Annotated in this window: 57 protein-coding genes (2 of these 57 only partly in view); 21 read left to right on the forward strand and 36 right to left on the reverse strand. The window is 32.0% G+C overall.

The window, feature by feature from the left end; all coding sequences use genetic code 11:
* A protein-coding gene (locus B3I31_RS02630; RefSeq protein WP_291048470.1) for an OstA-like protein crosses the window boundary here: on the reverse strand, positions 1 to 522 show its 5' end (the start). The gene continues 1,152 nt to the left of window position 1, outside the view; only the first 522 of its 1,674 coding nucleotides appear in the window; it begins with the start codon at positions 520 to 522; its stop codon lies beyond the left edge, outside the window.
* Between the two features lie 244 nt (positions 523 to 766).
* On the opposite strand from B3I31_RS02630, the gene B3I31_RS02635 reads away from it, so the two are divergent.
* On the forward strand, positions 767 to 1,687 hold the full coding sequence (locus tag B3I31_RS02635) for a Dyp-type peroxidase (RefSeq protein ID WP_115000647.1): 921 nt from the start codon (positions 767 to 769) through the stop codon (positions 1,685 to 1,687).
* Between the two features lie 61 nt (positions 1,688 to 1,748).
* On the opposite strand, the gene B3I31_RS02640 is transcribed toward B3I31_RS02635, so the two are convergent.
* Positions 1,749 to 2,201, reverse strand: a complete 453-nt coding sequence (locus tag B3I31_RS02640) for a Fur family transcriptional regulator (protein WP_038331681.1) — start codon at positions 2,199 to 2,201, stop codon at positions 1,749 to 1,751.
* A 195-nt stretch (positions 2,202 to 2,396) separates the two neighbouring features.
* On the opposite strand from B3I31_RS02640, the gene B3I31_RS02645 reads away from it, so the two are divergent.
* On the forward strand, positions 2,397 to 4,739 hold the full coding sequence (locus B3I31_RS02645; RefSeq protein WP_286494898.1) for an ATP-dependent helicase: 2,343 nt from the start codon (positions 2,397 to 2,399) through the stop codon (positions 4,737 to 4,739).
* A 230-nt stretch (positions 4,740 to 4,969) separates the two neighbouring features.
* Positions 4,970 to 6,433 (forward strand): alanine/glycine:cation symporter family protein, encoded by a 1,464-nt coding sequence (locus tag B3I31_RS02650; RefSeq protein WP_221855076.1) that lies wholly within the window; start codon positions 4,970 to 4,972, stop codon positions 6,431 to 6,433.
* Between the two features lie 53 nt (positions 6,434 to 6,486).
* On the opposite strand, the gene B3I31_RS02655 is transcribed toward B3I31_RS02650, so the two are convergent.
* The 14 genes from B3I31_RS02655 to B3I31_RS02720 form a co-directional block, all read right to left on the reverse strand.
* Positions 6,487 to 7,005, reverse strand: coding sequence for a YceI family protein (locus B3I31_RS02655; protein ID WP_125350085.1), 519 nt, complete (start codon positions 7,003 to 7,005; stop codon positions 6,487 to 6,489).
* A gap of 38 nt (positions 7,006 to 7,043) precedes the next feature.
* Complete coding sequence (ygiD, locus tag B3I31_RS02660) at positions 7,044 to 7,862, reverse strand: 4,5-DOPA dioxygenase extradiol (RefSeq protein WP_221855074.1); 819 nt, start codon at positions 7,860 to 7,862, stop codon at positions 7,044 to 7,046.
* Between the two features lie 27 nt (positions 7,863 to 7,889).
* The gene (locus tag B3I31_RS02665; RefSeq protein WP_221855071.1) at positions 7,890 to 8,462 is read right to left on the reverse strand and encodes a YceI family protein; all 573 of its coding nucleotides are present in this window, start codon (positions 8,460 to 8,462) and stop codon (positions 7,890 to 7,892) included.
* A 216-nt stretch (positions 8,463 to 8,678) separates the two neighbouring features.
* On the reverse strand, positions 8,679 to 8,978 hold the full coding sequence (locus tag B3I31_RS02670; protein ID WP_125350083.1) for a hypothetical protein: 300 nt from the start codon (positions 8,976 to 8,978) through the stop codon (positions 8,679 to 8,681).
* 6 nt (positions 8,979 to 8,984) lie between these two features.
* Positions 8,985 to 9,746, reverse strand: a complete 762-nt coding sequence (gene map, locus B3I31_RS02675) for a type I methionyl aminopeptidase (RefSeq protein ID WP_291051740.1) — start codon at positions 9,744 to 9,746, stop codon at positions 8,985 to 8,987.
* Between the two features lie 136 nt (positions 9,747 to 9,882).
* Positions 9,883 to 10,140 carry a Txe/YoeB family addiction module toxin gene (locus B3I31_RS02680; RefSeq protein ID WP_221855067.1) on the reverse strand — a complete coding sequence of 86 codons (258 nt, stop codon included), beginning with the start codon at positions 10,138 to 10,140 and terminating at the stop codon, positions 9,883 to 9,885.
* Positions 10,141 to 10,395: a type II toxin-antitoxin system Phd/YefM family antitoxin gene (locus tag B3I31_RS02685; protein WP_221855065.1), complete on the reverse strand. Its 255-nt coding sequence runs from the start codon at positions 10,393 to 10,395 to the stop codon at positions 10,141 to 10,143.
* A gap of 119 nt (positions 10,396 to 10,514) precedes the next feature.
* Positions 10,515 to 10,811, reverse strand: a complete 297-nt coding sequence (locus B3I31_RS02690; RefSeq protein ID WP_221855064.1) for a Dabb family protein — start codon at positions 10,809 to 10,811, stop codon at positions 10,515 to 10,517.
* Between the two features lie 12 nt (positions 10,812 to 10,823).
* The gene (locus B3I31_RS02695; protein ID WP_180906721.1) at positions 10,824 to 12,131 is read right to left on the reverse strand and encodes a DEAD/DEAH box helicase; all 1,308 of its coding nucleotides are present in this window, start codon (positions 12,129 to 12,131) and stop codon (positions 10,824 to 10,826) included.
* 27 nt (positions 12,132 to 12,158) lie between these two features.
* On the reverse strand, positions 12,159 to 12,692 hold the full coding sequence (locus B3I31_RS02700) for an STM3941 family protein (protein WP_221855062.1): 534 nt from the start codon (positions 12,690 to 12,692) through the stop codon (positions 12,159 to 12,161).
* A gap of 85 nt (positions 12,693 to 12,777) precedes the next feature.
* Positions 12,778 to 14,541, reverse strand: coding sequence for an AMP-dependent synthetase/ligase (locus B3I31_RS02705; protein ID WP_221855060.1), 1,764 nt, complete (start codon positions 14,539 to 14,541; stop codon positions 12,778 to 12,780).
* 545 nt (positions 14,542 to 15,086) lie between these two features.
* Positions 15,087 to 16,862: an AMP-dependent synthetase/ligase gene (locus B3I31_RS02710; RefSeq protein ID WP_291048518.1), complete on the reverse strand. Its 1,776-nt coding sequence runs from the start codon at positions 16,860 to 16,862 to the stop codon at positions 15,087 to 15,089.
* A 131-nt stretch (positions 16,863 to 16,993) separates the two neighbouring features.
* A complete protein-coding gene (locus B3I31_RS02715; RefSeq protein WP_291048521.1) occupies positions 16,994 to 18,760 on the reverse strand; it encodes an AMP-dependent synthetase/ligase in 1,767 nt (588 codons plus the stop codon).
* Between the two features lie 105 nt (positions 18,761 to 18,865).
* Entirely contained in the window at positions 18,866 to 19,519 is a 654-nt protein-coding gene (locus tag B3I31_RS02720) for a class I SAM-dependent methyltransferase (RefSeq protein WP_221855054.1), read from the reverse strand.
* A gap of 107 nt (positions 19,520 to 19,626) precedes the next feature.
* Here B3I31_RS02720 and B3I31_RS02725 point away from each other — a divergent pair, with 107 nt between their 5' ends.
* Both B3I31_RS02725 and B3I31_RS02730 read left to right on the forward strand, forming a co-directional pair.
* Positions 19,627 to 20,208 (forward strand): DUF6642 family protein, encoded by a 582-nt coding sequence (locus tag B3I31_RS02725; RefSeq protein WP_219033962.1) that lies wholly within the window; start codon positions 19,627 to 19,629, stop codon positions 20,206 to 20,208.
* A 64-nt stretch (positions 20,209 to 20,272) separates the two neighbouring features.
* Complete coding sequence (locus tag B3I31_RS02730; RefSeq protein ID WP_291087463.1) at positions 20,273 to 21,673, forward strand: alkaline phosphatase; 1,401 nt, start codon at positions 20,273 to 20,275, stop codon at positions 21,671 to 21,673.
* Positions 21,674 to 21,727: 54 nt separating this feature from the next.
* Here B3I31_RS02730 and B3I31_RS02735 read toward each other — a convergent pair whose 3' ends face one another.
* From B3I31_RS02735 to B3I31_RS02770, 8 genes are read right to left on the reverse strand one after another with little or no spacing between them, the layout of a single operon-like run.
* On the reverse strand, positions 21,728 to 22,174 hold the full coding sequence (locus B3I31_RS02735; protein ID WP_280050962.1) for a VOC family protein: 447 nt from the start codon (positions 22,172 to 22,174) through the stop codon (positions 21,728 to 21,730).
* Between the two features lie 28 nt (positions 22,175 to 22,202).
* Positions 22,203 to 22,859: a DUF2461 domain-containing protein gene (locus B3I31_RS02740; protein WP_038330630.1), complete on the reverse strand. Its 657-nt coding sequence runs from the start codon at positions 22,857 to 22,859 to the stop codon at positions 22,203 to 22,205.
* 3 nt (positions 22,860 to 22,862) lie between these two features.
* Complete coding sequence (locus B3I31_RS02745) at positions 22,863 to 23,327, reverse strand: DUF1801 domain-containing protein (protein ID WP_038330627.1); 465 nt, start codon at positions 23,325 to 23,327, stop codon at positions 22,863 to 22,865.
* Positions 23,327 to 24,259 (reverse strand): DUF1801 domain-containing protein, encoded by a 933-nt coding sequence (locus B3I31_RS02750; RefSeq protein WP_291059971.1) that lies wholly within the window; start codon positions 24,257 to 24,259, stop codon positions 23,327 to 23,329. Before B3I31_RS02750 ends, B3I31_RS02745 begins: the two co-directional genes overlap by 1 nt.
* Before the next feature lie 2 nt (positions 24,260 to 24,261).
* Positions 24,262 to 24,717: an SRPBCC domain-containing protein gene (locus B3I31_RS02755; protein WP_125350073.1), complete on the reverse strand. Its 456-nt coding sequence runs from the start codon at positions 24,715 to 24,717 to the stop codon at positions 24,262 to 24,264.
* Between the two features lie 3 nt (positions 24,718 to 24,720).
* Positions 24,721 to 25,113 carry a VOC family protein gene (locus B3I31_RS02760; RefSeq protein ID WP_125350072.1) on the reverse strand — a complete coding sequence of 131 codons (393 nt, stop codon included), beginning with the start codon at positions 25,111 to 25,113 and terminating at the stop codon, positions 24,721 to 24,723.
* A 12-nt stretch (positions 25,114 to 25,125) separates the two neighbouring features.
* Positions 25,126 to 25,533, reverse strand: coding sequence for an SRPBCC family protein (locus B3I31_RS02765; RefSeq protein ID WP_125350071.1), 408 nt, complete (start codon positions 25,531 to 25,533; stop codon positions 25,126 to 25,128).
* 21 nt (positions 25,534 to 25,554) lie between these two features.
* Positions 25,555 to 26,001 carry an SRPBCC domain-containing protein gene (locus B3I31_RS02770; protein ID WP_219033967.1) on the reverse strand — a complete coding sequence of 149 codons (447 nt, stop codon included), beginning with the start codon at positions 25,999 to 26,001 and terminating at the stop codon, positions 25,555 to 25,557.
* 218 nt (positions 26,002 to 26,219) lie between these two features.
* On the opposite strand from B3I31_RS02770, the gene B3I31_RS02775 reads away from it, so the two are divergent.
* A complete protein-coding gene (locus B3I31_RS02775; protein WP_219034004.1) occupies positions 26,220 to 28,025 on the forward strand; it encodes a CocE/NonD family hydrolase in 1,806 nt (601 codons plus the stop codon).
* 51 nt (positions 28,026 to 28,076) lie between these two features.
* Here B3I31_RS02775 and B3I31_RS02780 read toward each other — a convergent pair whose 3' ends face one another.
* Together B3I31_RS02780 and B3I31_RS02785 are read right to left on the reverse strand one after the other, a co-directional pair.
* A complete protein-coding gene (locus tag B3I31_RS02780) occupies positions 28,077 to 28,493 on the reverse strand; it encodes an OsmC family peroxiredoxin (protein WP_115000360.1) in 417 nt (138 codons plus the stop codon).
* A gap of 246 nt (positions 28,494 to 28,739) precedes the next feature.
* The gene (locus tag B3I31_RS02785; RefSeq protein ID WP_219033968.1) at positions 28,740 to 29,756 is read right to left on the reverse strand and encodes a YCF48-related protein; all 1,017 of its coding nucleotides are present in this window, start codon (positions 29,754 to 29,756) and stop codon (positions 28,740 to 28,742) included.
* Between the two features lie 184 nt (positions 29,757 to 29,940).
* On the opposite strand from B3I31_RS02785, the gene glsA reads away from it, so the two are divergent.
* The 5 genes from glsA (at position 29,941) to B3I31_RS02810 (ending at position 35,254) form a co-directional block, all read left to right on the forward strand.
* Positions 29,941 to 30,882, forward strand: a complete 942-nt coding sequence (gene glsA / locus B3I31_RS02790) for a glutaminase A (protein WP_371875726.1) — start codon at positions 29,941 to 29,943, stop codon at positions 30,880 to 30,882.
* Positions 30,883 to 30,888: 6 nt separating this feature from the next.
* On the forward strand, positions 30,889 to 31,782 hold the full coding sequence (locus B3I31_RS02795) for a LysR family transcriptional regulator (RefSeq protein WP_219033970.1): 894 nt from the start codon (positions 30,889 to 30,891) through the stop codon (positions 31,780 to 31,782).
* Between the two features lie 73 nt (positions 31,783 to 31,855).
* On the forward strand, positions 31,856 to 32,815 hold the full coding sequence (locus B3I31_RS02800; RefSeq protein ID WP_115000367.1) for a YeiH family protein: 960 nt from the start codon (positions 31,856 to 31,858) through the stop codon (positions 32,813 to 32,815).
* A 52-nt stretch (positions 32,816 to 32,867) separates the two neighbouring features.
* Entirely contained in the window at positions 32,868 to 33,575 is a 708-nt protein-coding gene (locus tag B3I31_RS02805) for a peptidylprolyl isomerase (protein WP_291059974.1), read from the forward strand.
* A 29-nt stretch (positions 33,576 to 33,604) separates the two neighbouring features.
* A complete protein-coding gene (locus B3I31_RS02810) occupies positions 33,605 to 35,254 on the forward strand; it encodes a B12-binding domain-containing radical SAM protein (RefSeq protein ID WP_219033972.1) in 1,650 nt (549 codons plus the stop codon).
* Between the two features lie 57 nt (positions 35,255 to 35,311).
* Here B3I31_RS02810 and B3I31_RS02815 read toward each other — a convergent pair whose 3' ends face one another.
* From B3I31_RS02815 to B3I31_RS02835, 5 genes are all read right to left on the reverse strand, one after another.
* Entirely contained in the window at positions 35,312 to 36,718 is a 1,407-nt protein-coding gene (locus B3I31_RS02815; protein ID WP_291059976.1) for an efflux transporter outer membrane subunit, read from the reverse strand.
* Positions 36,719 to 36,720: 2 nt separating this feature from the next.
* Positions 36,721 to 39,876 (reverse strand): efflux RND transporter permease subunit, encoded by a 3,156-nt coding sequence (locus B3I31_RS02820; RefSeq protein WP_291048550.1) that lies wholly within the window; start codon positions 39,874 to 39,876, stop codon positions 36,721 to 36,723.
* A gap of 13 nt (positions 39,877 to 39,889) precedes the next feature.
* A complete protein-coding gene (locus tag B3I31_RS02825) occupies positions 39,890 to 41,131 on the reverse strand; it encodes an efflux RND transporter periplasmic adaptor subunit (protein WP_219033975.1) in 1,242 nt (413 codons plus the stop codon).
* Positions 41,132 to 41,138: 7 nt separating this feature from the next.
* Complete coding sequence (locus B3I31_RS02830) at positions 41,139 to 41,633, reverse strand: GbsR/MarR family transcriptional regulator (RefSeq protein ID WP_291087466.1); 495 nt, start codon at positions 41,631 to 41,633, stop codon at positions 41,139 to 41,141.
* A 230-nt stretch (positions 41,634 to 41,863) separates the two neighbouring features.
* Entirely contained in the window at positions 41,864 to 42,421 is a 558-nt protein-coding gene (locus B3I31_RS02835) for a hypothetical protein (protein ID WP_291059981.1), read from the reverse strand.
* A gap of 304 nt (positions 42,422 to 42,725) precedes the next feature.
* Here B3I31_RS02835 and B3I31_RS02840 point away from each other — a divergent pair, with 304 nt between their 5' ends.
* Together B3I31_RS02840 and B3I31_RS02845 are read left to right on the forward strand one after the other, a co-directional pair.
* Positions 42,726 to 43,154, forward strand: coding sequence for a hypothetical protein (locus B3I31_RS02840; RefSeq protein WP_291059983.1), 429 nt, complete (start codon positions 42,726 to 42,728; stop codon positions 43,152 to 43,154).
* A gap of 56 nt (positions 43,155 to 43,210) precedes the next feature.
* The gene (locus B3I31_RS02845; protein WP_038330588.1) at positions 43,211 to 43,657 is read left to right on the forward strand and encodes a KTSC domain-containing protein; all 447 of its coding nucleotides are present in this window, start codon (positions 43,211 to 43,213) and stop codon (positions 43,655 to 43,657) included.
* A gap of 73 nt (positions 43,658 to 43,730) precedes the next feature.
* On the opposite strand, the gene B3I31_RS02850 is transcribed toward B3I31_RS02845, so the two are convergent.
* Together B3I31_RS02850 and B3I31_RS02855 are read right to left on the reverse strand one after the other, a co-directional pair.
* Positions 43,731 to 44,705, reverse strand: a complete 975-nt coding sequence (locus B3I31_RS02850; RefSeq protein ID WP_219033979.1) for a deoxyhypusine synthase family protein — start codon at positions 44,703 to 44,705, stop codon at positions 43,731 to 43,733.
* Between the two features lie 33 nt (positions 44,706 to 44,738).
* A complete protein-coding gene (locus B3I31_RS02855) occupies positions 44,739 to 46,121 on the reverse strand; it encodes a decarboxylase (RefSeq protein WP_038330584.1) in 1,383 nt (460 codons plus the stop codon).
* Positions 46,122 to 46,536: 415 nt separating this feature from the next.
* Here B3I31_RS02855 and B3I31_RS02860 point away from each other — a divergent pair, with 415 nt between their 5' ends.
* From B3I31_RS02860 to B3I31_RS02895, 8 genes are all read left to right on the forward strand, one after another.
* Positions 46,537 to 47,310 (forward strand): ParA family protein, encoded by a 774-nt coding sequence (locus tag B3I31_RS02860; RefSeq protein ID WP_038330582.1) that lies wholly within the window; start codon positions 46,537 to 46,539, stop codon positions 47,308 to 47,310.
* A 5-nt stretch (positions 47,311 to 47,315) separates the two neighbouring features.
* Positions 47,316 to 48,206: a ParB/RepB/Spo0J family partition protein gene (locus tag B3I31_RS02865; RefSeq protein WP_038330580.1), complete on the forward strand. Its 891-nt coding sequence runs from the start codon at positions 47,316 to 47,318 to the stop codon at positions 48,204 to 48,206.
* Positions 48,196 to 48,774 carry a DUF5683 domain-containing protein gene (locus B3I31_RS02870; RefSeq protein WP_291059986.1) on the forward strand — a complete coding sequence of 193 codons (579 nt, stop codon included), beginning with the start codon at positions 48,196 to 48,198 and terminating at the stop codon, positions 48,772 to 48,774. The genes B3I31_RS02865 and B3I31_RS02870 overlap by 11 nt, the downstream gene beginning before the upstream one ends.
* 9 nt (positions 48,775 to 48,783) lie before the next feature.
* Positions 48,784 to 49,488: a 4-hydroxy-tetrahydrodipicolinate reductase gene (gene dapB / locus B3I31_RS02875; RefSeq protein ID WP_115000386.1), complete on the forward strand. Its 705-nt coding sequence runs from the start codon at positions 48,784 to 48,786 to the stop codon at positions 49,486 to 49,488.
* 26 nt (positions 49,489 to 49,514) lie between these two features.
* Positions 49,515 to 51,077: a signal peptidase I gene (gene lepB, locus B3I31_RS02880; protein ID WP_219033981.1), complete on the forward strand. Its 1,563-nt coding sequence runs from the start codon at positions 49,515 to 49,517 to the stop codon at positions 51,075 to 51,077.
* 100 nt (positions 51,078 to 51,177) lie between these two features.
* Entirely contained in the window at positions 51,178 to 51,783 is a 606-nt protein-coding gene (locus B3I31_RS02885) for a WbqC family protein (RefSeq protein ID WP_180904454.1), read from the forward strand.
* A gap of 4 nt (positions 51,784 to 51,787) precedes the next feature.
* Entirely contained in the window at positions 51,788 to 53,389 is a 1,602-nt protein-coding gene (locus B3I31_RS02890) for a S8 family serine peptidase (RefSeq protein ID WP_286494915.1), read from the forward strand.
* 122 nt (positions 53,390 to 53,511) lie between these two features.
* Positions 53,512 to 55,146, forward strand: a complete 1,635-nt coding sequence (locus tag B3I31_RS02895; RefSeq protein WP_219033983.1) for a S8 family peptidase — start codon at positions 53,512 to 53,514, stop codon at positions 55,144 to 55,146.
* Between the two features lie 169 nt (positions 55,147 to 55,315).
* Here B3I31_RS02895 and B3I31_RS02900 read toward each other — a convergent pair whose 3' ends face one another.
* The 3 genes from B3I31_RS02900 to B3I31_RS02910 form a co-directional block, all read right to left on the reverse strand.
* Complete coding sequence (locus tag B3I31_RS02900; protein WP_219033984.1) at positions 55,316 to 55,969, reverse strand: dienelactone hydrolase family protein; 654 nt, start codon at positions 55,967 to 55,969, stop codon at positions 55,316 to 55,318.
* Positions 55,970 to 56,069: 100 nt separating this feature from the next.
* Entirely contained in the window at positions 56,070 to 57,083 is a 1,014-nt protein-coding gene (locus B3I31_RS02905; RefSeq protein ID WP_286494918.1) for a beta-ketoacyl-ACP synthase III, read from the reverse strand.
* Between the two features lie 84 nt (positions 57,084 to 57,167).
* Positions 57,168 to 57,671 carry the 3' portion of a DMT family transporter gene (locus B3I31_RS02910; RefSeq protein WP_286494919.1) on the reverse strand. It continues 372 nt past the right edge of the window, so 504 of the gene's 876 nt are visible here — the last part of the coding sequence; the start codon falls outside the window, past its right edge — the gene reads right to left on this strand; its stop codon occupies positions 57,168 to 57,170.

A 57,671-nucleotide genomic window follows, 5' to 3' on the forward strand; every position in this document is an offset into this window, starting at 1 on the left:
AATAATATTTCCTGTCAATCGTTCGTAAATCATTTTCTCAGAACTTATTTGTTGCGTAGGTATCTTCACTTCTACTTTCCCAATACCAGTCGCAATCTCGGTTGTACGATTATAATCCATATAATCTGCCGTAATACGAGAACTTGGATCAGTCAACACCACATCTTTGAAAGCTTTTGCAATTGTTGTGTTTCCGTCATACTCCATTTTATGCGCCGTAATTGTTTTGTCTTTGCTCACCAAACGTGCATTCGACCAAACAACAGCCAAGTTTTTATCACGATACAAAACCGCACTATCAGCCGAAATTACATCACCTTTATATTCGATTACAACATTTCCTGATAAAAAATCATTTCCCTCAAAACGTTTCGGATCATGTTCTACTAAATCAGCATGCCTTAGATTAACTTTTTCTTTTTTAGGTTTCTGTTGCGCAAAAGCACTTATCGTCATAAAACATGAAAGTAAAAAAGCAACTTTCAAGCCTGTTTTATTTCTATTTATATAATTAATTAACAATTACTTATTATTTTTATTTAATCTCTATTTCACTTCAAAAAAGTGCTAGCCAAAATTAGTATTATTTTTTTAGTCCTAAAAATTAATTATTACGTTAAAACGTGCTTTAATACTTAAAATTTTCATAATATTTTAATCAATATGATAGATTTTCAAGTCTTAATTTAATTAAAAAAATAACGATTATTCATCAAATTCAGTTTTAAAATTCTTAACTTCATATTCAATTTTATAAATCTATTAAATGCCTCAATATCAAAATGTATTAGACAGTCCAAACACCAATACTATTTTTATGGTTTGGAATTTTAAGGAAAATACTGCTTACAAAGATGCTTTCAAAAAGCTTTGCGCTTTAATTATCAATCTCAATCATTCAGCCAATACACGTTTTCCGAAAACGCAATCGAGCGTTATTTTAGGAATTAGTTACGATGCTTGGATAAAATTAAATTTACCAAAACCTTTGCCGAAAGAATTAAAACCTTTTGTTGCCATTAAAGGAGAAAAGCATGAAGCCGTTTCTACAAAAGGCGATATTCATTTTCATATCCGCTCTACGCAACAAAGCTATTGCGTTGATATTGTTTCTAATTTGACTGATTTATTGAATGATGTTGCTACTTGTCAAGAAGAAATTCATGGTTTTAGATATTGGGATGGTCGTAGTATTTTAGGTTTTGTTGATGGAACTGAAAATCCACAAGGTAACGAAAGAATAAATTTTGGTTTGATTGGCAATGAAGATTCTGCTTATACAAATGGAAGTTATTTATTTGTGCAAAAATACATTCATGATATGCAAGCTTGGAAAGATTTACCAATTTCTGAACAAGAAAAAGTAATTGGAAGATCTAAAGTTGATGATATTGAAATGAATGACGATGAAAAACCCTCGAATTCACATTCTGCATTAGCAAATGTTGGAGATGACAAAAAAATTGTTCGCGATAATATGCCTTTTGGAAATATGTCGACAAATGAAATGGGAACCTATTTTATTGCTTATGCTAGAAAGTTTAGCATTGTAGAAGAAATGTTAGAACGCATGTTTGTTGGTGAACCTATCGGAAACTATGATCGAATATTAGATTTTAGTAAAGCTAAAACTGGAACTTTATTTTTTGTTCCTTCTTTTGATTTGTTAGATCAATTTTCTAATTAAAAATAACAAAAAAGACCTTTTACGAAATCGTAAAAGGTCTTTTTATTTTATAAAATCAAGGTTATTTATTCTTACGAGTTCCGTAAAAATATAATGAATGATTATCAATTTTGATATCAAAAATATCTTCTATCGTTTGTTTGATAGATTGGATTCTTGGATCACAAAACTCCAATACTTCTCCTGTATCAGACAAAATAATATGGTCATGATTTTTGTCGAAATATGATTTTTCGTAATGCGCTTGTTGATCTCCAAACTGATGTTTACGCACCAATTTTGCTTCCATCAAAAGCTCGATAGTATTGTATAAAGTAGCACGACTAACGCGGTATTTCTTATTTTTCATTTTGATATACAACATATCAATATCAAAATGATCATCTGTAAAATAAATTTCCTCTAAAATAGCATAACGTTCAGGTGTCTTACGATGTCCATTGTCTTCCAAAAAATTCGTAAACACTTGCTTTACTATTTCGTAATTACTTGATTTTACTGATTCGTCTGTCATATAAAAAATTTGTGTAAATATACAGAATATTTCCTTATCAATGTAACGAAACAACTTTCAATTCGTACGTTTTTTCTATCTCTTGATAGTAAATCTTTATAACAACGTATAATTAACAATATATCTATATAAGAAAATGTATAATCTTTCAAAATTATTTTATCCTTTACACCACAAAGGTTAACTTTGCACACGATGGAAGAAAATTATTTAGAAAAACTGAACGAACCACAGCGTTTGGCTGTAGAAGCTACCGAAGGTCCAGTAATGGTAATTGCGGGTGCGGGTTCTGGAAAGACGAGAGTGTTAACTTATCGCATTGCTCATTTACTAAATAAAGGAGTTGATGCTTTCAATATATTGTCTTTAACATTTACCAATAAAGCTGCCCGAGAAATGAAAGAACGTATCGGACATGTGGTTGGTGAAGCGAATGCAAAAGCACTTTGGATGGGAACCTTCCACTCTGTTTTTGCGCGTATTCTACGTGTTGAAGCTCCGCTTTTAGGTTATCCATCAGATTTTACAATTTACGATCAACAAGATGCAGTTTCTGTAATGACAAAGATTATTAACGAAATGCATTTAGATAAAGATATTTACAAAGCAAAACAAGTTTTGGGACGTATTTCTCAATACAAAAATAACTTGATTACAGTTAGAGCTTATCACAATAATCAAGCTTTAATTGAAGCAGATAATGAAGCAATGCGCCCTCGAATGGGTGATATTTACAGAGCTTATGTAGATCGTTGTTTCAAATCTGGTGCAATGGATTTTGATGATTTATTGTTGCGTACCAACGAAATTTTGACGCGTTTTCCTGAGGTTTTAGCAAAATATCAAGAACGTTTCAAATACATTATGGTAGATGAGTACCAAGATACCAATCATTCTCAATATTTGATTGTAAAAGCATTGGCTTCTCGTTACGAAAACCTATGTGTAGTTGGTGATGATGCGCAATCTATTTATGCTTTCCGTGGTGCAAATATTCGAAATATTTTATCATTCAAATCCGATTATCCTGATGCGAAATTGTATCCATTGGAACAAAATTACCGTTCGACGCAAATGATTGTGGAAGCTGCGAATCAGATTATCAAACAAAATCAAGATCAATTAGAAAAAAATGTTTGGACTGCGAATGAAACTGGTGAAAAAATAGCCGTTTATCGTGGACTTTCTGATGCTGATGAAGCGCGTTATATTGCAACGCAGATATGGGAAAGACAGATAAATGAACATCTTCAACCAAAAGATTTTGCTATTCTTTATCGTACCAATGCACAATCTCGTGCGTTAGAAGAAGCCTTGAGAAAAAGAGGAATTCAGTACCGTGTTTATGGCGGAACATCTTTCTATCAACGCAAAGAGATTAAGGATATGGTTGGTTATATGCGATTATTGATTAATCAAAATGATGAAGAAGCTTTATTGCGAACAATCAATTATCCGGCACGTGGAATTGGTCAAACGACTATTTCAAAACTTTTGGTTGCGGCAGATCAACATCAAATTAGTTTATTTTCTTTGATTGAAAATATTGCGATGTATGCTCCAACCATTGGAATAAATGCAGGAACATCAAACAAATTGAATGATTTTGTGTTGATGATTAAGCGTTTCCAAGTGATGCTAAAATCACATGATGTGTATGAAGTAACAATGGAAATGGCTAAAAGAACACAATTGTTGAATGCGTTGAAAGAAGATTCTACACCAGAAGGTGTTTCTCGCTTAGAGAACGTTCAAGAGTTGTTAAATTCGATCCAAGGTTATGTCGAAGAACAACAACAATTAGACGAAGGAGATGCTTCTTTAGGTGGTTTCTTAGAAAATATTGCTTTGGCAACTGATGCGGATAACGAAGAAGATGACGATAATAAGGTCAATTTGATGACGGTCCACTTAGCAAAAGGTTTAGAATTCCCTGTTGTATTTATTGCAGGTTTAGAAGAAAATCTTTTCCCTTCTATGATGAGTGTTAACACGCGCGCTGAATTAGAAGAAGAACGTCGCTTATTTTATGTTGCCTTAACACGCGCTGAGAAAGTGGCTTATATGACCTATTCTGTTTCACGTTTTCGTTGGGGAAAAATTATCGATTGTGAACCTTCTCGTTTCTTAGAAGAAATTGATGATAGTTTCTTAGAATGGAAAAATCTGAATATTTCTGCAAGAGCTTCTAATAATAGTGGATTATCGGCTGATTTATTTGGAGATGAACCAACACCACAAAACTATCAACAACGAGAAAAATCAGTTGCAAGACCAAATCCAAGAGCTCGTGTAGAACCAGCTCAACCAAGGTCAAATTTCAAACCAGTAAATCAAACAAAAAGTAACGCTTCATCAACAGCAAATGCACAAGGTTTGCAAGTTGGTCAAGTTGTTGTTCACGATCGTTTTGGACGAGGAATTGTGAAAGATTTGCAAGGAGAACCATCAGATATGAAAGCAATTATTCATTTTGATAATGCAGGAGAAAAAAAATTACTCTTAAATTTTGCAAAACTAAAAATCATTCGATCATAATAAAAAAACAGAAAAAGGTTACAGTAATTTGCAACCTTTTTTATTTGTATTTAACCAATTACACACCTTTTATCAAACTAAAGGTTTAAATAATATATCTTCAAAATTTAGAATAAAATTCTTGCTTGTATTTATTTTTTCGAATAAATAAACAGATTAAATCTTATAATTAAGATTTTTTTAGCATTTTAGCACCACAAATAAACACAAGAACAAAATTTTTTACTCAAATGGATGATATCATCAATCTAATAAGTAGCTACGTTTGGTCATATGCCTTGATTGGACTTTGCGCTTTAACAGGAATTTACTTCTCTATTCGCACCGGATTTTTACAAATAGTCTACATAAAAGACATGGTTCGCTTGCTATTTAGTGGCGAAAAATCGGACAAAGGAATCACTCCTTTCCAAGCTTTTTCTTTAGCAATTTCTGGTCGTGTCGGAACCGGAAACATTGTTGGTGTTGCAACCGCAATCGCAATGGGAGGCCCTGGAGCAATTTTTTGGATGTGGTTTATCGCATTTTTAGGAAGTGCATCTGCATTCATAGAATCTGCATTAGGACAGGTCTACAAGCAAGAAATCGATGGAGAATATCGTGGAGGTCCTTCATACTACATCGAAAAAGGTTTAGGAATCAAATGGTACGCGGTTTTGTTTGCAATCATTACAATTATGAGTTGTGGATTATTATTACCAGGCGTTCAGTCGAATAGTATTTCATCTGCTTTGAATAACGCGTTTGATATTCCTATTTATAATTTTGTAGGAATTCCAATCAACATTGTAGGATTCGTCATTATTGGATTATTAGCCTTGATTATTTTTGGAGGTGTAAAACGTTTGGGACAAGCTTCTGAATTTATCGTTCCTTTTATGGCAGGCGCTTACATCTTAATGGCAATCATTATTATTGGAATGAATATCCATCAAGTTCCATCAGTTTTACGATTAATTTTTTCATCAGCTTTCAATCAAGAATCACTTTATAGTGGTGTTTTTGGATCTGCAATTGCTTGGGGAATAAAACGTGGAATTTATTCTAACGAAGCTGGTCAAGGAACTGCTCCTCATGCGGCTGCGGCTGCGGAAGTAAACCATCCTGCACAACAAGGTTTGGTACAAGCTTTTTCTGTTTACATCGATACATTATTTGTGTGTACTGCAACTGCTTTTATGATTTTATTTACAGGAAAATACAATGTGAATCACCCAGAAAAAGCGGGAAGTTTCATTACTCAAAATCTTCCTGGAGTAGATTATACAGGTTTTACGCAAGCAGCTGTTTCAAGTCATTTTCCTTCATTCGGAAATAGTTTTGTTGCGATTGCTTTGTTTTTCTTTGCTTTTACAACGATTATGGCTTATTACTATTATGCTGAAACGAATATTACATACATTTTCAAGAAAGGAAATAGAAAAGTATATGTATGGATTTTACGTATTTGTTTTTTAGGTGCTACGTATTACGGAACAATCAAAACTGCTGAAACTGCTTGGGCAATTGGAGATATTGGTGTTGGTCTGATGGCTTGGGTAAATATTATTGCTATTTTATTATTAAGCGGAGTTGGGCTTAAGGTCTGGAAAGATTATAAAGACAAACGTAAAAAAGGAATTAAAAATCCTGATTTTAATCCTACAGAAATCGGAATTAAAAATGCTACTTTTTGGGAGAACAAAAATAAATAACACAAAAAAAACCACTTCGTTTGAAGTGGTTTTTTTGCTATTAAAAATTATGATTATTGGGCTTGAGTAAACTCTAAATTCACCAATAATTTTACTTTATCAGAAACCACTAATCCTCCAGCTTCTGTTACTTGGCTCCATCCTAATCCGTAATCTTTACGGTTGATTTCTCCTGAAAATTCGAATCCAGCTCTTTGTAATCCCCATGGATCAGTGATAACTCCACCAAAATCTGCATTTAATGTAATTGGCTGTTTTTCACCACGAATTTCTAAAGTTCCATTAATTTTTCCGTTTTGAATACCTGAAGTACTTTCAAATTTCATTTCTGGAAATTGCTCAGCAGCAAAGAAATCAGCTGATTTTAAATGTCCATCACGATCTGCATTTTTTGTATTGATTGAATCTACTTTTGCATCAAATTCAAATTTTGCATCAGAAAAATCATCTGAATTAGCTTCTACATCAGCATTGAAATGATCAAAATTTCCTGTTACTGTAGAAATTACCATGTGTTTTACTTTAAATTGGACTTCTGAATGAGAAGGGTCTAAATTCCATTTTGTTGCCATAATGTTTTGTTTTTATTTGTTATTTAAATTGATTTTATTTATCCTATTTTGAATGATAACATTCCTAATGATCCATAAATTAGTTTATCATTAAAAAGTGTTAGCTCCTCTTCTTTTCCTTGTAATGCTAATGCGTAAATAGCTGGCAAATAATGTTCCATAGATGGGACAGCAAGATTAAATGCGCTACCTTTTTGTACAAAATTGAACAATTCGTCGTGATTACCTGTTTGAACAATATTCTTGAATGTATCATTCACTTCATAAGCCCAATCATAACCAGCATTTGGCTCGCTCCAATTTAATGCTCTCAAATTGTGTACAACATTCCCACTTCCTACTATTAATATCCCTTTACTACGCAAAGCGTCTAATTCCTTCGCTAATTCGTAATGCTCTTTTGGCGTTTTATAAACATCCAAACTCAGTTCTATCATCGGAACATCTGCTTCTGGATACAAAAATTTAATCACACTCCAAGAGCCGTGGTCAAATCCCCACATTTTGTCTAAATCAACCTCTGTTGTTTTAATTAAATTTTTGACCTCTGTTGCTAATTCTGGACTTCCTGGCGCTGGATATTCAACATCGAATAAAGCTTGCGGAAAACCATAAAAATCGTGAATCGTTTTGGGTTGTTCTAAAGCCGTAACTTTAGTTCCTTTCGTTTCCCAATGTGCCGAAATACAAATAATCGCATTTGGTTTTGGGATTGTTTTTCCAATCTTCTTCCATCCTTCTACAAAAATATTTTCTTCGATTGCGTTCATCGGAGAGCCATGTCCTAAAAATAAAACTGGCATTTTATCAGTTGTAGAAAAACTTGAAGTAATTGATTTTAACGTATTGAAATCCACGATTTTTATAATATATTTTATTTATTATTATTTAGCTTTTGAAGCTGAAAATTCTAAGTTTGATGTTAATGTAACAACATCACCTACAACAGCTTCTGGGAAATTACCACCGATGTTAAAATCACTTCTTTTTACATTTCCTTTTACTGTAAATCCGTACGTTTTAACTCCGTTATTGTTGATGCTTCCGTTGTAAACTAATTTTAATGCAACTGGTTTAGTTACTCCGTTTAATGTTAAATCACCAACCATTTTAAATTGATTTCCTTTAACACGTGTAATTCCTTTTGAAGAGAATTCTAGTTTTGAATTTTTTGCTGCATTGAAAAAATCTGCTGATTTTAAATGATTATCACGTGCCTCAACTCCTGTATTGATTGAATTGATATCTGCAACTACATGAAATTTTGCATCGCTTAAATCTTCTTTTGTAAAGTTTAAATGAACATCAAAATTTTGGAATTGTCCTTCAACATCAGAAATTGTCATGTGAGAAACAGAAAAGCCTAATTTTGAGTGCGCTTTATCATTTGTATAATTTTGAGCAAATGCAGACATTGAAGCTGCTGATAACATTAACGTGAATAATAATTTTTTCATAACGAATGATTATTTGATTGTTTTTAATTAATTATTTATTTTGATAGGACAAATTTAGCTCAGTCATCAGCGAGATTTCATTGACATAAGATAAGAAATTAAAAAGCTTGATTTTTCATCTAATAAACGATCAAATTGTATCAATTAATATTCCAAAAAGTAAAGATTTTGAATTTGTTAGCAATAAAAAAAACACTTCAATAGAAGTGTTTAATATTATTTTACTGGACTAAAATACCAGTAGGTAGATGTTTTTTTATTCTCGATTTCCAAATATTCTGGAAATGCTTGCGGTAATAAATGTAATTCTTCCGATTTTTTCAAATCTGTTAGAATCTGACGCAAAGGATATCCTTTTTTACGGTCGTGAGGAAAATATCCTTTTTCAATTAAGAAAGGCATCATATCCTTAGTTTTTACACGTTCCAACTTATTTTCTGTTAAATAAGCCTGAATATCTTCGCTCATTTTTTTGACCACTTCGCGGTCTACTTTAATATATTCGTTTCTCTTCATATAATTTTACCAATTACCATTCATGTGCGTTAAAATCATAGGACCTTCAGAAGTAACCAAAACAGTATGTTCGTGTTGTGCAAAAACGCCAGGTGCATTTCCTATCATTGTCCAACCATCCGCTTGCTCAATTGCTTCGTAAGAATTTTCTGAAATAAAAGTTTCCAATGCAATAACTGAATTTTTACGGAATCGACGTTTATCATCAGGGTCTCTGAAATTCATCAAATCCAATGGTTCTTCGTGCAATGAACGCCCTACTCCATGACCAGTTAAATTCTCAATCACATGATAATGATGTTTTTTTGCTTCTTTCTCAATAATTCCACCAATATCAGCGATTTTAACTCCAGATTTTACAGCCGCAATTGCTTTTTGAAGCGCAGAAATAGATGCATCAACAATTTTTTGATAACCATTCACATCTTCTCCAACAACAATAGAACCTCCATTATCAGCCCAAAAACCACCTAATTCTCCAGAAACATCAATATTAACCACATCTCCGTCTTTCAAAATTTTATCGGCTCTTGGAATTCCGTGACAAATTTCTTCATTCACGCTTAAGCAAGTATAACCAGGAAATTGATACGTCTCGAAAGGAGCTGATTTGCAACCAAATTTGTGCATAATCTTCGCACCAAAATCGTCCAATTCTTTTGTTGACATTCCAGGTTTTACATAATCTTTCATCTCTTTAAGAGTAACGGCTACAGCTTCGCTGACTTTTTTCATTCCGATTAACTCTTCTTCTGTCTCTATAATCATTGCTTAAATTCTATTGATTTCCTTTTCAGAAATCATTTGCAAATTTACGGGTATTTGTAACGATTATTTGCTTATTTTGATAGAAATTCGTGATTATTGTATGATAGATTATATTGTTGATTGATAAAGAAGTATATCAATCATAATGAAAACGACATTTCGCAATTTGAATTTCATCTTCTACAACACGATATATTAACCGATGTTCATGATCTATTCTTCTCGACCAAAATCCTGCATATTTATGTTTCAAAGCTTCTGGTTTCCCCAGACCATCAAAAGGATTTCGAGCAATACCTTTAATCAATTCATTGATCTTTTTCAATTTAGATTTATCTGTTTTTTGCCAATACAAATAATCTTCCCATGATTCATCAACAAAAACGATTTTCATCTATTCTTCAATTAACTCCTTTGTAAACGTTTTCTGAGTTTTTAATTTCTCAATTGCAGCATCCAAACGCTCTTCATTTTTGCGAGAAGAAAGCTCATGATTCGTAGCCATTAGCGAATTATACTCTTCTAATGACATAATAACAACACCAGAATTTTTTCCACGATTAATAATCAATGTTTCAAAATTATTCGTCACACGATCAAAATATTCTTTAATATCTTTTCTAAATTCAGAAATATTTGTTATCAACATATGTACAATATTTTGTACAAAAATAAGTATAATTAATTATAAATAAACTTGATTTATAAAGTTTTAGAAAATAAAAAAATCCGTCAAATGACGGATTTAAGGTTATATTTTTCTAACGATTAATCTGCATCATAGATTAATACTCGTTTTGCTAATTTATTTGGACCATTCAAAAACTCGATATGTTGTGGATGTTTTTGATACGTCTCAAATTGTTCCATCGTTTCGAAAGCTGCAAACAAAGAAAACGAATACGAAGCGTCGATAACATCTCTTTCGATATTTGCTGGTGTTCCAACATGAAAAAATACTGAAGGAGCAATTGGTTCTAAATCTTTCAAAGCTTGATGAAATGTATTCACTTCAGCTTCTGTAGCGTCATCTTTTAACCAAAATAGTACGTGGTGTGCTAACATAAAATTCTATTTTTAATATGCAATTTGCATTTTTACTTTCTTATTTTTTACTTTTTGACCGTTCAATTTTTTCAATAAGTCCGGAACTTTTTTACGGTTAATCGCAACATACGAAGTGGTATCTTTTACCTCAATAATTCCGACATCGTTTTTTTCTAAACCTCCTTTTTTGAACAAAAATCCAACAATATCAACTTTGTTTACTTTGTCTTTTTTTCCTGCAGAAATATAAATCGTTTGGTAAGGTGTACGTTCTGGAATCTTATATGTTCCACCTAAATTTTCGACAGGTAAATTTTCATTTACAAACGGAAAATGTTCTTCATTGCTAATAATTAAATACACAAAACCTTTCGCATTCATACGTGCTGTACGTCCATTTCTGTGAATAAAAGCGGCTTCTTTTGCAGGTAATTGATAATGAATAATCGAATCTACTTCTGGAATATCCAAACCACGCGCAGCCAAATCTGTTGTAATTAAAACTCGAACCGAATCATTTCTGAATTTCAGTAACGCACGTTCGCGTTCGTCTTGTTCCATTCCACCATGAAAACTTTCACGCGCAATTCCTTTTTCATGCAACAAATTACTAATACGGTCGACAGCATCACGGTGATTACAGAAAATCAACATGCGTTTGCTTCCAATTTTGCAAATCAAATTAAATAAAGTATCCAATTTTTCTTCTGAAATGGTGTTAACCACTTTCATATGTAAATCAGGCTTTACCTCGATTTGTTTTAGATAGCTCACAATTTTTTCGTCATTCAATCCAACAAATTCTGGAATATTTTCCATTTCTGTAGCAGAAGTCAAAATACGTTGTTTCAAACCAGAAAGTTGCTCTACAATAAAGCTCATATCTTCTTGAAAACCTAATTCTAACGCTTTATCAAACTCGTCTAAAATTAAAGTTTGAACAGTCGAAGGATCAAAATTTTCGTTACGCAAATGATACGCAATACGTCCTGGAGTCCCAATTAATACAGCTGGAGCTTCTAACAAAGTATTTTGCTCAACTTTTGTATTGTGACCTCCATAACAACACGTTACTTTATAATCAGACTTCATCGATTTGAAAACTGTTTCGATTTGTAAAGCTAACTCACGCGCAGGAACTAAAATTAAGGTTTGAACACCTTTTACATCTGGATTTAAATCTCTTAAAGTCGGAAATAAAAACGCCAATGTTTTACCAGATCCTGTTGGTGATAATAAAATTAAATCTCGTTGATTTTCGGACATTTTGAATGCTGAACGTTGCATTGCATTCATATCTTTGATGCCCAAATTTTTATAAAGTAAATCGATTTGCATGCTGCAAAAATAGTCTATTCTTTCGAATTAATCATTTTTTGAAGCTGTAGAAATCTTATAATCTTCCATAAATTCATCAAAAAGATTCATGATTTCGAAGTGATTTTTATCTAAAGTATTTGCGTCAAACGAAACAACAGCGCCATACATTTTATTCCAAAATCTCATACGTGCTTGTAAGAATTTCTGCGTTTCGTTATGGATAAAATCGTCTGCATCAATAATTTTTATATTAATGACACGTTGGCGAGGCAATTTCAGTTCTTCAATTTCTAAAATTTTTCCCCATTCAATATAATTCAAATGATCCGTAGGTTTGTAAACAATTCCTTTTTTATCAATCAATAAAATCAATTGTTTTTTCATCAATTTTTTGATTGAAACGATGATGAATAGTAAACTTGGAACAAATAAAACTCCGCTTAAAATTTTTGCAGTTTGCGGAGAATTAACTTGATTGGCGTTTAGAAATAAATAAATTGAACAAGCAAAAAATAAAAGACTACCGAATAATAATCCCCAATTGCTTGTTTGTTTTGCGTAAACTTTAACTGAATTCAATTGATTTTGTTTTTACAAAAATATAGATTTTAATCTTAATTAAAGGTTATAAAAAAGAGTCTCAAAAAACTGAGACTCTTATTAATTATCCAAAAATTTCTTGGTATTGTTTCTTGTATTTTTCTAAAATAATTTTACGTTTAAATTTTAACGTTGGCGTTAATTCTCCACCTTCTACGGTCATTTCATTTGGAATAATTGCAATCTTTTTGATTTGTTCCCAATGTCCAAAATGATTATTCAGTTGATTGATTTCTTCTTCTAATTTCTTTTTGACAACATCGCTTTTCTGAAATTCATCATGAGGAAGATTTACAATTTCAAGAGCATTTGACTGCGACCATTTTTTTAGATTTGTATAACTCGGAACCACAAAAGCTCCAGGAAACTTCTCACCTTCTCCAACAACCATCAATTGCTCGATGAATGGCGATTCTACCATTTTCATTTCGATTTGTTGTGGAACAATATATTTCCCTCCCGAAGTTTTGTACATTTCTTTTTTACGGTCAACAATTTTCAAGAATTTATTGTCTATCCATTCTCCAATATCACCCGTGTATAGCCAACCATCTTTGATTTCTTCGGCAGTTTTTTCTGGTAAATTATGATAACCCATCATCACAATATCACCTTTTACTAAAATTTCGCCATCATCAGCCAATTTTACTTCAACACCTTTCAACGGAGGTCCAACAGTTCCTATCTTTTTACCTCGACGAAAACAATTCACCGCAATTACTGGCGAAGCTTCTGTCAATCCATAACCTTCATAAATTGGAATTTCGGCAGCTAAAAATACGCGAACAATTCGTTGTTGAATCGCTGCACTTCCCGTTACAATGGCTTTTAATTCGCCACCAAGTCCTTCGTACCATTTGTGTAAAACTAATTTTCGGGCAATTGCTAATTTCAAATTATAAATTGTAGAACGCTGATCATCTTCTAACACAAACTCATCGCCAACTTTTACAGCCCAATCAAAAATAGATTTCTTAAAACCTGATAATTGAGCTCCCGTTTGCATGATTTTTTCATAAACTTTTTCAATCACACGAGGAACAGCCGTAATCATATGCGGTTTAATTTCTTTTAAATTATCGCCAATCTTCTCCATCGATTCTGCAAAATATATCGAAATCCCCATGTACACATACAAATACTGAATTGTTCGCTCATACGCATGACAAGCAGGAAGAAAGGTCAAAGCACGATCATAAGGATCAAGTGGTGTTGAATATTCGCAAGCCATAACATCTGCAATAATATTTTTGTGCGACAACATCACACCTTTCGGATTTCCCGTTGTTCCTGATGTATAGATTAAAAAAGCTAAATCTTCGTGCTTTACATTTGCGGCACGTTTGTCTATTTCTTCTTGTTGAATTGTTTTTCCTTTTTCGATTAAAACATTCCAACTTTCTGTATTTTCAAATTCATCAATCGAGTACAGTTGCTCTAATGAAGGCAATTTTGTTTTGAGTTGATTGATTCGCGTATACAAATCGAGATTACTTGTAAAACACAATTTTATAGCCGAATCGCTAAAAATATATTCGTAATCGCTGTCAGAAATATTCGGATAAATCGCTACCACAACAGCTCCGATTTGTTGTATCGCATAATCTATCATATTCCATTCGACACGATTTTCTGAGATTAATCCCACTTTTTCACCTGGTTGAACTCCACAAGCGATTAATCCTTTTGAGATTGCATCAACATGTTCTAAAAAAGTTGTGGTTTTCATTGGTTTCCATTCTCCATTTTGTTTGGATACAAACATGGATAAATCAGGAAACTTTTCCAGCTGACGTTTTGGTAAATCAAAAATTCTGGTTGCTTCCATAGCGTACTTATAGTTTTGTAATTTTGAAAAGAATTCGTCGAAAATAGCGTAAAATGATGAGTTTTTCAAAAATTTTATCTTCAACTTAAAAAGAATTATATTCGTCATAACTATTACAATTATGAAATATCTAATTTTATTTCTCTTATTATTTTACTCTTGCAGTTCTGATTTTAAAAAGTCTTATATAATTGGAGATATTAAATTATATGAATTACAATGTTCTGGACACTATTATTTAAGCACTGATAATTGTGATTGTAAACATTTACCAACTAATTATTTTATTCCAAAAGGAGAAAATGATTCATTTTTTGAATTATTCTTAAGAGAGAATAATGGTAAACTTCAAGTTAATTCACTTTATAATGAATTTGAAACTCATGGAAATAGCTAAGAGAAAGTAGATTTTATTATATATACCGATAACGCTTCTTTTATGGATAGTATTGAAAAAGTAGATTATACTGTGATTCGTGGTTATACTAACGAAAGAATGAATCCATAAAAAAATCCCTCAACTCATTATGAATTGAGGGATTTTTTTATTTATAAATTTCTTCGAATTCTTTCTGATATTTCTTTAGAATAACTTTACGTTTTAATTTCAAAGTTGGAGTTAATTCTTCACCTTCAATCGTAAATTCATGCGCTAAAATTGCTGGTTTCTTAATCTGTTCCCAATTTCCAAAAAACTGATTTGCTTTACGAACTTCTTGATTAATTACTTTATGAACTTCTGTAGATGCTATGAATTCATCGCGAGAAAGATTACTAATTTCAGGTGCATTTTCTTTTGCCCATTCTTTCAGATTTGCATAATTCGGAACAATAAAAGCTGACGCAAATTTTTGCGCATCACCAACAACCATTGCTTGCTCAATAAAATTTGATTCGACAAGTTTTGTTTCAATTGGTTGAGGAACAACATATTTTCCACCAGAAATTTTGAACATTTCCTTTTTACGATCAATGATTTTCAAGAAATGACCTTCTCCTTCCTCCCAAACTCCAATATCACCTGTGTGCAACCATCCATCAATAATGACCTCATCGGTCGCTTTTTGATTTTTATAATAGCCCATCATCACATTAGGACCTTGAACCAAAATTTCTCCATCTTCGGCTAATTTTACCTTAACATCTTTTATTGGTGAACCCACAGTCCCTATTCGAACACCTAATTTATGCGGATTATTTACAGTGATTAAAGGCGAAGTTTCCGTCATTCCATATCCTTCAAAAAATGGTAATCCAGCCGCCATAAAAACACGCGCAATTTTACCTTGCAACGAAGCACTTCCCGAAATAATATATTTGAAATTACCTCCTAACGCTTCATAAAATTTATTCAAAACTAATTTTCGAGCTAAAGCTAACTTCACATTATACACCAAAGATCGTTTCTTCGCATCAGGTTCATATTGAGAAGCAATATTAATCGCCCAATCAAAAACTTTTCGTTTTTTTCCTGTTAAAGCGCTACCTGTTTTTAGGATTTTCTCATAAACTTTTTCCATCACTCGAGGAACAGCAGTCATGATATGAGGTTGTACTTCATTGATATTATCACCAATTTTTTCAAAACCTTCGGCGAAATAAACCGTTACACCAATATATAAATAGGTATAAATTACAGTTCTTTCGTATGTATGACAAGGCGGTAAAAAAGTCAAACCTCTTGTTCCTTCTTCTAACACAACAATTTCTTTTGCCGCAATAAAATTCGAAACCAAATTATTATGAGACAACATTACACCTTTCGGTTTTCCTGTTGTTCCAGACGTATAAATTAAAGTTGCTAAATCTGAATTTCGAACAATTGAACTAAGATTATTTACATATTCGTCTGTTATATCTTTTCCAATTTCTTTTAATTCTGACCAATTTCTAGAATCTGGGAACTCATTAATTGCAAAAACATATTCTAAACTATAAATTGTCCCAAACATATTATTGATACGTTCATACAAATTTTTTGTACTTACAATACACAATTGTATTTCGGCATCATTGAAGATAAATTGATATTCAAAATCTGTAATATTTGGATAAATCGCTACCACAACCGCACCAATTTGCTGAATTGCAAAATCAATCACATGCCATTCATAGCGGCTTTCGCACACAAGTCCTACTCGATCGCCAGGTTTAACTCCCAGAGCTAATAAACCTTTCGAAATTTCTCTTGTTTGCGCAATAAATTCGGCTGGTTTTGTAAACTTCCATTCGCCATCAATTTTACTTGCAAACATATTATGATTGGGGTAAAGTTCTTGTTGACGATAAGCTAAGTCAAAAATTCGTGTAGGATTATTCATTTTTTAAATACTAAACTTTATAAAAAAGAGTGCAAATTTGGTGCAAAATTTTCATAAATCAGTTTTATTTCACGAAAAAAGCAAGATTAATAAAAATCTTGCTTCGTTATTTTTCTAAAAAATTGATGTTTTTATTGATAAATTCCGTCAATTTCTTTTTTATATTTTTCTGAAATGATTTTACGTTTCATCTTCAAAGTTGGCGTTAATTCTCCAGCTTCAATTGTAAATTCATAAGGCAGTAAATGAAATTTTTTAATTTTTTCCCAATTTCCAAAATTGACATTTAATTTATTGATTTCATTTCCTATCAATTCATAAATTTTTGGATGCGTTAAAAACTCTTCACGAGGTAAATTAATCAATGAAGATTCATTTGCTTTTGCCCAATCAATACAGTTTTCATAAGAAGGAATAACCAAAGCAGCAGGGAATTTTCGTCCTTCTCCAACTACCATAATTTGTTCGATATAATTAGATTCTGAAAGAATTTTCTCAATTTGTTGTGGCACAACATATTTTCCTCCAGAAGTTTTGAACATTTCTTTTTTACGATCGATAATTTTTAAGAATTTATCATCAACCCATTCTCCAATATCGCCCGTATACAACCAACCATCTTTCAAAACCTCAGCCGTCGCCTCAGAATTTTTATAATATCCTTGCATGATATTTTTACCTTTTGCTAAGATTTCTCCATCTTCAGCTAATTTAATCTCAATATCAATCAAAGGAATACCAACGGTTCCGATTTTCATTCCACGTTTGATACAATTTACAGATAAACAAGGTCCAGCTTCTGTTAAACCATAACCTTCGTAAATTGGAATTCCGGCTGCTAAATACAATTTTAATAAACGAGTTTGTAAAGTTGCACTTCCCGATGCAATTCCTTTGACATTACCGCCAAGCGCCGCTTTCCATTTCGAAAAAATTAATTTTCGAGCAATGTTTAATTGAAATTTATACCAAGCAGAAAGTTTTGATTCGTCTAAATCATACTGTTCTCCTAACGAAATTGCCCAAAAGAATAAAGCTCTTTTTACTCCTGTCAATTGTTCTCCAGTCGCCATTATTTTATCGTAAACTTTCTCTAAAACACGTGGAACAGCCGAAAAAATATGTGGTTGAACTTCTTTCATATCTTGCCCAATCGTATCCATTGATTGTGCAAAATAGATTGGTAATCCCATTTTGATGTACACGTATTGAAAGACGCGTTCATACGCATGACAAGCAGGTAAAAAAGACAACGCTTTATCATACGCTTTTACAGGAAAAGAATATTCGGAACTATTGACATCAGCCAATAAATTTTCGTGAGAAAGCATAACGCCTTTCGGGTTTCCTGTTGTTCCAGAAGTATAAATAAGAGTTGCTAAATCAGTTGGTTTTACATTGTCCATCTTCGTTTGTAAAACCTCATCAGAAATAGAAATTCCTTTCGAAATTAGCTCAATCCAATTTGGTGTATGCGGATAAGTATTAAATGTATAAACTTGTTCAAGATTTGGAATACGATCTTTGATTCCTAATAATCGTTGATACAACGCATCATTGCTCACAAAACAAAGTTTGATTTCGGCATCATTTAGAATAAATTCGTAATCATTATCCGAAATATTGGGATAAATTGCCACAACAACAGCTCCAATTTGCTGAATTGCAAAATCTACTAAATTCCATTCTAAACGATTTTCGCTGATTAACGCAACTTTATCATTTTGTTGAACACCATTTGCAATCAAACCTTTCGAAATATTATTTACTCGATTGATAAAATCTGTTGTCGAAATTCCCTTCCATTCTCCTTTTTCTTTGTAATTAAAAATCGAAATGTTAGGTGTATTTTTTTCTTGAAATCGAGATAAATCGAATACTCTTTGTGGTTGTTTCATATTCTTGAAATAAGGATACAAATTTCTGCTAATTCTTTCTACTTTAGAAATTATTTACTCATTCTTTTCTCAAAAAAATTAAGTTTATTATCAATAAAAATCATTTTATTTTTTTGCAATAATTATACTATACTCTCTTTCAACTTTTTCGCCAGCTTTGCTAATTACACTTTCTGAAAATGTTTTTCTATTTTCAATAGAAAATTTAGCTGATTTCAATAGTTTTATCACTTCGTCTTCTGTGTATAAATTGAAGCCAAATTGAGTAAAAGGTAAAGTTTCCATAAATTCCTTTTTAGCAAAAGTAAGAGCAAATTCCCCATTGAATTTCAAGACTCTATAAATTTCACTCAAGAAAAATTTAGGATTTTTCCAAAAATAGATTGTATTCACTGTGAAAATTTTATCAAAACGTTTTTCATAAAAATGAATTCTTTCATCCATAATTATTTCAAATCTAATATTTGCATTCAAATAATCAGAATTGTTCGTGATAGCACTATTTTTCATGACCTGTGAAAGTTCTAAACCAATATATTCTAAATCCTTTGCTTGATTTAATACATAAGGTAAATGCTTACAATTTCCATGACCTAACTCTAATATTTGTTCTTTATTTTGTAATTGTAAATGATCTATTGTCGTTTTTATCATACCAAAATTACTTTCATTCATTTGCTCACCAACTTCAATTCCTTCGTCTCCATTTGGACAACTCAATTGTTCCGCAAGATTTTGTAAATCAATATTATTTTTCATTAAATTTATTTATATAGAATAATTCTAAATTAATAAATATTAATCATTGTTCGCGTGATTTTAATCATTTAAAAATTACATCTTACCTTTGAAAAATAGTAAAATAGATGAAGGATATTATACGAACTGAAGACGAAGATGATTTCAAATTGTTTTGTTTGGAATCTGTAGCAGATATTGAAGAGCAAAATGATTCGCAATTATTGGAATTTTTGGAACATTTGGCTCGAGAATTTCAGATTACAAATGTTTATAAAACGACTGATAGCTTTGAAGGTTTCGAAGAAAGTTTGACCAATCTTCTTTATCATGATAAATATTTTAGAGATTATAAAATCATTTATTTAGTTTTTGAAGGCGAAGGAAATCAAATTCAAATTGATGATTATTACTATAGTTTGGAAGAAGTAGCAGAAATTTTTCAAGGAAAACTAACCGATAAAATTGTTCATTTTGCAAATACAATGAGTTTAAATTTGGAAGACGAAAGTTTTCAATATTTTATTGATGTTACAGGAGCAAAAGCCTTATCTGGATATGTAAACCCTTCTCCAATTTTGAGTACAATTTTAGATCAATATTATTTTTGTTTAGCAAAAGAAATTGATGACGAAGAAGAGCTTGTACATGCATTGTTTGATAAACACGCCAATATATGCCTGAAATTAGGATTTAGATTGTATCATTAATAAGATTTAACAATAAGCTAAAACACTTCTCAGAAATAATCTATTCATTTACAAAAATAATAAAATGGATAGACGTAAATTTCTTAGAGGATCGGCATTAATTTCTACAGGCTTAATTCTAAATCCTTTCGATTTATTTGCTCAAAATAAAATCAAACCTAATCTTTCTACAAATTCTGCAAAGAATATTATTTTTATGATAAGTGATGGAATGAGTTCCGGAACTCTTGCTATGGCTAATTTGTACAACATACAATTGCATGGAAAAAATGGTAATTGGATAAATCTTTATGAAGAAAATAAAGTAAAAAGAGCTTTAATGGACACCGCTTCTGCAAGTTCTATTGTTACCGATTCAGCTGCTGCAAGTTCAGCTTTTGGAGGTGGAATTCGTGTGAAAAATGGCGTATTAAATATTAGCACGAATGGAGAACATCATGTTCCGATTTGGCAAAAGTTCAAAAAAGCGGGTAAAAGAACAGGGTGTGTGACTACAGTTACTATTACTCATGCCACTCCAGCTGGTTTTTGTATAAATTCTGCAAGTAGAAATGCAGAACCAGAGATAGCTGAAAAATATGCCGAAATTGGCATTGATGTTTTATTAGGTGGTGGTGATGAGTTTTTTAATTCATCCAAAAGAGAAGACAAGAAAGATTTGTATGCTATTTATAAAAATAAAGGCTATCAAATTGCGAAAACAAAGGAGGAATTAGGAAAATCTCAAAACAATAAATCTCTATTAGGTATTTTCAATACTGGAGCAATTCCTTACGCAATCGATCATAAAAATCTCTCAAAAAATAAATCTATTCCTACACTTGCCGAAATGACTAAGGTTGCGATTGATAATTTGAAAGATTATCAAAATGGTTTTGTATTGCAAGTAGAAGCTGGAAAAGTGGATTGGGCGGCACATGCAAATGATGTTGCAGGATTAATAAATGATCAAATTGCATTTGATGAAACAATCAAAACTGTAATGGATTTTGCTGAAAAGGATGGAAATACGTTAGTTATCATCACAACTGATCACGGAAATGCAAATCCAGGAACTATTTATGGAGCTGATGTAAACAAAAAATTTGAAAGTATTGTTAATTATAAATATACCAACGAACATATTTTGAATGAAATTCACGAAGATTTTAATATACAAGAAATCAAAGATTGGATTGTCGAAACAAATGGTTTTAGTTTAACTGATGATGAAGCAAAACATATGTTAGATTTTTACAAAGGTTTGGATAAAGAAGAAGGATTATATAATTTCAAAAAGCTTCCGTTCAAATTTTTCTCTGAAATTCAGAAAAAACACAACAATGTAGGTTGGATAAGTATGGATCACTCGGGCGATTATGTAGAATTAGCTATGTATGGACCAGGAAGTGATTTGTTGAAGCCATTTGTAAAAAATACAGATCTTCATCAACTTATGTTACAAGCAACGAACGTAAATGTATAGTAAACAAAAACCTCTCAAGTTGAGAGGTTTTATGTTTTATTCTTAAACTATATTTTACATCGAATGCGCTTTATTTCCTTCGAAATGAATCATCCAAGGTGTTCCAAATTGATCAATAAAAGACGCATAAAGCTCAGCAAAAAACTGCTCAGCCAAAGGCATTTCTAACGATTTTGCATTTACCGAAAGACGATCATATAATTGATGCGCTTCTGCGGGATTATCAACATCAAGCATAATGTAATTATTATTTCCAGCTTTGTATTGATGTCCAAATTCTTCAATAATATCAGAACCCATTAACATTGTTGTTTCATTAATAAACAATGCCACATGCGAAACTTTATCCTTTGCACTTTCTGGAATCTGAAATTCTGGATTTGGCGGCATATCTACCATTTTATACATCCCAATATTTTGCGTTTCAAAAACAGTTTCATAAAACTGAAATGCCTTTTCGCAATCTCCGTTAAAATTTAAGTAAGCGTGTACTTTAGCCATAATATAGTGTTTTTTTGTGATTATTTTTTTAATATAATGGTTGACCATTTTCATCGGTTGTTAAAACCTCTGTCATATAATTCAAAAATGGTTGAAGAACCTGAATTGATTTCGCCACTTTCTGCGGAAAATCTTTTGCTAAAACTTCTTCATCCGTGAAATTCTTGATAAATAAATATTGCTTTTTACGCAACAATTCAATTCGCTCATGATCTTTCGAAAAACCTTTTGGAGCAGATTTCACTTCTTCTCCTTGCATTTCTCCAAACTCATTCATAATTGTTTTGGATTGAAGAATCTTCGCTAATTCATCCGAAACTTCAATATCTTTTCTAATACGAAGCAAATCATCGCGCTCTGGTCCCCAAAAACCAACACCTATAAAATTATGATTCGGTTGAATATGGAAATAATACCCACCTCTATTAAGTGGCTTTTTGCGACCTGTTTGCGCAGAAAAATGAGTTTTATAAGGAGTTTTATCATGAGAAAAACGAACATCTCTATAAATTCTATAAATTTTAAGCGGTTCTAATTCTTCCTTTTTACTTAATTCTTGGTAAATCACATTGAAAATTGAATCTGCTTCAGCTTTCGCTGTATCAAATTCAACTTTATGTTCTGTAAACCATTCGCGGTTATTATTTTTTTCTAATTTTTTTAAAAATTTATCGATTTGTGACATGATTTATTTTTTTCGATTAAGTAGTACTTTTTCATAATTTTCTATCCATTGTTGTGGCGTAATTTTTTGCGCTAATTCTCCGATTAATTCAAACGGAATATCCTCTACTTTTTTGAAACGAATACAACTTTTTCCCATATCTAATTTACGTTTTGAGTATTTTGGATATTCATCAACAAACCAATTCAGCAATTTATTGTCCATATAAATTCCCATGTGATATAACGCAATGAAATTCTTTTGAGAAGCAATATTGATAAACGGCAACGGTGATTTCGGATCGCAATGATAACCATTCGGATAAAGTGAAAACGGTACAACAAACCCAAGATGACCATAGCTCAACTGCAACTCGAAACCAGTGGGTAATTTATCTGCCAAAATTTTAATTAATTTCTCAACAGCTTCTTTTCTTTCTACTGGAATTGACGTTAAATATTCTTCTAAATTTGCGACTTCATATTGCATTATTTTCGATATTTATCATTCAAACCTTTTCCTTCTAAAATCATAGGTTTTATTTTTTCGATGCGAGAAATTTTCGTTTTCTCTTGTTTTGCTTCATCAATATATTCGATGTATTCTTTTTGTCTTCCTGAAGTTAAAGCTTTAAATGAAGTAAATAATTTATTGTTTTGATTTAGAGTTTCTTTCAAAATCCCATCAACTTCTTTTGGTACAGATTTTTGAGGTTTTATTTCCTTTCCGTCTTTCACCAATTGAATCGCTTCTAAGACATATTCTCTTACTTTTTCGACATCAATTTCATCGGCAGAATTAAATCTCCATTGACGCAAAGCTTTCGTTTTTTCTTCATTCGCATTCACCAAAACTTTATATTGATCTTTCAAGAAAACGCCATTGTGAAACCACAACGCAAAATGATTTTTGAAACCACTAAATGCCAACACATTTTTCTTGTTAAACGTATAAATATCTCCACCCCATTTAAACTCTTTTACAAGTTCCGTTTCATTTACAACTTGTTGAATTTTCTCATTCGCTTCTGCCCAATTACCATTGTATTTCGTCCATTCTTCAGCTTTCTGATCTTTCATCAAACTAACTTTATACAACACAATTTCTCTCAATAATTTCTTCGGTAAAACTTTATCCAAAGGAAGTTGTATTGTACCTTTTGATGTTTTATAATCGGTTAAATCATTTTTAAAATGTTCGATTGTTTCTGCTCCAGGATAAATCCCTACATGATTTTTGAACATCGCAAAATGAATCACATTTCCATTCAAACGAAATGTTGGCATTTTATAATTAATCGTTTCCATTGCTCTTGGTACAGCTTCATGAATAATTTTTCTTACGTTTTCTAAAATCTCCTGTTTAGCTTGATCAAACCCAAGAATATATTCATCAATAGTTGTGAAATTATCTGTCATCATAATTAATCTTCGCAAATCTCTTTCAGTTTGCGCAGTGCATTTATCCACATTTCTCTGACTTGAGTTTCTGGAAAAACCTGATCATCTATCTCCACCGAACAGGTTAATCGTGTGTGACCTTCTACATCTTCCATTTTATAGGTTTCTTCTGTATTTTTCCACGCATCAATTTCTGGTCCATCAAAAATTTCTTGACCTTCTTCATTCAGCTTTCCTATATGACGCATTTTGATTGATTTTCCAATAATATTTTCATCTATTGTAGCAATCATCGCTGCCGAACCTTTCTCGGTATCATAAGTGAAATAAACATGAGAACCTTCGGACCAATCTCCTTTAAAATCTGAAGTTTCACTAAACGATTTCGTCCAAATTTTATACGAATCTGGCGCAATCATTACTTTATGCACATGTTTAGGCTGCGCATAAATTACTTCTGTAAACGATACTTTTTTCATATTTTAAGCATTTGCTAATCCAAAAACAGCTCCAGCAGGATCTTCTACAATTGCAAATTGAAGATTTCCTTCTTTATTTTTAATCTCATGAATAGATTTCCCTCCCATTTCCAACGCTTTTTGTAAACTTTCCGCAACATTTTCTACACTAATGTACATAATCCATTGAGAAGGAATTCCTTTATTCATACCACGTTTCGTACAAACTCCACCAGCCGCATTTTCTGGAGAAGACATCATTGCATAATCATTGTATTCTTCTTCGCCATCTTTCATCGCAACATTTTTGACTTCCCAACCAATCACTTCTTTGTAAAAATCTTTTAATTCAGTCGAATTTTCAACAGTTAAATCAGCCCAAACCATTTGACCAATTTTCGATTTATTTTCTTCCATCTTCTACTATTTTTATCGATTTGATTCAACATAATTTTTGAAACTATTCAAAATAGCTTGCCAACCTTGTTGTTGCATTTCAGTAGGATTTTGACTTTCTGGTTCAAATTTTTCTGTGATTTTGGTTAAATTATTTTCTTCATGAAAATTAATTTCAACCTTACGACCATCTGCGATGTAATAACGAATAAATTTATTTGGAATGATTTCATCATATTTAGCTTCAAATTCGAATTGAAAACTGCCATCTTTCGCAGCCATCGTACTCTTTAATTTTCCACCAACTTGCAAATCATTTTCTGCTTTCGGACAATGCCAATCATCAGAAGCTTGATTCCATTTTACAATATCTTCAGGAGAATTAAAAGCTTTCCAAACTTGATCTATTGGAGCATTTATTATTGTTTCGATTGTGATCATACGTATGTCTTTTGTTCATTTTTAAGGTTTCATAAAATCAAAAGCACCTTTGCGCAAATTAATTCCATATTCGAGATAAGCTTTCAAACAAGCCAAGAAATTAGCCCAACCTTCTGTTTGTCCCATCAATTGCTTAATTCCAGCTTCATCATCATTCATTTCATGTTCAATGACTTTGACAATTGTCGAATCATTTTCTCCTTTTTCAAGAAAAATTTCCACCAACATATCATCAACACCGCCACTCCAATCAAACGAAATGTATTCATCTTGTTTTAAATCGCCTCCCATTACAGGAAAAATATCATCAAACTCAGGGAATTTCCATTCAACAATTTTTCCAGTTTCGATAGCACCCGTAGAAGAAGCGATAAAATATTGATTCATCTTATTTGGATTAACAATCGCATCAAAAACTTCATTTTTAGGTTTCTGAATTTGAATTGTTGCTTTTGCAGTTAACTTCATTTCAATTGATTTTGGCTAACTAATTTAGTCAAAAAAAGTGTTCGAATTTTCAAATTCATAAAAAATAATTAAAACTTTATCGATATTGAAATCATTTGTAGAAAATAATTCGATTTATAAGTGTAAAATTTAAAAGTTTTTTACATTTATAGTATTGTAAAATTGATAAACACGTGAAAAAATTTACTCAAAAAGCAACTCTACTTAGTCTTATTTTGATGAGTGGAATTAGCTATGCGCAAGTTGCAAAAGCAGATTCTGCCTATGTTAGAGAGCATTATGAAAAGACCGAACAATTGATTCCGATGCGAGATGGAACGAAATTGTTCACGGCTATTTATACGCCAAAAGATCAAACCAAAAAATATCCTGTTTTACTTAATCGAACACCTTATACCGTAGCGCCTTATGGAGCAAATGAGTATAAAAAATCGCTTGGAAATTTCCCTGCAGAAATGCGCGAAGGTTTTATTTTCGTGTACCAAGATGTGAGAGGAAAATGGATGAGCGAGGGTGAATTTGAAGATGTACGACCTGTTAATAAAACGAAAAATAAAAAAGCGATTGACGAAAGTACAGATACGTACGACACATTGGAATGGTTGGCAAAAAACATGAAAAATTACAACCAAAAAGCTGGAATCTATGGAATTTCTTATCCTGGTTTTTATTCAACAATGAGTTTAGTTAATTCGCATCCAACCTTGAAAGCTGTTTCGCCACAAGCACCAGTTACGAATTGGTTTTTAGGCGACGATTTTCATCACAATGGTGTATTATTTCTGAATGATTCTTTCAAATTTATGTCGTCATTTGGTGTAAAACGTCCGCAACCAATTACGCCAGATAAAGGTCCAAAATCATTAGAATATCCAATCAAAGATAATTACCGTTTTTATTTAGAAGGTGGATCTGTAAAGGAATTGAAGGATAAATATTTTCAAGATAATATCAAATTCTACAATGATTTGTTTGCACATCCTGATTATGATCAATTTTGGCAAGATAGAAATCCTTTGCCACATCTTACCAATGTGAAACCTGCTGTGATGACGGTTGGTGGTTTCTTTGACGCAGAGGATGTTTATGGTGCTTTTGAAACTTATAAAGCAATTGAAAAGCAAAATCCGAATGCGACAAATATTTTGGTCGCTGGACCATGGTTTCATGGTGGTTGGGTTCGCTCTAAAGCCGATACGTTTGGCGATATGCAGTTTGGAACGCCAACAGGTGAATATTATCAGCAACAAATTGAATTACCTTTTTTCAATTATTATTTAAAAGATAAAGGAAATTTCAAACCGACAGAAGCGCAAATCTTTATCACAGGTTCTAACGAATGGAAACAGTTTGATACTTGGCCACCAAAGAATGTGACAACTCAGAAAATGTATTTGCAAGCCAACGGAAAAATATCTTTTCAACAGACTAATAATACAAGTTTTGATGAATATGTAGCAGATCCAAATAATCCTGTTCCATATCAAGGTGGTGTTTTAGAAAGTCGTCCACGAGAATATATGGTCGATGATCAACGATTTGCGTCAACTCGTCCTGATGTTATGGTTTATCAAACCGATATTTTAACGGAAGATATGACAATCACAGGTCCAATTATAAATCATTTATTTGTTTCATCAACAGGAACAGATGCTGATTATGTAGTAAAATTGATTGATGTTTTTCCTGAAGATACACCAAAATATAATGGGAAATTGATGGCTGGATATCAAAATTTGATTCGTGCCGAAATTATGCGAGGAAAATACCGCAATAGTTTTGAAAAACCCGAAGCAATGGTTCCTAATCTGAAAACAAATGTAACGTATTCTATGCCAGATGTTGGACATACTTTCAAGAAAGGACATCGTATTATGATTCAAGTTCAAAATACATGGTTTCCTTTAGCAGACCGCAATCCGCAACAATTTATGAATGTTTATGAAGCAACCGCGAAAGATTTCTTGAAACAAACACAACGAATTTATCACGATTCTTACATCGAAATTCCAGTTTTGAAATAACAAAAAATCCAACAAGTAATTTGTTGGATTTTCTATTTTGATTCTATCAATTTATTCAACTAAAACTGCAGAAATCAACACTTTTTCGAAACTAAATGAAACACTAATCGGACAGGTTTCTTCTGCCTCTTTTGCTATTTTCTGAAATTCTTCATCTGTAATCGAAGGAATACTTGCTGTTAAACTTAATTCTGATCGAACAACTTTTCCTCCTTCAAAAACAATTTTACAATCGGTTTCTAATTTTTCTGCTGTATAACCTGCGTCTCCAAGTAATGCAGAAGTTTTCATTGTAAAACAACCTGCATGAGCCGCTGCCAGAAGTTCTTCTGGGTTTGTTCCTACTCCTTCTTCAAATCGACTTTTGAACGAATATTGCGTATTATCTAATACTGTACTTTGTGTGGTTAATGTTCCTGATCCTTCTGTAACCGAACCATTCCAAACTGCTTTTGCACTTCTTTTCATTTTGAATATTTTTTAGATTGAATTTTATTAAAGTTAAAGATTATGAAATCATAAGAAGAATTAATTCTCAACTTTAAGAATAATTTTAACGAAAAAAGTTCAGATAAAAAATATCTGAACTTTTACTAAAAAAACTACTAACCACCCTTTACTATGAATTGTATTAGGTTATTCAAATTTACTAAGAAACTAATATTTATAAAATTGAAAATCAATTTCTAATCTAATTTTAATTTTAGAAAATCTTTATAACGTAACTTTTCCTATCTTTCCTTTATTCCCAACCAAAATCACATATTTCTTATCTGGCGAAACTGTACACGTATTGTAACTATCTTGTGTAATAGTTGTCCAATTATGTCCTCCATCTGCTGAATAATCCACTCCAGAATATCCACAAACCAAGACTTTATCTTTTGAAATAATTGTTACGCCAGATTTATATCCTGTTGGATATTTCCATGAATCTTGAAAAGCAATTTTACCATTTGTCAACTTAAATTTATAGAAATTATAGCTCGAATCTTCTGGTTTTGTAAAATCTCCACCAACCAAATATCCTACATTATTTGTTGCGTCATAAGCCATTCCATTAATTCCAGAAGTAGAACTTTTTGTTTTCTCTAACGCATACATTTGACCACCTTTTGGCGTATAATAGTATAAATTCGATAGCTCTCCTCCTGTCACAATCAAGGTTTGCTTTGCATCTACATACAAATTACTTCCACTTGAAGCAAAAAAAGCTTCTTTCGGATTTTTTAAACGCAAAGGTTGACCATGAAGCGATTTTGCAACTTCCCATTTTGTCGGATCAGTAATCGAAGACGTTAATACAAATGGTTTATCTGGCGACATTGGATCGCCCAAGACAATAATCTTTTTCGAAGTTTTATCCACATAAATTGCATCTAAAAAAATACCTTTTTCATTATTTTCATACACTTTATTCCATGATTTTCCGCCATCTTTCGTTTGCAAAACATAAGCAGGAGAATCAATTCCTAAAGCTAAATAGTTATCTTTTCCTAAAACTTCTACATCTCTAAAATCTCTATTTTCAACAACTTTCGGGTTAATCCAACTAAATGTTTTACCACCATCTATCGTTTTACCAATTGTATTTTTTGAGCCAGAAACAATAAACGTTTTTGCATCCTGAAAAGCCAAACCTCGGTAACTAACAGACGAATTTTCCTCATTAATCACTTGATAGGTTTGCGCAAAAGACAAACTCGATAACAATAGGACGAAATATTTCATTTTTTTATAAATTTTAGATTCTACATTTTATATAAAACTATTTTATCTCGGCGAATCAACCAAATATTTTTTAAGTTTGTGTTTTACATCAAATAAAATGAAACGATATACATTCTCAACATTACTTCTAAGTCTTACTTTAACATGTTTTAATCCAATTAATCAAACTGTTTATGGACAAAATATGTCAAAAAATAGTTCGAGAAGTTTACAGATTAATGAAAAAACATTAAACGATATTCTTGAGAGAAATAAAGCTTTTTACAAAGAAGGAAAAGTTGCCGATTATATTCCAGAATTAGGAAAAATGCAAGCGGATAAAATTGCTTTTTCTGTAGTTAATGAAAATGGTAAAGTGATAAATGTTGGCGATATCAATCAAAAATTTACAATTCAAAGTATTTCTAAAATCATTGCGTTGATGATTGCTGTTACAGAAAAAGGGGAGAAAAATGTATTTTCTAAAATGGGTTATTTCGGAACAGATAAACCATTTAATCATTACGCAAACCTTGAAACGACAGGAAAACCTCTGAATCCAATGATGAATGCTGGTGCGATTTTAACAACTTCTATGATTGATGGTGAAGGTGAAATTCCTTTCAAAAAAATCCTTGAAATGGTTCGCTACATCACCAAAAATAATTCGATAGATTATAGCAAATCCGTTTATAATTCTGAAAAAGAAACGGGACACAAAAATCGTGGAATGTTTTATTTGATGAAAAATAATGGCTTGATTGAAGGTGATGAAGAAAAGTTGAACAACTATTTCAAACAATGTTCTATCGAAGTAACTGCCGAAGATTTAGCTAAAATTGGTTATTTCTTTGCGCATCAATGCACACGTTTTGATGGTGATGCAACGTATAAAAATCCAGAAATCTCACAGTTAATTCAATCTCAAATGTTGACTGCTGGAATGTATGAATTTAGTGGCAAATATTCACGCACCGTTGGTTTACCAAGTAAATCTGGCGTTGGTGGCGGAATTACCGTTTCCGTTCCAAACAAAATTGGTATCGGCGTTTTCAGTCCTGCACTTGACGAACATGGGAATTCCGCAGCTGGATATCATATGATTTTGGATTTGGTAAAGCAATACAATTTAAGCTTATTTCAATAATTTCTTATGTTCGATTTTAGATTAAAAGTTTTTGATACGGTTGCTAAACGATTGAATTTCACGAAAGCAGCAAACGAATTAAACATAACACAACCAGCTGTTACAAAACACATTAAAGAAATTGAATTAAATCTTAACATTAAGTTATTTGAACGAAATGGGACGAAAATAAAATTGACCAAAGCTGGTGAAATTCTATTAAAATATACAGAAGAAATTTTTTCTGTTTATCAAAAAATGGAATTTGAAATTGGGCAATTACAAGAAAAACAAAAAGGAATTTTACGTTTAGGTGCAAGTACGACAATTGCGCAATATGTATTACCTCCTATTTTGGCAGAATTTCGAAAAAGATTTCCTGAAATTCAATTGAGTTTGGTGATTCAAAATTCGGAAAGAATTGAAGAATTATTAGGAAATCATAAAATCGATGTCGGTTTAATTGAAGCTCAAATCAAAAATAGAACGTTTCATTATTTTCCGTTTATGAAAGATGAAATTGTGTTAGTTTCTCGTCAAAATCATTCTATTTTTACCAAAAATAATATCAAATTAGATGATTTAAAGAACATTCCGTTGGTTTTTCGGGAACCTGGTTCTGGAACTTTAGAAACCATTGATTTAGCTTTAAAATCGAAAAATATAAAGCTAAATGAACTCAATATCGAAATTCAATTGGGAAGTACAGAAAGTATAAAATCGTATGTGTTACATTCTGATGCTTTAGCGTTTTTATCAATTCAATCTATTTTACAAGAACTTAAAAATCAAACTTTAACTATTATTGACATTAAAAACCTTGTGATAGAACGTAATTTCAATTTTATCATTCCAGAAGGTGATCAATCTAAATTGGTGAATTTGTTTATTAATTTTTGCAATAGTTATAACTTAAAGTAATAATAGATTACTTTTTATCATTTCTTTTTGAATAATAAGTACAAGAAATTTGTACCATAAAATTATTCAAATCATGAAAATTATACATTCAGAAAAAGGCTTATTTCAACAATTCACTACACAAAAAGTTATCTTTTTAATTTGTGCATTTCTATGTTTAATGCCTTTTATAAGCTCTCCTATCGCATTAGTTTTAGGATTTGTTGTTGCGCAAATATTTGGAAATCCATACGAAGTACAATCACGAAAAGTATCAAACACTTTACTGAAAGTTGCTGTGGTAGGTTTAGGATTCGGAATGAATATTTTTTCGGCTATACAAGCAGGAAAAGAAGGAATTGTATTCACCGTTGTAAGTATTTCTACGTTGATGATTTTAGGATTTTTATTTACCAAACTCTTCAAAATTGAAAAAGCTACAGGCTACCTAATTTCCGCTGGAACAGCAATTTGCGGAGGAAGTGCAATCGCTGCAATCGCGCCAATTACAAAAGCAAAACCCAATCAAATTTCGGTTGCTTTAGCAGTAGTTTTCACATTAAACTCAATTGCATTATTGATTTTCCCACCGCTTGGACATTTATTCAACTTATCTCAACACGAATTTGGTTTATGGTGCGCTATCGCAATTCACGACACAAGTTCTGTCGTTGGAGCAGCAAGTAAATACGGAGAAGAAGCTTTACAAATCGCTACAACAGTGAAATTAGCTCGCGCACTTTGGATTATTCCATTATCGTTTTTAACCTTATTGTTTTTCAAAAACAACACATCAAAAATTAATATTCCGTGGTTTATTGGTCTATTTTTAATCGCTATTTGTGTGAATACCTATGTACCTTTTGTCCATCAATTTAGTCCAATTATTATCGATCTATCTAAAGCTGCTCTTACGCTTACATTATTCTTAATCGGCACAAGTTTATCATTCAAAATGATGAAAAATATCGGCTACAAACCGTTATTAATGGCGATTATTTTATGGGTAATTATTGGTGTTGGAAGTTTAATTATGATTATGAATTTAGCTTAAAATCATTCAGATTTCTATATTTGTTGTTATCTTTAGAACAAGAAAATTTACAATGAATCATCGATTATTAAAAAATATTGCTCTCGGAATTGGATTTTCAATTTCGAGTTTTGTTTCTGCGCAAACCTATACTTTAAAATTCAAAACTAATTACGGAAAATTTGATGTAATGTTATATGATTTCACTCCCAAACATCGCGATTTGATTTTGAGTGAGATTAATAAAGGAACTTATACAAATGCACAATTTAACAGAGTTGTGAAAGATTTCGTCATTCAAGGAGGCGAATTAGATGATCCTATTTTGGCGCGAGAAGCCGAACATCCAGAGCAAAAACCGATTCGTTTAGCGCCAGAATTTAATCCGAAAGCTTTTCATAAAATGGGAGCTTTAGGTGCTGGTCGAGATGGAAATAAAGAAAAAGCTTCTTATTACAATCAAATTTATTTTGTTGTAGGAAAAAAAATTACAGCGAAAGAATTAGATGATTTGGAAACTAAAAAAGGAATCAAATTTACAGCAGAACAACGCGCTGAATATTTAAAAAATGGCGGACAGCCTCGTTTAGATCATGATTTTACAGTTTTTGGAGAAATTACAAAAGGTTTAGACAAAGTCATGAAAATTAGTGAATTTGAAACAAAGAACGAATTACCATTAGAACCTGTTATTTTTTCAATCAAAGTGAAAAAGAAAAAAACGCCTACAAAATATAACAAAACAAGTTTTTCTTTGGGCGGTACAGCGATAGGTTTTTAATTATTATTTTTGCAAATCAATTACAAATTATGCAATCATCAATTTTATTAACGACTTTAAACGCAAAATATATTCACCTCAATTTGGCAATTCGTATTTTGTACGATTTAAATCATCATCATGGAAATATTTTTTGGAAAGAATTTACGATTAAATCTGACTTTGATGAAGTTGCAGAAAAATGCGTTAAATACAATATTATCTGTTTTAGTTGCTACATTTGGAATATTACGCAGACGTTAGAAGTTTGTAAACGAATCAAACAAATTTCTCCTGAAACTAAAATTTTGTTGGGTGGACCAGAAGTTAGTTACGAATATGATGATGTGATTGCAAATGATTATATCGACTATATCATTGTAGGTGAAGGAGAAATTCCGTTCGAGGAATTTGCAGCAAATTATCCCGCAATAGAAAATGTACCGAATTTAGTTTACAAAAAAGAGAACAAAGTTGTTTTCAATGCACAAAATATTCAATTTGATATTAATCGATTAAAAGGTCGAAATCCTTATCAATACGATAATCCAGCGGATTTGGAAAAGAAGGTTTGTTACATCGAAACTTCTCGTGGATGTCCTTATAAATGTGAGTTTTGTTTAGCAAGTTTAGACAATAAAATGCGCTATTTGCCGATGGAAACCATTAAAGAAAATTTGTTGTATTTGATGAAGCATGGAAAAACAATTAAGTTTTTGGATCGAACATTTAATATAAAACGTGATTTTACGATCGAATTGTTTCAATTTATTTTGGATCATTATCGTGAAGGAAATGTTTTTCAGTTCGAGATTACAGCAGATATTGTTCATCCTGATATTATAAAATTCATCAACGAAAATGTTCCAAAAAATCTTTTCCGTTTCGAAATCGGAATTCAAACCGTTAATCAACAAAGTAATCGAGAAGTTTCGCGCAAGCAAAATTTTGAAAAAACGTCAAATGTTATCAATCAATTGAAAGATCGTATTGAGATGCATTTAGATTTAATTGTTGGTTTACCTTTGGAATATATTGATGATTTGAAATTTAGTTTCGAAGAAACCTTTAAACTATATCCACCAGAATTGCAATTAGGTTTTCTGAAATTTCTGAAAGGGACTCCAGTTCGTCAAAAATATGAAAACTATGGTTACCATTTTGATCCAATGCCGCCTTATCAAATTATAAAAAGTGATTTTTTAAGTGAAAATGATTTAGAAAATATTACTGCTTTAGAAAATGCTCTGGAGATTTATTGGAACAAACCAAGAACGCCAGAAACGCTGAAATATATTAGTCAAAAGTATTCTATTTTCGATTATTTGATGGGATTAGGACAATATTTTGAGCAGCATCATTTGTTTCACAAACATACCTTGAACGATGTTTTTCAAACGATTTACGATTTTGCGCAAACATTTACAAACGACAAAATTATATTAGAATTAATCGCGATTGATTATTATAGTTTTCATAAATCAAAACCAAAAGATTTATTTGAAATGGAACAAAAAATTGAAGAAGATTTGAGTGAACTTGCTTCTCATCCAAAAAGTAAATTTGTTTCGATTCCAATTTCATTTGATTATCTAATTTGGAAAGATGAAAATCGAATTGAAGAAACTACTGAAAATTGGTTAATAGAATTTGTAGGAACTTCTCACAATATTATTCATTGCGAAGTTTTAGAGAAATAGAAGTATAAAAAAACCTCTCAAATATTTGAGAGGTTTTTTTCTTAAGATTAGAATTGCTTATTGCCATCCACCTCCAACAGCGCGATATAATTCGACCATTGATGATAAAGATGATAATTTCGCATCAACAACATTCAATTCAGCATTCAACCCATTGTCTCTTGCTGTAATTACTTCTAAATAGTTTGCCATACCGTAGTTTAACAATTCTTCAGAATAGGTAATTGCTTGATTGAATAATTGATATTCTTTTTGTTTATATTCAGCTTTCTTCGTTGCTGCATCGTATGTGTATAACGCATCAGAAACCTCTTTACTTGCATTTAAGATTTTGCTTTTATAATTAATCAAAGCATTTTCTTGATTTGCTAAAGCAACTTCTTTTTGCGTACGCAATTTACGTTGTTGTAACAAAGGTTGAGTTAAGCTACCGATCACCGTTGCAAATAAAGATTGCGCACTAAATAATTTATCAATATCAATTCCTTGTACACCACCTGTTGCAGTAATAGAAAGAGAAGGATAAAAACTTGCATTCGCAACGTTAACATTCTCAAAAGCGTTCATCAATCCAAACTCTGCAGCTTTGATATCAGGACGATTTTCTAATAATTGAGCTGGAACACCAACAGATAATTTTTCGTCAATTTTTTGAGAAGCTAAGTTTGTACGATTAATAGATTGAGGATTTGTTCCTAACAAAATACTCATCACATTTTCATTCATCTTAATTCCATTTTCAACGTCAACCAATAATGATTTCACATTGAACAATTGCGCTTCTGTTTGGTTAACTGCAACTTCTGTTACATTCCCAGCTTCTTTCAAAGCTTTCGTTGTTTCTAAACTTTGCTCGCGGTTGATTAAAGTTTTATCTAAAATTCTTTTTTGCTCATCTAAAGCCAATAAGTTGTAATATGCATTTGCAATAGATGCAACAATTTGCGTTTTTACCGCTTTGTGTGCTTCTACAGTTTGCAAATAAGTTGCTGCAGATGCACGTTGATTACTTCTAATTTTACCCCAAATATCTGCTTCCCAACTTAAGTTCCCTGAAACTTCGTATTGACTTTGTGCACGTTTTGACATCAATGCACCAAATTGAGTATTACGAGAGTTTTCTGTAAACGTATATTTCGGACCTACAGATAAAGTTGGTAAATAACCTGCTTTACCTTGTTTAGCATACGCCTCAGCAACTGCAATATTTTGCAGTGCTGAACGTATATCTAAATTATTTTGTAAACCTTGATTAATCAAAGCTTGTAATTGAGTGTCTGTAAAAATTTGTTTCCAAGAAACAGTTGCAACACTTGCACTGTCTTTTGCAATAACATCTGTTCTGAAATTTGCTTCATTTACAACAGCTTCAGGACGATGATAATCTTTTGCTACGAAACAAGACTGAACAGCAAACAATCCAGCTGCGATTAAAGTAATATTAAATATTCTGTACTTTTTCATTTTTAGATTGAATTATTATGTTCAATTTCTTCTTGTGGACGATCAAATTTAACTGGTTTAACTTTTTCTTGTAATGTTTGGAAAACAACAAACAATACTGGAATAACAAATAAACCTAAAATTGTACCTACCAATAAACCAAATGCTGCTCCAGTAGCTACAGAACGGTTACCAGCAGATGATACACCTGTTGCAAATACTAATGGCATTAATCCTAAAATAAAGGCAAAAGATGTCATCAAAATTGGACGTAAACGAGCTTTAGCTCCATCTATAGCTGCCTGAACAATTGACATTCCGTGTACACGTCTTTGTAAAGCGAACTCTACAATCAAAATGGCATTTTTAGCGAGTAACCCAACCAACATGATTAAGGCAATTTGGAAATAGATATTATTTTCTAATCCAGCTAACCATTGAGATAAATACGCCCCCATCATACCACAAGGAACAGATAATAATACTGCGAATGGTAAAACATAAGATTCATATTGTGCAGATAAGATAAAGTACACGAATACGATACATAAAGCAAAAATCATTGCTGTTTGAGAACCTGAATTAATCTCCTCACGAGTAAGACCTGTAAAGTCAGTACTATAAGAAGTAGATAATGTTTGTTCAGAAACTTGATTAATTGCTGTAATCGCATCACCTGTAGAGAATCCTGGTTTTACTGCTCCTGTAATATTAGCTGATGTAAATAAGTTGAAACGGTTAACAGAGTTAGGACCATACACACGTTTTAAAGTCACAAATTGTGAAACTGGTGTCATTGAACCTGCATCCGTTTTCACGAACATTTTATTTAAGCTTGTTTCATTGATACGATCATCTGGTGAAGCTTGAATGTACACACGGTATTGTTTACCAAAACGTGTAAAGTCAGCTGCATATAATCCTCCAATATATCCTTGTAAAGTTGAGAAAATAGAACTTACTGAAACACCAGATTGTTTTGCTCTTTCAATATTAACATCGATTTCGTATTGAGGAAAACCTGTGTTTAAAGATGTTTGAGCATACATAATTTCTGGACGTTGCATTAAAGCACCAATATATTCCTTTGCAACTTTATCAAAATCAGCAATATCTCCACCTGTTTTATCTAATAATTTCAACTCGAAACCAGAAGACATACCAAAACCTGGAATTGATGGTGGTTGGAAGAAAATCATTTGAGCATCAGGAATTTGAGCTGCAGCACCAAATAATTGTCCAATGATTGATTGTACTGATAAAGCATCTGTTGTACGTTCTTCGAATGGCTTCAATTTAATGAACATCATACCATAGTTAGAACCAGCTCCAGAAATAATAGAGTTACCCGAGATAATTGTTGCTTTATCTAATCCAGGAATTTTTTCAATTTTTTTCTGGAATTCTTTTTCAACTTCATATACACGGTCCATAGAAGCACCCGCTGGTAACTCGATATTACCAATAATAAACCCATTATCTTCAGTTGGTACGAAACCTGTTGGCATCATCTTTCCAACACCCCAAATTCCTAAACCACTTACAATAATCAATAAGAATGAAATCCATTTGTGTTTAATTAAAAATTTGAATGAATTACCATATTTATGTGTCATACGATCAAATGAAGCATTGAAAGCATCAAAGAATCGCTGAATAAAGTTACGTTTTTGCTCTCCTTCTTGATGTGGTTTTAAGAATAAAGCACACAATGCTGGAGATAATGTCAAGGCATTTAATGCCGAAATTAAAATGGCAACAATTAAAGTAATACCAAATTGTTTGTAGAATACTCCGGTTGGTCCTGAGATAAATGTTACTGGTACGAACACCGCACACATTACTAATGTAATCGAAACGATTGCTCCAGAAATTTCATCCATCGCATTTTTTGTTGCATCCATAGGAGCTTCGTGATGAGACTCCATTCGAGCATGCACGGCTTCCACCACAACAATGGCATCATCTACCACAATACCAATGGCGAGTACTAAGGCAAATAACGTTAATAAGTTTAACGAGAATCCTGCCAAATTAAGGAAAAAGAATGTACCAATAATAGACACTGGTACCGCAATCAATGGTACTAATGTAGAACGGAAATCTTGTAAGAAAATATATACAACAATAAATACTAAGATAAACGCTTCTATCATTGTGTGAACAACTTTAGAAATAGACGCATCTAAGAATGTATTTGTATCCATTAAAATAGTGTAAGAAACTCCTTCTGGTAATAATTTAGAAGCTTTTTCTAACTCAGCTCTCAAGTTTACAATAATTTCTTGTGCATTAGATCCTGGTGTTTGATAAACAGCAAATACAGCAGAAGGATCCCCATCCATTGCAGAACGTCCTGCATAAGATTGAGCACCAAATTCTACATTTGCTACATCTTTTAATCTTAGAACCTGTCCGTTTGGTAAAGATTTAATAACAATATTACGATATTGATCTTCTGTCTTGTATCGTCCAGAATATGTAATTGTATATTGGAATGACTGTCCAGAGTTTTCTCCTAACGAACCAGCAGCAGCTTCAAGAGATTCTTGAGATAAAGCTGCAGAAACTTCAGAAGGAACTAAACCATAACTTGCCATACGAGAAGGATCTAACCAAATACGCATAGAATAAGTCATCGCACCAAACACAGTTGCATCCCCTACACCGTTTACACGTTTTAAGGCTGGAATAATATTGATGTTCAAATAATTTTGAAGATAAATCTCATCGTATTTGGGGTTTGTTGAACTAAACGAAGCAAACATCAATGCTGATGTCTGTTGTTTTTGTGTCACAACCCCTGAACGAGTTACCTCCGAAGGTAATAATGGTGTAGCACGTGCCACACGGTTTTGTACGTTTACCTGTGCGATATCTCCATCTACACCTGGTTTAAATACAACATCAATAGAAGCAGAACCGTTATTAGAGGCAGTAGAAGAAATATAATCCATTCCTTCAACCCCATTCACCTGTTCCTCTATCGGGATAATTACAGACTCCATTACTGTCTTTGCATTCGCTCCGGGATATGAAGCAGAAATTTTTACAGTAGAGGGTGCAATATCTGGATATTGTGTTACCGGAAGCGATATAAGCCCCAGTATACCCAATATCAATATAAGGATAGAAATTACCGTAGATAATACGGGTCTTTCAATAAACTTTTTTAACATATCTATTTACAATTTAGAATACCGTTTTTGTAGATTCTACGATTTGATCAAAGTTTGCTGGAGTTGGTTTAACAGCTGTTTTATCACGTAGTTTTCCTACACCTTGTGCAACAACTTTATCACCTTTTTTCACTCCGTCTTTTACAACTGCCATATTATTCGCTCTTTCTACTACAGTAATTGGCGTTGCGTAAGCTGTATCTTTTGTTACTTTGTAAACATAAGTCATACCTTGTTGTTCAAACGTTGCAGCCTCTGGCACAACCAATACATCAACATAAGTTTTTGGAACACGAATACGCCCTGAGTTACCATTTGCCAAAAGCTTAGCCTCATTATTGAACGTAACACGGAAATCAATTGTCCCTGTTGTTGGATTAATTTGACCAGTTACAGTTTGTATTTTACCTTTCTCAGGATAAACATCTCCATTAGCTAATACTAATTCAACTGCTGGAATTTTGTTTAATTTATCTTTTAAAGTTGATCCTTCAGATTTAGAAATAAAGTTTAAATACTCTTTCTCATTCATAGAGAAATAAGCATATACTCTACTTGTATTTGAAACTGTAGTAATTGGAGTTTGATCCGTAGGACCAACTAATGTCCCTTGACGAGAATTAATAGAACCAACCACTCCACTAATAGGTGCTCTAACAACAGAATAATCTACATTTGCTTGAGCTCCTTTGTAACTTGCTTGCGCTTGAGTAACACCAGCCTGCGCTTGAGACTTAGCAGCTACAGCTTGATTATAACTCGCTTGCGCTTTTGCTAGATTAGCTTTTGCAGTTTCTAATTGTACATTACTAATAATGTTTTTTTGTACTAAAGGAGTTAATTTGTTCACCTCTACTTGAGCTGCTTGCACTGCCGCCTGCGCTGCACTTACATTAGCCTGAGCCGCTTTTACATTAGCTTGCGCTGCACCAACACCTGATTTCAAAGCATCCGCATTCTGAGTTAAAACATTTGTCTCTAATTTGAACAAAGGTTGACCAGCTTGTACATATTGACCTTCATCAACATAAACTTCTGTAATATATCCTTGTATTTTTGCACGAACATCATTATTTACAATACCTTGAATATTTGCAGGGTATTCATCATAACTCGTTACCACTTTCGTTGGCACATCAACCACCGGATAAGGCGTTGGACCTTGTGCTTGTTGAGCAGCAGCATTGTCTTTCTTTCCACAAGAACTCAAAGCTATTGCCAAAGCACCAACCATTATAACGTTAACGTTTTTCATATTACTTTTACTTATTTTCTAGTTGAATTTTATTTATTTTTTGTATTGTCTCGTCTAATATCACTTTTGTTTGATTAAGATGTTCCAAATAGATATCAACTACCCTATTTTCAACATTTTTAGAAAGCGTAAAATTCTCTAGTTTATGTTCTTTTATTCGATTTGTATAACCTATATCTTGAGAAATCATTTCATATAAAAAATCTAATTTCTCTGTCAAATAATTAAAATTTAATCTAAAATATCTTTTTCTAGAGTTAATTTTATTTATGTATTCGATATGTTTCATCGATAGTAAGTAGTTAATAGAGTTTGATAAGGAACTTTTACTAACATTAAAAATCTCAAGAAGTTCTTCGAAAGTAAATCCCTCCTCATCTGATTCTAAAATCATGTATGCTTGCAACTTAGCCGTCAATGGAGGAAAACCATAAGTTCTCTCCAAAAAAGCACTATAGCTGCAAAAAAGATCCAAATTACATGCTTGATTTTTTATATTCATAATTGTATAATCTACAAAACCATGCAAATATAAAATAGTTAGTTCTGTTTACACAGAACTAACTATACTTTTTTCGATGTTTAACAATTAATTAAATTAATAATTTGTTAATTCACTATTTTTAAGACTAACAAAAATAGACCAAACCAATTAATAATAAGTCAATTATAGTAAATTTAATTATTATTTCACAAAATATTTCATAAGCAAACTTTTGTTTAAAAGAACTATTAAGACTTAAAATTTATAGGAGTTTTTGTTAAAAAAATATTAATTTCATCAACATCGTTTAAATAATCGAATTTTAAATCTTCATGAAATTTTTCAAAAATAGAAAAAATCAATTTCAATCTGCCATGTTGATAATTGTATAATTTTTCTGCATTATCTCCTGTTGTATAAGTTTCAAAAAGATAAGGATAACGACTAAAAGATTCTTGAATGATATATTTTCTCAATTCAAATTCTGACACTTTATCTTTCGTAATTTGAACATGATAGTTCACAATTCCACTCAATGTTTTTAACGTCAACAACAATTGACGATGACTTCTATTTATGTTAATCTGATTAATTAAGTGATGAGACTTTTCAAACTGAAAATCAATCTTTTCATAAATATTTTTTACACGATCTTGCAAATCATTTTCATTCTCTAATAATTGAAAATGCAAATGTTCTACTAAAGTTTCATCTTTATTGATAAGACGCAAAAGAAGTTTATCTTTTTCTTTTGAAGGAAGATCTAAAATAGAATTTTTCAATTCAGGAACGTCTTTCAATTTCATACTTATTTTGTTTGTTGTTAGCTTGCTTAAAATTACAAAAATATTCGAGATAATTCATTTTACACAAAACGATTAAATCATATAAATAATGTATATTCGAATAAATAAATCATAACCTAAATGTCAAAATCACTCAAAATCTACATCATTTCTTCAGTTCTTCTCATTTTATTTTTATTGAGTTTAAACCTTATGGGGTTGAATTTAAAAGGAGAATATACCTATCAAATTCTTGCTTGGACTTGGATTATTTTCACCTTTTATATCATTATTAAATTTTGGGAAATTATCTATATCAAAATTTATGGATTTTTGCTTTTTGCTTTTTGCTTTAGTTGGATTAAGCATTTTACCAATGGCAATTCCGTTTCTATCTATCGTTAGTTTTTTATTCAATATGAATACAATTCAAACCATTAAAGTAAACGATGAATATAAAATAGTAGTTACGAAAAAAGTTATGGCAATGAAACGTGCTTATATCTATAATTCTGAATCTAAATTTCCTATTTTAGAAAAATCAAACAATATCGCGAGACCAGATTATAGTGATATTGTTTCTGAAACATTAAATATTAATTCTGATGATCCAAAGCTATATGAATACGAAAACGAACCTATTCAGCAAGCTAAACTGATTTCTATAAACAAGGATAGTATTGGAATTGAATATCAAATTCTCAACAAAAAGAAAATTATTTATCATAACCTTAACGAAACTTATGGATATTAAACGTATTTCGTGATTTATAATCCGTACTTTTGCACTCCGAAAAAAGGATTATAATTATGAAAAGCGTTGTAGAACACAGAAAATTACTTGGAGTTGATAAAAATGTAACTCTAAAAGAGTTGAAAACAATTTACAGAAACACGATGAAAGATGCGCATCCTGATAAATTTATCAACGACGAAGCAGGCAAAATAGAAGCTGAAGAAAAAAGTAAAGTTGTGATCGAAGCATACCACTTTTTAGTAAGTATTAATCCTGAAACGCACGAAAAAAACAAAGAAGAATATACGATTACAACTGCAAAATCTAACATTCATGATTTTTATATGGATGAACAAATTTTGAAAGTAGAACATTTAGATGGAAATCATTACGAGTATTTTGGCGTTCCTAAAAATACGTACATCAAAATGGTAAATTCTGATTCTCCAAGCCGTTTTGCAAGAAGACATATCTATGGAAAATTTACGCATAGAAAAGCTGGTGAAGCAATGAAAGATTAATTATCGGAACGATATATAACAAAAAAACCACTTCAATCGAAGTGGTTTTTTTATGCTTAATATATTCTATTGATTAGTTTCCTAAAATATAGTTGAAAATCAATGGAGCAACAATAGTCGCATCAGATTCTATCATATATTTTGGTGTATCAACATCTAATTTACCCCATGTAATTTTCTCATTTGGAACTGCTCCAGAATAAGATCCGTAAGATGTTGTAGAATCAGAAATTTGACAGAAATACGCCCAGAAAGGAACATCTGTCCACTCTAAATCTTGGTACATCATTGGAACAACACAAATTGGGAAATCTCCAGAGATACCACCAGCAATTTGGAAGAAACCTACACCTTTACCATCAGAATTAGCACGATACCACTCTGTTAAGTAAATCATGTACTCAATTCCAGATTTTACTGTAGACGCTTTTAAATTTCCTTTGATTACGTTAGACGCAAAAATGTTTCCTGTTGTAGAGTCTTCCCAACCTGGACAAACGATAGGTAAATTTTTCTCAGCAGCAGCAACAATCCAAGAATCTTTCGGATCAATTTCGTAGTATTGCTCTAAAACTCCAGAATTTACAACTTGGTATAAAAATTCGTGTGGTAAATAACGCTCACCTTTTTCTTCTGCTGCATGCCAAACATTCTCTAAATGCTCTTGTAAACGACGAAAAGCCTCCTCTTCTGGAATACAAGTATCTGTAACACGGTTGAAGTGTGTATCTAACAATTCGCGCTCTTGCTCTGGTGTTAAATCACGGTAATTTGGAATTCTTTTATAGTGAGAATGCGCAACTAAATTCATTACGTCTTCTTCTAAATTTGCTCCTGTACAAGAAATGATGTGCACTTTATCTTGGCGAATCATTTCCGCTAATGAAATTCCTAATTCAGCAGTAGACATTGCTCCACCCAAAGAAATTAACATTTTACCACCTTCTAACAAGTGTTGCTCATATCCTTTTGCAGCGTCAACTAAAGCAGCTGCATTAAAGTGTCTATAGTTATGTTCTATAAACTGACTGATTGGTCCTTTACTCATTTTATTTGTTTTATATTTTATTAAAAATTCTAATTATTTATATCCTAATGTATTCAACACATCTTGATGCGTTTGTTCTTCTGAATATACTTTTGCTTCATAATTTTCGTCAATCAAAATATATTTGGGCTGAGGAATTAAACAGTGATTAATTCCACCAAAACCACTAATATTATCTTGGTAAGCTCCTGTATTAAAGAAACCGATATACAATGGTTTTGCTTGATCATATTTCGGAAGATAAATGGCATTTACATGCTGTTCTGAATTGTAATAATCGTCAGAATCACATGTTAAACCTCCTAATAATACACGTTCATACTTATCGTACCAACGGTTAATTGGCAACATTACAAATCGTTTCGAAATTGCCCAAGCATCTGGCAAAGTTGTCATAAAAGAAGAATCGATCATATCCCAATACTCTTTATCATTTTGTTTCTTTTGATAAAGAATTTTGTAGACTACTCCTCCACTTTCTCCTACTGTAAACGAACCAAATTCTGTAAAAATATTTGGAACAGCAATTCCTTCTTCATCACAAATCATTTTAATTTGCAACAAGATTTCTTTCGCCATGTATTCGTAATCATATTCGAAATTCAACGAATTTTTGATTGGGAATCCACCACCAATATTCAAACTATCTAATTCTGGACAAACTTTTTTAAGGTTTACATAAACTCTCAAACATTTTGTCAACTCATTCCAATAATACGAATTGTCTTTAATTCCTGTATTAATAAAGAAATGAAGCATTTTCAATTTAATGCGTTCATTAGGTTTTACCATTGTCTGATAAAAAGGAACAATATCCTTGTAACCAATTCCTAAACGAGAAGTATAAAATTCAAATTTTGGTTCTTCTTCCGATGCAATACGAATTCCGATTTCAAAATCACCTTCAATTGCCTCAGAAAACAAATCAACTTCCTCGTAATTGTCAATTACTGTAATCGTTTTACGATGTCCGCTATTTACCAAACGAGCAATATTTTCTACATATTCCTCACGCTTGAAACCGTTACAAACAACATATTGATCGTCTGTAATCAAACCTTCTCCAATCAAATTTTCGACAATATTAATGTCAAATGCAGAAGATGTCTCAATGTGAATATCGTTTTTTAATGCTTCACCTAAAATGTGACGAAAGTGAGAACTTTTTGTACAATAACAATAATTGTAAGTTCCCTCATAGTTTAACTCTTCACGCGCTTTTTCGAACCAACCTTTCGCTTTCTGAATGTTTTGCGAAATTTTAGGCAAATATGTGAATTTTAATGGTGTTCCATGTTCTTCGACCAAAGCTTTTAGGTCAATTCCATTAAATTTTAAGTACTCTCCATCTAATTCAAATTCATCTTGTGGAAAGTCAAATGATTGCGTGATTAAATCTATGTATTTAGTTTTCATTATGCTTTATAAATGTTACGTGTGTTTAATAATTCTAAAAATTTTGCAAAAAAATTAGGGTATTACAGACGTATCGCATAATATACATTGCGAAGCAATAAGGGGAAAGAATAATTCTTAAATTCGTTTCTATTCATTAAAACTACTGCGTTAAAGCTCTTTCTATTCTCAACGCTTTCGAATAAAAGGTTAAAACTCATCAACTTTTTTTATTAAAAAAATTATAAAAATACTTGTCGCAAATATAAGTTTTTTAATTCTGTTAAAAAGATAAAATAATATTAAAATTTAGCTTTACAGAACTGATGTTTTATGATGTAAAACAAATATTCAACAATTATTCAAAAATTTATTTTTTCTTTAAGGTTTAGCAAGGTTAAATATTGTATTTTTGAAATCGTTTTGAACGTAAATTATGGGTAAAATTATTGCTATTGCTAACCAAAAAGGTGGTGTTGGTAAAACGACAACTTCGTTAAACCTTGCCGCTTCATTAGGTGTTTTAGAGAAAAAAGTTTTATTAATTGACGCAGATCCGCAAGCAAATGCAACATCTGGTTTGGGTTTTGATTTGGATGAAATCGAAGCAGGAACCTATGAAGTATTGGAAAATGAAGTACTTGCAAGCAAAGCTATTTTACAATCAGAATCGCCAAACCTAGACTTGATGCCTGCTCATTTAGATTTAGTTGCTGCCGAGATTGAGATTGTAGATTACGAGAACCGCGAATACATGTTAAAAAACGCGTTGTCAGAAATCAAAGATCAATATGATTATATTATTATAGATTGCGCGCCTTCACTTGGCTTGATTACTTTGAACGCGCTTACAGCTGCTGATTCTGTGATTATTCCTATTCAGTGCGAATATTTTGCGTTAGAAGGTTTAGGTAAATTATTAAATACGATAAAAGGAATTCAACAACATCACAACAAGGAACTGGATATCGAAGGTTTATTGTTAACGATGTATGATTCTCGCTTACGCCTTTCTAATCAGGTTTTAGACGAAGTGAACAATCATTTTCCGCAAATGGTTTTCAAAACAATTATTACTCGAAATGTACGTTTGTCAGAAGCACCAAGTTTTGGCGAAACAATTATTCAGTACGACGCAGCAAGTAAAGGTGCAGAAAATTACTTAAATTTAGCGCGTGAATTTTTAATTAACAACAACGATACAGTTTAAATAAAATGGCAAAGCCAAATAAAAATAATCGCTTGGGACGTGGATTATCTGCTCTATTAAAGGATGAACCAACTGTAAAAACTGCACAAGATGAAGGTGCTAAAAAATTGGTTGGAAATATTTTGGAAATAGATTTAGAAAAAATCACCGCGAATCCTTGGCAACCACGAACGAATTTCGATAAAAAAGCTTTAGAGGAATTGGTTTCGTCTATTCAAACATTAGGCGTTATTCAACCAATTACGATTCGTAAAAAACCAACAGGTGAATATGAATTGATTTCTGGTGAAAGACGTTTTCGCGCTTCGCAATTAGCTGGTAAAAAAACAATTCCGGCTTATGTGCGTTTAGCAAATGACCAAGAAATGCTGGAAATGGCATTAGTCGAAAATATTCAGCGTCAAGATTTAGATGCGATCGAAATTGCACTTTCTTACCAACAATTGATTGATGAAATCAAGTTAACGCAAGAAGAATTAAGTAAACGTGTTGGAAAAGACAGAACGTCTATTACCAATTATTTGCGTTTATTGAAATTAGATCCGATTATCCAAACAGGAATTCGTGACGGAATGATTTCAATGGGACATGGCCGTGCTTTGATGGCTATTGATGATACTGATTTACAATTTGATATTTACGAAAAAATTGTCAAAAACAATTTATCTGTTCGTGATACAGAACGTTTAATCAAATCGATAAAAGAAGGAAAACCTGAGAAAAAAGCAACAAATGAATTGCCTTCTCAGTACAAGGAAGCATTAAGTTCTATTTCAAATTCATTGAATACAAAAGTTGAAATAAAACGTGCAAATAATGGAAAAGGTAAAATCATTTTGAATTTTACTTCTGATGATGAGTTTGAACGATTAAGAAAATTCTTAAATGAAAATTAAAGCATTCTTACTTGGATTAACGATTTCATCGACGTTTGCTTTTGGTCAAGTTAAAACTGACTCTTTAGTAGTTGTCGAAAATAATGTTATTGTAAATGATACGATGAGCGTAACTAAAGAAGTTTTGATGGAAAAAAGTCCAATTAGAGCCTCTTTGTATTCGGCTATCTTACCTGGTGCAGGACAATTGTATAACAAAAAATGGTTAAAAGCACCTATTGCGCTTGGTTTAGTAGGTACAGGAACAGGTTTTACGATTTATTACAATAATTTGTACAAAAAATACCGAAAAGCTTATATTGCGGTAAGAGAAGGAACACCAAACGAATTCACAGGAATTTTATCTGCAGAGCAATTGGCAGTTATTCAAGATGATTACAAACGAAAACGCGATTATAGTGTCGCTTTAACTGCATTAGCTTATTTATTAAATATTGTAGATGCAACAGTAGATGCGCATTTATTCACAGTTCGTAATGACACAGAAATGTCATTCAAACCAACAGTCATTCAAGATGAAATGACATTAGAGCCAGTTTTAGGATTGGCATTTAACTTAAAATTTTAGAAATTACAGATGAAAATTGCATTAATAGGATACGGAAAAATGGGAAAAGCCATTGAAGAAATTTTAATTCAACGCGGACACGAAGTTGTACTTAAAATATCTCGTACTCCACTTGCGGAAGAATTAAATAATGTTGAAGTTGCAATAGAATTTTCGAGACCAGAATTCGCTTACGACAACCTTAAAGTATTACTTGAAAATAAAATCGCAACAATTTGTGGAACAACAGGATGGTTAGATAAACAAGAAGAAATTAATCATTTAGCAATTTCAAATAACACCGCTTTTTTATATGCTTCTAACTTTAGTTTGGGCGTTAATTTATTCTTCGAATTAAATTCTATTTTAGCTCGAATGATGAATAAATATCGTAACGAATACCAAATTAATCTAGAAGAAATTCATCATACACAAAAGCTTGATGCACCTTCTGGAACAGCGATTACAATTGCAGAAGGAATTATTGACAATTCAACATATAATTCTTGGTCGATGGACGAAAAAGCAAAAGACATTATTCCAGTTGAAGCAAAAAGAATCGAAGATGTTCCCGGAACACATATCGTACAATATAACTCTGATGTAGATACTATTGAGATTTCTCATACGGCGCATTCTCGCAAAGGTTTTGCCTTAGGTGCCGTGATTGCTGCGGAATGGATTTGGAATAAACAAGGTGTTTTCACAATGAAAGATGTACTTGAACTGAACTAAATTAAAATACTAAATATCAAAAACTTATGCATGTACTAATTTACTGGTTAATTGGTTTTATTATTGCCAATATAATCTTTGGAGCTGCAACTTGGAAATTATATAAAAATGCTGGAAAGCAAGCAATTCAAGCTTATATTCCTTTTCTAAATATCTGGAAAGGTTTAGAAATTATTCATCGTCCAAAATGGTGGATTATTCTATTTTATTTGCCAATTGTTGGTCCTATTTTTTGGTTAGTATTCTTTGTTGATTTAGGAGATTCTTACGGAAAAATTGAAACAAAAGACAAAGTCATTATGGTTTTGACTTTAGGTTTATACATTTTTGCGGTTAATTATTCTGATAATCCAAAATATTTAGGTCCAGAAAAACGCAAACCAACATTTGTTTCTTCCTTAATTTTTGCCCTTGTTTTAGCAACTTTGGTTCATAACTGGTTTATTCAACCAATGATTGTTCCAACAGGATCGATGGAAAATACAATCAAAATTGGTGATGCTTTATTTGTAGAAAAAGTAAGTCACGGAGCGCGTGTTCCTATGACACCAATCGGAATTCCATTCTCAGAATTTATTTACCGTGATGGTTTTATCGACAAAGCACGCCTACCTTATATGCGTATTCCAGGTTGGAGAGATTTAAAATCGAACGACATTGTTGTCTTCAACTATCCTACAGATTCTATTTACAATGCGATCGATCGTAAAGATGCTTATGTAAAACGTTTAGTTGGTTTACCAGGAGAAACTGTACAGATTCGTAATGGAGTTTTATATGTAAACGATAAAAAATTCATTCCGAAAAAAGATGCACAAGTTCAGCATGCTTATACAGTTGTTGTAAAAACTCCTTTCAGTGATAAATTATTATACGATAATTTTGGAATCATAAGTACAGATTATAATGCTGCAAAACAAAGCGACGGAACATTTATTTATCAATTTGCAGCTTTGACTGATGCTCATGTTACAGCAATGAAATCTAATGCAAATGTAGTTTCTGTTGAACCTATTTTACAACCTGTAGGTGAAAAAACGGAACATATTGTAAATGGAAAAATTGATAGTACAAACACTATTTTTCCAGTAAACAAAAACTGGAATCCTGATCAATACGGACCTTTATACATTCCGAAAAAAGGTGATGTAGTTGATGTTAACAAAGAGACTTTAGCGCAATATATTAACATTATTCGTCGCTATGAAAACAATACATTAAGAGTTGATTCTACAAACGGTAAGTTTGATGTATTTATCAATGATCAAAAAACAGATAAATACGAAATCAAACAAAATTACTATTTTATGGTTGGTGATAACAGAAATCAATCATTAGATGCACGTTTCTTTGGTTATGTTGGAGAAGATCATATTATTGGTCGTCCTATTATGATTTGGGCAAATATGAACGGAATGTTCGAGCCTGCTGCTCCTAAAAAATTTATTTGGAATCGTTTCTTTACATCAATTAATAATGATAATCCTGACAAAACTTCTTACGGAATTTATGTTCTAATTGCCTTAATTGGTTGGATTGGATATGATATTGTAAAAGCTCGTAAAGAGAAAAAGAAGAACAAATATTAATAAAAAGAGCGATTAAAATCCTCTAAATTATAAAATTAACAACACTATAAATGTGCATTATAAGCTACTTGTAATGCACATTTCCATATAAAATAATAGAATGAAAAATACGTTTGCAGCTTTTTATTTTGGACCGATTGATTACTATGCAGAAATGGTAAAAAGCCAAACTTTGGATATCGAAGTTCAAGAAAATTTTCAAAAGCAAACTTACCGTAACCGCATGTATATTTTGGGTGCAAATGGTAAATTAATGTTGAATATTCCAATTTTACACAACGGAACACGTTTGTTCAAAGATTTGCAACCTTCTTATGAATATGATTGGCAAAAAGAACACATCAAATCTTTAAAGTCAGCTTATCAAAGTTCTCCATATTTTGAATATTATGAAGATGAAATTATTCCAATTTTAGAACAAAAAGAGAAATTTCTTTTAGATTTTAATCTAAAAACAATTGATTTCATCAACAAGAAATTAAGCTTAGATTTGGAGATTTCTAAAACTGAAACCTATCAAGATCTGAATCCTGAAAATGATTTCAGAAATCAATTTTCTGCTAAAAAAGCACCTCAGTATAACCTACCAGAATATGCACAAGTTTTTGATGATAAATTTGAGTTTATAGAAGGTTTGAGTATCTTAGATTTACTTTTTAGCGAAGGACCAAGTGCCGCAGTATATTTAAAAAACTTAATAAAATAACAACATGAGAAAATTATTTATTGCTTTAGGATTTGCCTTTACATTAGGGTTTGTTCAAGCACAAACAACAGAAGTACCAAAAGAAAAATGGTATCATGCAGGTGTAGAACAAACAGGTGTTTATGGTGTAAATACTGATCAAGCTTTACAATTCTTAAAAGACAACAAAAGAAAAGCAAATACAATTATTGTAGGAGTTTTGGACAGCGGTGTTGAAAATTTTCACGAAGATTTGAAAGCAAATATGTGGTCAAATCCAAAAGAAATTCCAGGAAACGGAATCGATGATGACAAAAATGGTTACATTGATGACGTACATGGATGGTCTTTTTTAGGAACAGCAAAAGGAATCAATTACAATGATGATACCACTGAATTAACACGTGTTTACAAAGCTTTATCATCTAAATACGCAACTTTCGATCAAAAGAAAAATCATGAAGCTATTGTAAAAAATCCTACTGAATATGCTGAATTTCAAAAAATTGAAAAAGAATATTTAAGCGCTGTAGGAAAAGCAAAATATAACCAACAAGTTGCTCAATCTAAATTGAATGCTGTTGAAGGTGGTGTAAATAAAATGGTTCTTGAATTTGGAGATACTAAATTAACTAAAGATATTTTAAAAAATTACCAACCAACAGATTCTCAAATCTTAGAAGCTTTATGGATTTTTGGTGAATTGAAAGAAGAGCAATGGGTTGGGAAAACGATGAAAGAAGTTTCGAATACCTATTTAGGAGCTGCTCGTCGTGCTGCGAAGGGAGATGCTTTATCTTCTCACTTAAATTTAGATTTGGTTGATCGTAAAGATGTTGACAATCCAAATGATAAAAAAGAGCGTTTTTATGGAAACAGTGATTCTAACGGACCTGAATCTTCTCACGGAACTCACGTTGCTGGAATTATCGGTGCTGTAAGAGGAAATAATATCGGTTCTGAAGGAACGACTGGAGGAAATAATGTAAAAATTATGTCGGTTCGTACAGTTCCAAATGGAGACGAACGCGATAAAGATGTTGCAAATGCAATTTACTACGCAGTTGACAATGGAGCAAAAATCTTGAATATGTCTTTCGGAAAACCTTATTCTCCTGATGCAGATTTAGTTTGGGATGCGTTCAAATATGCTTCTGATAAAGGTGTTTTAATCGTTAAAGCGGCTGGAAATAGCAACGAAGATATTGATGTTCATGTACATTATCCAACTAATTTTAGAAATGGAAATGTTGTTTCTAAATCTGTTCTTACGGTTGGTGCTTCTACTAAAGATCCAAATGCTTTAAAAGCTCGTTTCTCTAACTATGGTAAAAAATCGGTAGATGTTTTTGGACCAGGACAAGAGATTTATGCAACATATCCAGGGGTTGATCAATATCGTTTCTTAAACGGAACTTCTATGGCTTCACCTGCTGTTGCTGGTGTTGCAGCGTTGGTTTGGTCACATTATCCAAAATTAACTGCAGAAGATATTCGTAATATCTTAATGGAAACAGTTAATAAAAATGAGCAATTAAAAGAGATTTCTGTTGCTGGAGGTGTTGTAGATTCTTACAAAGCTGTACAAAAAGCTGAAGAAATTTACAAACAACGTAAATTGAAATAATTTTAAATTTAACACAACATTATAAAAAGGCTTCAAATTTTGGAGCCTTTTTTGCGTTTAAACTCGAGATAATTTTAGATGTAACAATTTCGGTTGTTTCTCGACATATAGATAAATCAATTATGAAAAAATTCTTATTAAGTATATCAGTTGCCATGTTTGTTGGTGTGGCATCGTTCGCACAAGAAACGACAACTGCTCTACCATTGCCTAAAGTTGATCAAAAATATTGGCAACACGAATCTTTAGAAGAAAGTGGTGTTTATGGTGTAAATACTCAAAAAGCTTTACAATTTTTAGAATCAAAAAAACGTAAACCTTCACAGTTAATTGTTGGTGTTTTAGATTCTGGAGTTGAGATTACTCACCCAGATTTAAAAGATAATATTTGGACAAACACCAAAGAAATTGCTGGAAATGGAATTGATGATGACAAGAATGGTTATGTTGATGATATTCATGGTTGGAATTTTATTGGAGGAAAAGATGGTAAAAATGTTGATGGAGATACATTAGAGTTAACACGTCTTTTTGTAAAATACCGCGATTTATTCGAAAAAAGTAAAGATGCAGCTTCTAACAAAACAAAATTCCCAAAAGAATTGGAAGAATATCAAAAAATAAAACCTGAGTTCGAAAATAAATTAGCCGAAGCAAAACAAAATGCAGCGCAATATGTGCAGATGAATGATATTTTCTCAGTTGCATTTCCTGCTTTGATTAAAGAATGGGGCGAAAAAGAGTTGAATGAAAAAAATATGATGTCTTTTAAACCTGTTTCTAAAGAAGCACAACAAGGGATGATTATTTTTGGTATGGTTCCGAAAGAAGCTTGGGAAGGAAAATCAATGAAAGATTTCTTAACAGAAGTTGGAAATGAAATTTCAGAAGGAACAAAATACTACAAAGAACAAGTTGAAATTAACTTGAATACAGAATTAGATCCTCGTCCAATTGTTGGTGATAATTATGCTGATAAATCAGAACGTTTTTACGGAAATAATGATGTAGATGGCCCTGATTCTATGCACGGAACACACGTTTCTGGAATTATTGCAGCAAAATCTGGTAACGGAATTGGAATGGATGGAATCGCTGGAAATGGTTATGTAAAAATCATGTCAGTTCGTACAGTTCCAAATGGAGACGAACGTGATAAAGATGTTGCGAATGCCATTCGTTATGCAGCAGATAATGGAGCAAAAATCTTAAATATGTCTTTTGGAAAAGCTTATTCTCCTGATAAACAAATTGTTTGGGATGCATTTAAATATGCTGAGAAAAAAGGTCTTTTATTGATTAAAGCTGCAGGAAATGAAAACGTAAATATTGATGACGAAATTCACTTCCCTACCGTTTATGACGACAAAGGTGTAGAAGTTTCTAAAAACGTAATTACAGTTGGAGCAAATACAATGGATAATGACAATTTAAGAGCAAGTTTTTCTAATTTTGGTAAAAAGTCTGTAGATGTTTTTGCGCCAGGAAATGAAATATATTCTACTGTTCCTAATAAAGATGGGGAATACAAAAATGAAAGCGGAACTTCTATGGCTTCTCCAGTTGTAGCAGGAGTTGCGGCTTTGGTTTGGGCACATTATCCTAAATTAACTGCAACAGATATCAAACAAATATTGTTAGAATCTGTCAACAAAAATCCTGCTTTAACAGATATTTCTGTAACAGGCGGTGTTGTTGATGCGTACAAAGCTGTTCAATTAGCAGAAAAAATGTATGTTGCTAAAAAATTGAAGTAAGGAAATCTTAATATCACCATTTCTTATAGTATTTAAGTAACAAAATAAACTTGGGTTAGATTCTATTTTTTTTAGAGTCTAACCTTTTTTTGTATAAGATATTTCTTGTACAGATTGAATAAAAATTGTCAGTTCGAGTGATTTTTAGGAAAAATTATAAATGAATCATTTATTTAAAATCATAATTTCTCCTCGCCCATTTTTTACTTGGTTCAATCCATTCATCAAGAGCTTTATAAAGAAAACCATGCTTTAAGCCATTATTTAATTCAATTTCTTTGAAATGATTGATTTTATTGGTTGAATTTTCTTTACGTTTTATAGCTGAAACGCCAAATGCATCAGACTTCTCGTAAATGGTTAAAACATTTCCAGAAAATTTTATATCAGGCATTTCTTCTAAATCACTTTCTTGAAACGAACCAATAAATACATAGTTGATTTGAGGATTATTTTTAAAAGTTGATACATATTGCGCAATGTAACCACCTTTCGAAGTTCCTACAACCGTAATATGATTAGGTTTAACACCTGTATTAATCAAACTATCAATTTGCTTAACAACCTTTTTTGCATATTTTATTCCGTCTGTTTTCGGCTTTCTTTTCTCACTAATCACAATAAAACCGTCTTTCTTGAATGAATTCAAAACTTTAGAATACTCAATTTTAGTTTTATAGACTGTATCATAATCTCCATCGTTATGCGTTTCTAAATATTTATTATGGAGAAAAAAGATATAATCTTGATCCTTTACATTTTTTGATATTTTATGTTGCGAACAACTCATTAAACCAATTATGAGAATCAATAAATATTTCATTAATAATTTTTTAAATCAATCAAATATAACCAAAAAACCCTCACTAAAAAGTGAAGGTTTTTTTTATATTCTAAATTTGTAAATCTAAATTCAAACTTACTTACCAGTTCATCAAAACAGAGCCCCATGTAAATCCTGCTCCAAAAGCAGTCATCATTACTAAGTCACCTTTTTTGATTTTACCTTCTTGTTTTGCTTCACTCAATGCAATAGGAATAGATGCTGCCGTAGTATTTCCGTAACGCATAATATTGTTATAAACTTTCTCATCTGGTAATCCCAATTGTTTTTGTACAAATTGAGAAATACGCAAATTCGCCTGATGTGGAATAAATAAATCTAAATCTTCTGGCTTTTTATTCGCAGTCGATAAAGCTTCGATAATTGATTCTGGAAAACGAGTTACCGCATGCTTGAAAACATAGTTCCCATTCATATATGGATAAATCTCTTTTTTAGTTAACGTATTACCTTCTTTCAATAATTCGTCTGACCAACCTGTTTTTGTTCCAGGGAAAGTAACTGCTAATTCTTCGGCAAATTCACCTTCAGAATGTAAATTAGTCGATAAAATTCCACGTCCTTCTTCTTCCGTTGCCGAAACAATTACTGCTCCTGCTCCATCTCCAAAAATTACTGAAACGCCACGACCTTCATCCGACATATCCAATCCGAATGAGTGCACTTCTGCTCCAATCACCAAAATATTTTTGTAAACTCCTGCTTTTATAAAAGCATCAGCCGTTGATAACGCATATACAAAGCCAGAACACTGGTTACGAATATCCATTGCCCCAATTGTACGACAACCTAACTCTTTTTGCACCAATACACCATTTCCAGGAAAATAATAATCGGGAGATAAAGTCGCAAATAATATAAAATCAATATCTTGAGCAGTGATTCCTGCATCTTCTAACGCATTTTTAGCCGCAATAACTCCCAAATCTGTAGACGAAATCTTAGAACCTGGCTCGATATGTCTTCTTTCGACAATCCCTGTACGTTCCTGAATCCATTCGTCATTGGTATCCATCACTTCAGCTAAATCAAAGTTTGTAACAACTCTTTCGGGAACATAATGCCCAACACCTGTAATAATAGAGTGTATCATGTGATTATGGTTTACTTTTCAATTGAAGCAAAGATATTAAATGATAAGCATTCTTTAAAACAAATGCGTCTTTTTGACAATAAATTATTTAGAAAATCTTGTTTTTAATATTCCGTTCATAATGATAGAAAGTACCATTACCCCTGTAGCAATATAAAATATAGGATTCATATGTTCTGAATCTCCAAAAATAAGACTTGCCAAAATGATGCCATAAACTGGTTCTAAATTTACGTTCAACATCAACGTAAAAGCACTAACATGTTTCAGCAAATCAACTGATTCTATTTGTGCAAAAGCTGTAAAAATGACGCCAAGCAAAGTCAACCATCCTAAGTTTGACCAACTTATATTTACAACTTCAGAAATAGCTTCTGGCTGAAAAAGAATCATTACCACCGAAAGTGTGATAACTCCACCAATCATTTCGTATAAAGTAACTTTAGTTGGTTTGATTGACTTTGGTAATCTCGAATTAAGAACTGCAAATAATGCCGATAGAAAACTACACAAAATACCAATGATAATTCCCAATTTATAATCTTCTGGTGATGCATTAAAAATAACAGCTACACAAGTGGAAACGAT

The organism is Empedobacter sp. UBA3475 (assembly GCF_002378465.1).
GTDB lineage: Bacteria > Bacteroidota > Bacteroidia > Flavobacteriales > Weeksellaceae > Empedobacter > Empedobacter falsenii_B.

What these genes read in the sequence shown, in the direction of transcription:
- B3I31_RS02635 (WP_115000647.1), top strand. Translation starts at nt 767, where the DNA reads ATGCCTCAATATCAAAATGTATTAGACAGTCCAAACACCAATACTATT.
- B3I31_RS02640 (WP_038331681.1), bottom strand. Translation starts at nt 2,201, where the DNA reads ATGACAGACGAATCAGTAAAATCAAGTAATTACGAAATAGTAAAGCAA.
- B3I31_RS02645 (WP_286494898.1), top strand. Translation starts at nt 2,397, where the DNA reads ATGGAAGAAAATTATTTAGAAAAACTGAACGAACCACAGCGTTTGGCT.
- B3I31_RS02650 (WP_221855076.1), top strand. Translation starts at nt 4,970, where the DNA reads ATGGATGATATCATCAATCTAATAAGTAGCTACGTTTGGTCATATGCC.
- B3I31_RS02655 (WP_125350085.1), bottom strand. Translation starts at nt 7,005, where the DNA reads ATGGCAACAAAATGGAATTTAGACCCTTCTCATTCAGAAGTCCAATTT.
- B3I31_RS02665 (WP_221855071.1), bottom strand. Translation starts at nt 8,462, where the DNA reads ATGAAAAAATTATTATTCACGTTAATGTTATCAGCAGCTTCAATGTCT.
- B3I31_RS02670 (WP_125350083.1), bottom strand. Translation starts at nt 8,978, where the DNA reads ATGAAGAGAAACGAATATATTAAAGTAGACCGCGAAGTGGTCAAAAAA.
- map (WP_291051740.1), bottom strand. Translation starts at nt 9,746, where the DNA reads ATGATTATAGAGACAGAAGAAGAGTTAATCGGAATGAAAAAAGTCAGC.
- B3I31_RS02680 (WP_221855067.1), bottom strand. Translation starts at nt 10,140, where the DNA reads ATGAAAATCGTTTTTGTTGATGAATCATGGGAAGATTATTTGTATTGG.
- B3I31_RS02685 (WP_221855065.1), bottom strand. Translation starts at nt 10,395, where the DNA reads ATGTTGATAACAAATATTTCTGAATTTAGAAAAGATATTAAAGAATAT.
- B3I31_RS02690 (WP_221855064.1), bottom strand. Translation starts at nt 10,811, where the DNA reads ATGTTAGCACACCACGTACTATTTTGGTTAAAAGATGACGCTACAGAA.
- B3I31_RS02695 (WP_180906721.1), bottom strand. Translation starts at nt 12,131, where the DNA reads ATGCAAATCGATTTACTTTATAAAAATTTGGGCATCAAAGATATGAAT.
- B3I31_RS02705 (WP_221855060.1), bottom strand. Translation starts at nt 14,541, where the DNA reads ATGGAAGCAACCAGAATTTTTGATTTACCAAAACGTCAGCTGGAAAAG.
- B3I31_RS02710 (WP_291048518.1), bottom strand. Translation starts at nt 16,862, where the DNA reads ATGAATAATCCTACACGAATTTTTGACTTAGCTTATCGTCAACAAGAA.
- B3I31_RS02715 (WP_291048521.1), bottom strand. Translation starts at nt 18,760, where the DNA reads ATGAAACAACCACAAAGAGTATTCGATTTATCTCGATTTCAAGAAAAA.
- B3I31_RS02720 (WP_221855054.1), bottom strand. Translation starts at nt 19,519, where the DNA reads ATGAAAAATAATATTGATTTACAAAATCTTGCGGAACAATTGAGTTGT.
- B3I31_RS02725 (WP_219033962.1), top strand. Translation starts at nt 19,627, where the DNA reads ATGAAGGATATTATACGAACTGAAGACGAAGATGATTTCAAATTGTTT.
- B3I31_RS02730 (WP_291087463.1), top strand. Translation starts at nt 20,273, where the DNA reads ATGGATAGACGTAAATTTCTTAGAGGATCGGCATTAATTTCTACAGGC.
- B3I31_RS02735 (WP_280050962.1), bottom strand. Translation starts at nt 22,174, where the DNA reads ATGGCTAAAGTACACGCTTACTTAAATTTTAACGGAGATTGCGAAAAG.
- B3I31_RS02740 (WP_038330630.1), bottom strand. Translation starts at nt 22,859, where the DNA reads ATGTCACAAATCGATAAATTTTTAAAAAAATTAGAAAAAAATAATAAC.
- B3I31_RS02745 (WP_038330627.1), bottom strand. Translation starts at nt 23,327, where the DNA reads ATGCAATATGAAGTCGCAAATTTAGAAGAATATTTAACGTCAATTCCA.
- B3I31_RS02750 (WP_291059971.1), bottom strand. Translation starts at nt 24,259, where the DNA reads ATGATGACAGATAATTTCACAACTATTGATGAATATATTCTTGGGTTT.
- B3I31_RS02755 (WP_125350073.1), bottom strand. Translation starts at nt 24,717, where the DNA reads ATGAAAAAAGTATCGTTTACAGAAGTAATTTATGCGCAGCCTAAACAT.
- B3I31_RS02760 (WP_125350072.1), bottom strand. Translation starts at nt 25,113, where the DNA reads ATGGAAGAAAATAAATCGAAAATTGGTCAAATGGTTTGGGCTGATTTA.
- B3I31_RS02765 (WP_125350071.1), bottom strand. Translation starts at nt 25,533, where the DNA reads ATGATCACAATCGAAACAATAATAAATGCTCCAATAGATCAAGTTTGG.
- B3I31_RS02770 (WP_219033967.1), bottom strand. Translation starts at nt 26,001, where the DNA reads ATGAAGTTAACTGCAAAAGCAACAATTCAAATTCAGAAACCTAAAAAT.
- B3I31_RS02775 (WP_219034004.1), top strand. Translation starts at nt 26,220, where the DNA reads ATGAGTGGAATTAGCTATGCGCAAGTTGCAAAAGCAGATTCTGCCTAT.
- B3I31_RS02780 (WP_115000360.1), bottom strand. Translation starts at nt 28,493, where the DNA reads ATGAAAAGAAGTGCAAAAGCAGTTTGGAATGGTTCGGTTACAGAAGGA.
- B3I31_RS02785 (WP_219033968.1), bottom strand. Translation starts at nt 29,756, where the DNA reads ATGAAATATTTCGTCCTATTGTTATCGAGTTTGTCTTTTGCGCAAACC.
- glsA (WP_371875726.1), top strand. Translation starts at nt 29,941, where the DNA reads ATGTCAAAAAATAGTTCGAGAAGTTTACAGATTAATGAAAAAACATTA.
- B3I31_RS02795 (WP_219033970.1), top strand. Translation starts at nt 30,889, where the DNA reads ATGTTCGATTTTAGATTAAAAGTTTTTGATACGGTTGCTAAACGATTG.
- B3I31_RS02800 (WP_115000367.1), top strand. Translation starts at nt 31,856, where the DNA reads ATGAAAATTATACATTCAGAAAAAGGCTTATTTCAACAATTCACTACA.
- B3I31_RS02805 (WP_291059974.1), top strand. Translation starts at nt 32,868, where the DNA reads ATGAATCATCGATTATTAAAAAATATTGCTCTCGGAATTGGATTTTCA.
- B3I31_RS02810 (WP_219033972.1), top strand. Translation starts at nt 33,605, where the DNA reads ATGCAATCATCAATTTTATTAACGACTTTAAACGCAAAATATATTCAC.
- B3I31_RS02815 (WP_291059976.1), bottom strand. Translation starts at nt 36,718, where the DNA reads ATGAAAAAGTACAGAATATTTAATATTACTTTAATCGCAGCTGGATTG.
- B3I31_RS02820 (WP_291048550.1), bottom strand. Translation starts at nt 39,876, where the DNA reads ATGTTAAAAAAGTTTATTGAAAGACCCGTATTATCTACGGTAATTTCT.
- B3I31_RS02825 (WP_219033975.1), bottom strand. Translation starts at nt 41,131, where the DNA reads ATGAAAAACGTTAACGTTATAATGGTTGGTGCTTTGGCAATAGCTTTG.
- B3I31_RS02830 (WP_291087466.1), bottom strand. Translation starts at nt 41,633, where the DNA reads ATGAATATAAAAAATCAAGCATGTAATTTGGATCTTTTTTGCAGCTAT.
- B3I31_RS02835 (WP_291059981.1), bottom strand. Translation starts at nt 42,421, where the DNA reads ATGAAATTGAAAGACGTTCCTGAATTGAAAAATTCTATTTTAGATCTT.
- B3I31_RS02840 (WP_291059983.1), top strand. Translation starts at nt 42,726, where the DNA reads ATGGATTTTTGCTTTTTGCTTTTTGCTTTAGTTGGATTAAGCATTTTA.
- B3I31_RS02845 (WP_038330588.1), top strand. Translation starts at nt 43,211, where the DNA reads ATGAAAAGCGTTGTAGAACACAGAAAATTACTTGGAGTTGATAAAAAT.
- B3I31_RS02850 (WP_219033979.1), bottom strand. Translation starts at nt 44,705, where the DNA reads ATGAGTAAAGGACCAATCAGTCAGTTTATAGAACATAACTATAGACAC.
- B3I31_RS02855 (WP_038330584.1), bottom strand. Translation starts at nt 46,121, where the DNA reads ATGAAAACTAAATACATAGATTTAATCACGCAATCATTTGACTTTCCA.
- B3I31_RS02860 (WP_038330582.1), top strand. Translation starts at nt 46,537, where the DNA reads ATGGGTAAAATTATTGCTATTGCTAACCAAAAAGGTGGTGTTGGTAAA.
- B3I31_RS02865 (WP_038330580.1), top strand. Translation starts at nt 47,316, where the DNA reads ATGGCAAAGCCAAATAAAAATAATCGCTTGGGACGTGGATTATCTGCT.
- B3I31_RS02870 (WP_291059986.1), top strand. Translation starts at nt 48,196, where the DNA reads ATGAAAATTAAAGCATTCTTACTTGGATTAACGATTTCATCGACGTTT.
- dapB (WP_115000386.1), top strand. Translation starts at nt 48,784, where the DNA reads ATGAAAATTGCATTAATAGGATACGGAAAAATGGGAAAAGCCATTGAA.
- lepB (WP_219033981.1), top strand. Translation starts at nt 49,515, where the DNA reads ATGCATGTACTAATTTACTGGTTAATTGGTTTTATTATTGCCAATATA.
- B3I31_RS02885 (WP_180904454.1), top strand. Translation starts at nt 51,178, where the DNA reads ATGAAAAATACGTTTGCAGCTTTTTATTTTGGACCGATTGATTACTAT.
- B3I31_RS02890 (WP_286494915.1), top strand. Translation starts at nt 51,788, where the DNA reads ATGAGAAAATTATTTATTGCTTTAGGATTTGCCTTTACATTAGGGTTT.
- B3I31_RS02895 (WP_219033983.1), top strand. Translation starts at nt 53,512, where the DNA reads ATGAAAAAATTCTTATTAAGTATATCAGTTGCCATGTTTGTTGGTGTG.
- B3I31_RS02900 (WP_219033984.1), bottom strand. Translation starts at nt 55,969, where the DNA reads ATGAAATATTTATTGATTCTCATAATTGGTTTAATGAGTTGTTCGCAA.
- B3I31_RS02905 (WP_286494918.1), bottom strand. Translation starts at nt 57,083, where the DNA reads ATGATACACTCTATTATTACAGGTGTTGGGCATTATGTTCCCGAAAGA.